51 protein-coding genes and 3 pseudogenes (1 of these 54 running past the window's edge) are annotated in these 57383 nt (G+C 51.6%); 25 read left to right on the forward strand and 29 right to left on the reverse strand.

The genetic code is table 11. The annotated features are described in order from the left end of the window. Window positions 1–9: 9 nt before the first annotated feature. Window positions 10–1170, reverse strand: coding sequence for an IS30 family transposase (locus tag OGX89_RS00075; RefSeq protein ID WP_049015173.1), 1161 nt, complete (start codon window positions 1168–1170; stop codon window positions 10–12). Window positions 1171–1321: 151 nt separating this feature from the next. Continuing rightward, window positions 1322–2019 (reverse strand): IS1 family transposase gene (locus tag OGX89_RS00080; protein WP_094106546.1). Its coding sequence is split into 2 segments (ribosomal slippage): window positions 1322–1770 and window positions 1770–2019, totalling 699 coding nucleotides; the frame shifts between segments, so codons are not numbered across the junction. A 797-nt stretch (window positions 2020–2816) separates the two neighbouring features. On the opposite strand from OGX89_RS00080, the gene OGX89_RS00085 reads away from it, so the two are divergent. Beyond that, window positions 2817–4046 (forward strand): EAL and HDOD domain-containing protein, encoded by a 1230-nt coding sequence (locus OGX89_RS00085; RefSeq protein WP_042201166.1) that lies wholly within the window; start codon window positions 2817–2819, stop codon window positions 4044–4046. 126 nt (window positions 4047–4172) lie between these two features. Here OGX89_RS00085 and OGX89_RS00090 read toward each other — a convergent pair. Both OGX89_RS00090 and OGX89_RS00095 read right to left on the reverse strand, forming a co-directional pair. Beyond that, a pseudogene (locus OGX89_RS00090) lies at window positions 4173–4690 on the reverse strand (IS1-like element IS1B family transposase); the annotation flags it as partial. Window positions 4691–4723: 33 nt separating this feature from the next. Then, window positions 4724–7708 carry a Tn3 family transposase gene (locus tag OGX89_RS00095; protein WP_126957567.1) on the reverse strand — a complete coding sequence of 995 codons (2985 nt, stop codon included), beginning with the start codon at window positions 7706–7708 and terminating at the stop codon, window positions 4724–4726. 159 nt (window positions 7709–7867) lie between these two features. Between OGX89_RS00095 and OGX89_RS00100 the strand changes: the two genes are divergently transcribed. The 4 genes from OGX89_RS00100 to OGX89_RS00115 all read left to right on the forward strand — a co-directional run bounded on the left by OGX89_RS00100 (window position 7868) and on the right by OGX89_RS00115 (window position 10260). Next, window positions 7868–8452 (forward strand): recombinase family protein, encoded by a 585-nt coding sequence (locus OGX89_RS00100; RefSeq protein ID WP_008502231.1) that lies wholly within the window; start codon window positions 7868–7870, stop codon window positions 8450–8452. 184 nt (window positions 8453–8636) lie between these two features. Beyond that, entirely contained in the window at window positions 8637–9194 is a 558-nt protein-coding gene (locus OGX89_RS00105) for an OsmC family protein (protein ID WP_000108589.1), read from the forward strand. Window positions 9195–9335: 141 nt separating this feature from the next. Beyond that, complete coding sequence (locus OGX89_RS00110) at window positions 9336–9917, forward strand: TetR/AcrR family transcriptional regulator (RefSeq protein ID WP_008502230.1); 582 nt, start codon at window positions 9336–9338, stop codon at window positions 9915–9917. Between the two features lie 4 nt (window positions 9918–9921). After that, entirely contained in the window at window positions 9922–10260 is a 339-nt protein-coding gene (locus tag OGX89_RS00115; RefSeq protein ID WP_000888080.1) for a carboxymuconolactone decarboxylase family protein, read from the forward strand. Window positions 10261–10289: 29 nt separating this feature from the next. Here OGX89_RS00115 and OGX89_RS00120 read toward each other — a convergent pair whose 3' ends face one another. Beyond that, window positions 10290–10619, reverse strand: coding sequence for a thioredoxin family protein (locus tag OGX89_RS00120; RefSeq protein WP_008502229.1), 330 nt, complete (start codon window positions 10617–10619; stop codon window positions 10290–10292). A 212-nt stretch (window positions 10620–10831) separates the two neighbouring features. Between OGX89_RS00120 and OGX89_RS00125 the strand changes: the two genes are divergently transcribed. The 3 genes from OGX89_RS00125 to OGX89_RS00135 all read left to right on the forward strand — a co-directional run bounded on the left by OGX89_RS00125 (window position 10832) and on the right by OGX89_RS00135 (window position 13544). After that, a complete protein-coding gene (locus OGX89_RS00125; RefSeq protein WP_006687059.1) occupies window positions 10832–11938 on the forward strand; it encodes an alkene reductase in 1107 nt (368 codons plus the stop codon). A gap of 65 nt (window positions 11939–12003) precedes the next feature. Next, window positions 12004–12705, forward strand: coding sequence for a DsbA family oxidoreductase (locus OGX89_RS00130; RefSeq protein ID WP_008502228.1), 702 nt, complete (start codon window positions 12004–12006; stop codon window positions 12703–12705). A 65-nt stretch (window positions 12706–12770) separates the two neighbouring features. Beyond that, window positions 12771–13544, forward strand: coding sequence for an SDR family NAD(P)-dependent oxidoreductase (locus tag OGX89_RS00135; protein WP_001091224.1), 774 nt, complete (start codon window positions 12771–12773; stop codon window positions 13542–13544). A gap of 185 nt (window positions 13545–13729) precedes the next feature. Here the strand turns inward: OGX89_RS00135 and OGX89_RS00140 are convergent, their stop codons facing one another. Both OGX89_RS00140 and OGX89_RS00145 read right to left on the reverse strand, forming a co-directional pair. After that, complete coding sequence (locus OGX89_RS00140; protein WP_000872613.1) at window positions 13730–14953, reverse strand: MalY/PatB family protein; 1224 nt, start codon at window positions 14951–14953, stop codon at window positions 13730–13732. A gap of 130 nt (window positions 14954–15083) precedes the next feature. Then, window positions 15084–15956, reverse strand: a complete 873-nt coding sequence (locus tag OGX89_RS00145; protein WP_000090196.1) for a DMT family transporter — start codon at window positions 15954–15956, stop codon at window positions 15084–15086. A 241-nt stretch (window positions 15957–16197) separates the two neighbouring features. Here OGX89_RS00145 and OGX89_RS00150 point away from each other — a divergent pair, with 241 nt between their 5' ends. Both OGX89_RS00150 and OGX89_RS00155 read left to right on the forward strand, forming a co-directional pair. Next, window positions 16198–16950, forward strand: coding sequence for an alpha/beta hydrolase family protein (locus OGX89_RS00150; protein WP_000734115.1), 753 nt, complete (start codon window positions 16198–16200; stop codon window positions 16948–16950). Between the two features lie 26 nt (window positions 16951–16976). Continuing rightward, window positions 16977–17290, forward strand: a pseudogene (locus OGX89_RS00155) (Tn3 family transposase); the annotation flags it as partial. A gap of 54 nt (window positions 17291–17344) precedes the next feature. Here the strand turns inward: OGX89_RS00155 and OGX89_RS00160 are convergent. Then, window positions 17345–18289, reverse strand: a pseudogene (locus OGX89_RS00160) (amidohydrolase); the annotation flags it as partial. Beyond that, a complete protein-coding gene (locus OGX89_RS00165) occupies window positions 18289–19287 on the reverse strand; it encodes an MsnO8 family LLM class oxidoreductase (protein WP_003833084.1) in 999 nt (332 codons plus the stop codon). The gene OGX89_RS00165 and the pseudogene OGX89_RS00160, both read right to left, overlap by 1 nt. Window positions 19288–19803: 516 nt before the next feature. Here OGX89_RS00165 and OGX89_RS00170 point away from each other — a divergent pair. Both OGX89_RS00170 and ansP read left to right on the forward strand, forming a co-directional pair. Beyond that, window positions 19804–21345 (forward strand): methyl-accepting chemotaxis protein, encoded by a 1542-nt coding sequence (locus tag OGX89_RS00170; RefSeq protein WP_126957217.1) that lies wholly within the window; start codon window positions 19804–19806, stop codon window positions 21343–21345. A gap of 279 nt (window positions 21346–21624) precedes the next feature. Next, window positions 21625–23067 (forward strand): L-asparagine permease, encoded by a 1443-nt coding sequence (gene ansP, locus OGX89_RS00175; RefSeq protein WP_003833088.1) that lies wholly within the window; start codon window positions 21625–21627, stop codon window positions 23065–23067. 41 nt (window positions 23068–23108) lie between these two features. Here ansP and OGX89_RS00180 read toward each other — a convergent pair whose 3' ends face one another. From OGX89_RS00180 to OGX89_RS00195, 4 genes are all read right to left on the reverse strand, one after another. Continuing rightward, on the reverse strand, window positions 23109–23330 hold the full coding sequence (locus OGX89_RS00180) for a YgdI/YgdR family lipoprotein (protein WP_003020157.1): 222 nt from the start codon (window positions 23328–23330) through the stop codon (window positions 23109–23111). A 137-nt stretch (window positions 23331–23467) separates the two neighbouring features. Continuing rightward, on the reverse strand, window positions 23468–24529 hold the full coding sequence (gene yncE / locus OGX89_RS00185) for a 7-bladed beta-propeller protein YncE (RefSeq protein ID WP_003833093.1): 1062 nt from the start codon (window positions 24527–24529) through the stop codon (window positions 23468–23470). A gap of 252 nt (window positions 24530–24781) precedes the next feature. Further along, on the reverse strand, window positions 24782–25816 hold the full coding sequence (curA, locus tag OGX89_RS00190; protein ID WP_003833095.1) for an NADPH-dependent curcumin/dihydrocurcumin reductase: 1035 nt from the start codon (window positions 25814–25816) through the stop codon (window positions 24782–24784). 58 nt (window positions 25817–25874) lie between these two features. Further along, window positions 25875–26450 carry a helix-turn-helix domain-containing protein gene (locus OGX89_RS00195; protein ID WP_126957571.1) on the reverse strand — a complete coding sequence of 192 codons (576 nt, stop codon included), beginning with the start codon at window positions 26448–26450 and terminating at the stop codon, window positions 25875–25877. A 37-nt stretch (window positions 26451–26487) separates the two neighbouring features. On the opposite strand from OGX89_RS00195, the gene OGX89_RS00200 reads away from it, so the two are divergent. Next, entirely contained in the window at window positions 26488–27006 is a 519-nt protein-coding gene (locus tag OGX89_RS00200) for a GNAT family N-acetyltransferase (protein WP_126957573.1), read from the forward strand. Continuing rightward, complete coding sequence (locus OGX89_RS00205) at window positions 27003–27452, forward strand: DMT family transporter (protein ID WP_126957575.1); 450 nt, start codon at window positions 27003–27005, stop codon at window positions 27450–27452. The genes OGX89_RS00200 and OGX89_RS00205 overlap by 4 nt, the downstream gene beginning before the upstream one ends. A 64-nt stretch (window positions 27453–27516) precedes the next feature. Here the strand turns inward: OGX89_RS00205 and OGX89_RS00210 are convergent, their stop codons facing one another. Further along, the gene (locus OGX89_RS00210; RefSeq protein WP_003020183.1) at window positions 27517–27750 is read right to left on the reverse strand and encodes a YdcY family protein; all 234 of its coding nucleotides are present in this window, start codon (window positions 27748–27750) and stop codon (window positions 27517–27519) included. 17 nt (window positions 27751–27767) lie between these two features. Beyond that, a complete protein-coding gene (locus tag OGX89_RS00215; RefSeq protein WP_126957577.1) occupies window positions 27768–29366 on the reverse strand; it encodes an ABC transporter substrate-binding protein in 1599 nt (532 codons plus the stop codon). 282 nt (window positions 29367–29648) lie between these two features. On the opposite strand from OGX89_RS00215, the gene OGX89_RS00220 reads away from it, so the two are divergent. The 3 genes from OGX89_RS00220 to OGX89_RS00230 are packed head-to-tail and all read left to right on the forward strand — an operon-like array spanning window position 29649 to window position 36101. After that, window positions 29649–30956 (forward strand): SrfA family protein, encoded by a 1308-nt coding sequence (locus OGX89_RS00220; protein WP_279893128.1) that lies wholly within the window; start codon window positions 29649–29651, stop codon window positions 30954–30956. 4 nt (window positions 30957–30960) lie between these two features. Next, entirely contained in the window at window positions 30961–33942 is a 2982-nt protein-coding gene (locus OGX89_RS00225; protein WP_126957581.1) for a virulence factor SrfB, read from the forward strand. Next, the gene (locus OGX89_RS00230; protein WP_279893124.1) at window positions 33939–36101 is read left to right on the forward strand and encodes a virulence factor SrfC family protein; all 2163 of its coding nucleotides are present in this window, start codon (window positions 33939–33941) and stop codon (window positions 36099–36101) included. Before OGX89_RS00225 ends, OGX89_RS00230 begins: the two co-directional genes overlap by 4 nt. A gap of 19 nt (window positions 36102–36120) precedes the next feature. On the opposite strand, the gene OGX89_RS00235 is transcribed toward OGX89_RS00230, so the two are convergent. After that, window positions 36121–36294 carry a GhoT/OrtT family toxin gene (locus tag OGX89_RS00235; protein WP_003020198.1) on the reverse strand — a complete coding sequence of 58 codons (174 nt, stop codon included), beginning with the start codon at window positions 36292–36294 and terminating at the stop codon, window positions 36121–36123. A 192-nt stretch (window positions 36295–36486) separates the two neighbouring features. Here OGX89_RS00235 and yncL point away from each other — a divergent pair, with 192 nt between their 5' ends. Beyond that, window positions 36487–36582, forward strand: coding sequence for a stress response membrane protein YncL (gene yncL / locus OGX89_RS00240; RefSeq protein WP_071524268.1), 96 nt, complete (start codon window positions 36487–36489; stop codon window positions 36580–36582). A 119-nt stretch (window positions 36583–36701) separates the two neighbouring features. Here yncL and OGX89_RS00245 read toward each other — a convergent pair whose 3' ends face one another. Then, window positions 36702–37481: an AraC family transcriptional regulator gene (locus OGX89_RS00245; RefSeq protein WP_003833119.1), complete on the reverse strand. Its 780-nt coding sequence runs from the start codon at window positions 37479–37481 to the stop codon at window positions 36702–36704. Between the two features lie 101 nt (window positions 37482–37582). On the opposite strand from OGX89_RS00245, the gene OGX89_RS00250 reads away from it, so the two are divergent. Continuing rightward, entirely contained in the window at window positions 37583–38710 is a 1128-nt protein-coding gene (locus tag OGX89_RS00250; protein ID WP_126957585.1) for a multidrug effflux MFS transporter, read from the forward strand. Between the two features lie 193 nt (window positions 38711–38903). Here the strand turns inward: OGX89_RS00250 and patD are convergent, their stop codons facing one another. From patD to OGX89_RS00280, 6 genes are all read right to left on the reverse strand, one after another. Further along, on the reverse strand, window positions 38904–40331 hold the full coding sequence (patD, locus tag OGX89_RS00255) for an aminobutyraldehyde dehydrogenase (RefSeq protein WP_126957587.1): 1428 nt from the start codon (window positions 40329–40331) through the stop codon (window positions 38904–38906). A 21-nt stretch (window positions 40332–40352) separates the two neighbouring features. Then, window positions 40353–41159, reverse strand: coding sequence for an ABC transporter permease (locus OGX89_RS00260; RefSeq protein ID WP_003020204.1), 807 nt, complete (start codon window positions 41157–41159; stop codon window positions 40353–40355). Continuing rightward, a complete protein-coding gene (locus tag OGX89_RS00265; RefSeq protein ID WP_126957589.1) occupies window positions 41149–42093 on the reverse strand; it encodes an ABC transporter permease in 945 nt (314 codons plus the stop codon). The genes OGX89_RS00260 and OGX89_RS00265 overlap by 11 nt, the downstream gene beginning before the upstream one ends. After that, window positions 42094–43110 (reverse strand): ABC transporter ATP-binding protein, encoded by a 1017-nt coding sequence (locus OGX89_RS00270; RefSeq protein ID WP_063940776.1) that lies wholly within the window; start codon window positions 43108–43110, stop codon window positions 42094–42096. 16 nt (window positions 43111–43126) lie between these two features. Further along, on the reverse strand, window positions 43127–44272 hold the full coding sequence (ydcS, locus tag OGX89_RS00275; protein ID WP_008784842.1) for a putative ABC transporter substrate-binding protein YdcS: 1146 nt from the start codon (window positions 44270–44272) through the stop codon (window positions 43127–43129). Window positions 44273–44599: 327 nt separating this feature from the next. Next, window positions 44600–46009 (reverse strand): aminotransferase-like domain-containing protein, encoded by a 1410-nt coding sequence (locus OGX89_RS00280; RefSeq protein WP_126957591.1) that lies wholly within the window; start codon window positions 46007–46009, stop codon window positions 44600–44602. 310 nt (window positions 46010–46319) lie between these two features. Here OGX89_RS00280 and OGX89_RS00285 point away from each other — a divergent pair, with 310 nt between their 5' ends. The 4 genes from OGX89_RS00285 (at window position 46320) to OGX89_RS00300 (ending at window position 49278) form a co-directional block, all read left to right on the forward strand. Further along, complete coding sequence (locus OGX89_RS00285; protein ID WP_126957593.1) at window positions 46320–47723, forward strand: cytochrome ubiquinol oxidase subunit I; 1404 nt, start codon at window positions 46320–46322, stop codon at window positions 47721–47723. Next, the gene (gene cydB, locus OGX89_RS00290) at window positions 47723–48733 is read left to right on the forward strand and encodes a cytochrome d ubiquinol oxidase subunit II (protein ID WP_111465540.1); all 1011 of its coding nucleotides are present in this window, start codon (window positions 47723–47725) and stop codon (window positions 48731–48733) included. The genes OGX89_RS00285 and cydB overlap by 1 nt, the downstream gene beginning before the upstream one ends. Then, window positions 48733–48858: a DUF2474 domain-containing protein gene (locus OGX89_RS00295; protein ID WP_003020230.1), complete on the forward strand. Its 126-nt coding sequence runs from the start codon at window positions 48733–48735 to the stop codon at window positions 48856–48858. The genes cydB and OGX89_RS00295 overlap by 1 nt, the downstream gene beginning before the upstream one ends. 189 nt (window positions 48859–49047) lie before the next feature. After that, window positions 49048–49278 (forward strand): DUF2554 family protein, encoded by a 231-nt coding sequence (locus tag OGX89_RS00300; RefSeq protein ID WP_126957647.1) that lies wholly within the window; start codon window positions 49048–49050, stop codon window positions 49276–49278. 3 nt (window positions 49279–49281) lie between these two features. Here OGX89_RS00300 and OGX89_RS00305 read toward each other — a convergent pair whose 3' ends face one another. Together OGX89_RS00305 and OGX89_RS00310 are read right to left on the reverse strand one after the other, a co-directional pair. Next, a complete protein-coding gene (locus tag OGX89_RS00305) occupies window positions 49282–51243 on the reverse strand; it encodes a peptidase U32 family protein (protein WP_126957595.1) in 1962 nt (653 codons plus the stop codon). Window positions 51244–51322: 79 nt separating this feature from the next. Further along, window positions 51323–51859, reverse strand: coding sequence for a helix-turn-helix domain-containing protein (locus OGX89_RS00310; RefSeq protein WP_071446326.1), 537 nt, complete (start codon window positions 51857–51859; stop codon window positions 51323–51325). Window positions 51860–51964: 105 nt separating this feature from the next. On the opposite strand from OGX89_RS00310, the gene OGX89_RS00315 reads away from it, so the two are divergent. Beyond that, window positions 51965–53131 carry a benzoate/H(+) symporter BenE family transporter gene (locus tag OGX89_RS00315; protein ID WP_126957597.1) on the forward strand — a complete coding sequence of 389 codons (1167 nt, stop codon included), beginning with the start codon at window positions 51965–51967 and terminating at the stop codon, window positions 53129–53131. Here OGX89_RS00315 and OGX89_RS00320 read toward each other — a convergent pair. Beyond that, complete coding sequence (locus OGX89_RS00320; protein ID WP_003833154.1) at window positions 53114–53983, reverse strand: AraC family transcriptional regulator; 870 nt, start codon at window positions 53981–53983, stop codon at window positions 53114–53116. The two genes, OGX89_RS00315 and OGX89_RS00320, sit on opposite strands and share 18 nt — an antisense overlap. Before the next feature lie 184 nt (window positions 53984–54167). On the opposite strand from OGX89_RS00320, the gene OGX89_RS00325 reads away from it, so the two are divergent. Then, window positions 54168–55076, forward strand: coding sequence for a DMT family transporter (locus tag OGX89_RS00325; protein ID WP_126957599.1), 909 nt, complete (start codon window positions 54168–54170; stop codon window positions 55074–55076). A gap of 37 nt (window positions 55077–55113) precedes the next feature. Here OGX89_RS00325 and OGX89_RS00330 read toward each other — a convergent pair whose 3' ends face one another. From OGX89_RS00330 to tehA, 3 genes are all read right to left on the reverse strand, one after another. Next, on the reverse strand, window positions 55114–55788 hold the full coding sequence (locus OGX89_RS00330; RefSeq protein ID WP_003833157.1) for a DUF3313 domain-containing protein: 675 nt from the start codon (window positions 55786–55788) through the stop codon (window positions 55114–55116). Between the two features lie 155 nt (window positions 55789–55943). Then, window positions 55944–56540, reverse strand: a complete 597-nt coding sequence (gene tehB / locus OGX89_RS00335; RefSeq protein WP_003833160.1) for a tellurite resistance methyltransferase TehB — start codon at window positions 56538–56540, stop codon at window positions 55944–55946. Continuing rightward, window positions 56540–57383, reverse strand: partial view of a dicarboxylate transporter/tellurite-resistance protein TehA gene (gene tehA, locus OGX89_RS00340; RefSeq protein ID WP_003833162.1) — the 3' portion only. 158 nt of this gene lie beyond the right edge of the window; only the last 844 of its 1002 coding nucleotides appear in the window; the start codon falls outside the window, past its right edge; it ends in the stop codon at window positions 56540–56542. Before tehA ends, tehB begins: the two co-directional genes overlap by 1 nt.

Here is a 57383-nt window from a genome sequence, read left to right on the forward strand (position 1 = left end):
GCTGTGAGTTCAACTGATGGACGCAACACACTTATTGAACCGTTCTGCGGGTGATTCATAGTCTAGCGTTTTTCTCGGTCTTTCGTTGAGCTGTCTCGCAACGCTGTTTAGTCTCTGCTGACTGTGAACCGATAAGTCAGTTCCCTTTGGAAAATATTGTCTGAGCAATCTGTTCGTATTTTCATTTGAGCCACGTTGCCAGGGAGATTGAGGATCACAGAAGTAAATCTGGATGTCTGTTGCTACAGTAAACCGGGTGTGGCTGGTCATTTCAGCGCCCCGATCCCAGGTTAATGTTTTATAAAGCTCAACAGGTAATTCCCGGGCTTGTCTGATGAGTGCAGATATAACCGTTATGGTCTTATTGTCCCTGATTTTGGCCAACATAACAAAGCGGGAATGGCGTTCTACAAGGGTGACGATATAGGAGTTTTTCGAGCCCTGGATCAGATCACCTTCCCAGTGACCAGGTATGGCTCTGTCTGCGGCTTCCGGTGGCCTTTCGCTGATAGATAGCGCATTCGGGATTTTCCCTAATCCTTTCCCTTTAAGTGATGACGTTCGGGATCTACGAACCGCTCTTCCGCTTCTGAGGCATTGTTGCAGCTCTTTTTTTAATGCGCCCCGGGTTTGTATAAAAAGCGTTTTATAAATCGTTTCGTGTGACACATGCATTTCCTGATTATCCGGATAACAGCGTTTCAGCCAACCGGCGATCTGCTCCGGCGACCAGTCCTGATGCATCTTCTCTGCAATGATTTTACACAATGTGGGGCTTTCAATTAGCTTGCAAGGTTTTGGTCTCAGAGCATTTTCCCACGCAGAAGTATCGGCTTTTGCTGCACGGTATTGCCTGGCACCTCCGTGCCTCCTGACCTCGCGGCTAATCGTTGAGGGCGCTCTTGATAATTTGGCAGCGATGTCCCTGATACTGAGTTTTGCTACCAATCCTCTGGATATCTCCTCTCTTTCATCAAGCGTAAGCGCTAATCGGTGCCGCTTTCTCACAGGAGGACGGTATCCACCAGTCTGGTGGATAGTGGGCATAATAGAAGAATGATATCTGTCGAACATTCTGGCGATATCATGCAGGGAATCACCTTGCTTATATCTGTCCCAGATAATCGCCTTCTGCTCTGGCGTGTAGTAAATCCGAGTTCTTCGTTTCATGGCAACGTCCCCCTTGATTAAGGATAGCGTTGCATCGACCCGTTGAACTCACAGCCAGGAACGGACGTTACTACTAGCTCAAGCAAACCGCTCCTTAGCCCTTAATGAAGAATGGAGGTATTGGTATAAATAGGTGGGTAATGACTCTAACTTACTGATAGTGTTTTATGTTCAGATAATGCCCGATGACCTTGTCATGCAGCTCCACCGATTTTGAGAACGACAGTGACTTCCGTCCCAGCCTTGCCAGATGTTGTCTCAGATTCAGGTTATGTCGCTCAATGCGCTGAGTGTAACGCTTGCTGATAACGTGCAGCTTTCCCTTCAGGCGGGATTCATACAGCGGCCAGCCATCCGTCATCCATACCACGACCTCAAAGGCCGACAGCAGGCTCAGAAGACGCTCCAGTGTGGCCAGAGTGCGTTCACCGAAGACGTGCGCCACAACCGTCCTCCGTATCCTGTCATACGCGTAAAACAGCCAGCGCTGACGTGATTTAGCACCGACGTAGCCCCACTGTTCGTCCATTTCAGCGCAGACAATCACATCACTGCCCGGTTGTATGCGCGAGGTTACCGACTGCGGCCTGAGTTTTTTAAGTGACGTAAAACCGTGTTGAGGCCAACGCCCATAATGCGTGCACTGGCGCGACATCCGACGCCATTCATGGCCATATCAATGATTTTCTGGTGCGTACCGGGCTGAGAGGCGGTGTAAGTGAACTGTAGTTGCCATGTTTTACGGCAATGAGAGCAGAGATAGCGCTGATGTCCGGCAGTGCTTTTGCCGTTACGCACCACGCCTTCAGTAGCGGAGCAGGAAGGACATCTGATGGAAATGGAAGCCACGCAAGCACCTTAAAATCACCATCATACACTAAATCAGTAAGTTGGCAGCATTACCCATGATCTCATATCAGGGACTTGTTCGCACCTTCCCTAAAATTATCAGAGCATCGACGTACAGAACGAGAATATCGTATCTCTGTCGTGACGGGAAAGTCTGGGGGATGACTGTACAGATCGTTTTTGCCACATACCTTAACGGGGCAAGTGGTGCAATCCTGGTTGTGTCTGACAGGTTTGTCCTGCTCGATGAGATCCTCTGTGCGCACCAGGCGCTAACCGGCTGCCGTAATGTCAGGCAAAGGAAGGCGAGTGTTTCTTCATGATGGACAGATGAAAACATGGTGGCCATCCGTTTTCTTGTCAGTAATGATTATTATTGCATTGATGGCGATTTATTATTCATCAGGTGATGCGGCAGACGGGAATTAATAATAGCCTGATCATTATCAGACTTGTTATTATCGGATGCCCACTGGTAATAATAATCAGTTACGGTATTAATGGTACCGGTTTAATTCTCTGTGTAACGGTTAAAAAATTATATGACGTCTGTCAAAAACTGTGGATAAAATGATTTTTTCTATGGACATAAATGAAATTTACCCCGAAAATTAAATTGCAGGGAAGGAATAAATCAGTGAACAATTCTGTTGGTCGGGAATGGTGATGTCGCATCATCCCGGTTCTTTTATGATTTGAGTTGTGCTCCGGATCAAATTTATTGCCCGTAGTGCGTGTTATAAGCATGGAAAGGTTACATTTCTAAAAATTATAACGCTGACCTGGGGACCGGGAATATGTATTCATTTATCGCACGCCAGCCTATTTTTGACACAAAAATGCAGACCGTCGCTTATGAGCTGCTTTTCAGGGACGGAATGAACAATGCCTTTCCCGATGTTTCACCAGAATACGCCACGTCCAGAATGATTTCTGACCAGTTTTTATGCATCCCTGTTCCCCGTATAGCCAACAATCACAGTTCTTTTATTAATGTGCCGCACCAGATGATCATTAACGGACTGGGCGATACGCTGCCGAATGAAAAAGTGGTCATCGAAATTCTGGAAAATGCAGTCCCGGATGATGCGCTTTTCTGTGCCGTAAAGGATATGCACGACAGGGGTTACCAGCTTGCGCTCGATGATTTCACGATGGATGATGAATGGGACCGCTTTATGCAGTATATTTCTGTCATCAAATTTGATGTCAGAGACAATGACTATGAAGATATCCGGCAATATATCCACAGAAAAAGTCAGCTTCTGCAGGGCATAAAATTCCTTGCTGAAAAAGTGGAAACAAGGGACGAGTTTGAGCTTTACAGCCGGGCGGGTTTCGCGCTTTTCCAGGGATTTTTCTTCAGTCGCCCGGAAATCCTCAGAAATAAATGCCTTTCCCAGAACCCCCTGCCACTCTCCAGGCTGATGATGGAGGTGAACAGGGAAAACCCGGACTTTGCCGCGGTCGAACGTCTGCTTAAAACCGATCTGACGCTGTCATATAAAATCATGCGCTACGTCAGAAACATGCTGTTTAAATCACATGGCATAATTCAGGCGGACAATCTTACCCTGAAAGAAATGCTGATGTATATGGGGGGCAAAGAACTCCGGCGGTTTGTTGCGGTTGCCGCCCTTTCAAATATGGGGCGTTCCGGCATCAGTGAACTTTATCATCTGAGCATGGTTCGCGGAAAATTCTGCGAATTAATTGCCGGAAAAATAAATAATGTTTCATTATCCTATAACGCATTTATATGCGGTCTGTTTTCATTGCTGGATGTCATTCTTGAACTCCCCATGGACGATTTAATTAAACAGATTTCAATCCCGCAAAACGTAACTGCCGCGCTTTGTGAACATAAAGGTGAACTTTTTGACATACTGACCCTGTCGTTATGTTATGAGAAACTTAACTGGGAGGAAACCGCGAAAATATGTAATACCCTCAATATCAGCGAGTTCACTGTTATAGAAACCATGCAGGCCGCAACAAAATGGGCGGACGAGCTCGCCGTCTGTTAAGGATATTTATCACAAGACAAATCAGTCATACACATCATTTTTTTAATTAAAGAAATACCGGTGAACGCCGTTATATCCGCTTATCCAGACACAACGAGACACTATTATCATGGTAATGACTCCAACTTATTGATAGTGTTTTATGTTCAGATAATGCCCGATGACTTTGTCATGCAGCTCCACCGATTTTGAGAACGACAGCGACTTCCGTCCCAGCCGTGCCAGGTGCTGCCTCAGATTCAGGTTATGCCGCTCAATTCGCTGCGTATATCGCTTGCTGATTACGTGCAGCTTTCCCTTCAGGCGGGATTCATACAGCGGCCAGCCATCCGTCATCCATATCACCACGTCAAAGGGTGACAGCAGGCTCATAAGACGCCCCAGCGTCGCCATAGTGCGTTCACCGAATACGTGCGCAACAACCGTCTTCCGGAGCCTGTCATACGCGTAAAACAGCCAGCGCTGGCGCGATTTAGCCCCGACGTATCCCCACTGTTCGTCCATTTCCGCGCAGACGATGACGTCACTGCCCGGCTGTATGCGCGAGGTTACCGACTGCGGCCTGAGTTTTTTAAATGGCGGAAAATCGTGTTGAGGCCAACGCCCATAATGCGGGCGGTTGCCCGGCATCCAACGCCATTCATGGGGTCCGCTTGGAAAACGGAAATTATCCCACGCTAAGACTGTTTTTTGTACAATGTGGTGTCGACTGTGCGTAATGAGCGGTATTTTCCGGATCCCAGCTTAAGATTATTACGCCAGACGTAATCTCCACTCAGATTGATATGTTCCCAGCCCAGGGGAGAAAGATGAGATACCAGTTGCTCATTTATCGGGATACCTTTTCGTTTTAGTGACTCAATAGCTCTTTCTATATATACCGTGTTCCACAACGTGATCGCCGCTGTCAGTAACGTCAGCCCGCTGGCGCGGTAACTCTGATTCTCCAGCCCACGATCCCTTATTTCACCCAGACGGTGCATAAAGACCGCTCGCGCAAGGGCATTACGGGCCTCACCCTTATTCAGCCCCGCCTGTACGCGTCGGCGCAGACCGGGATCACGGAACCAGTCCAGCATAAATAGTGTCCGCTCAATGCGGCCAATCTCTCTCAGCGCTTTGGCAAGTCCATTCTGTTTTGGGTAACTGGCTAACTTTTTCATCATCAGCGATGCGGTGACTGTCCCCTGCTTAATCGAGGTTGCCAGGCGCAATACCTCATCCCAGTGTGCCTCAATGTCTTTGATATTCAGGCTGGTTGTTGATATGACGGACTGAAGCCCCGGATAGCGTTCGGCCTTTCCATGAATAAACAGCCGCTTGTCATGAAGATCCCGGATCCTCGGCGCAAAAGCGAATCCCAGCAGGTGCATCAGGGCGAAAACATGTTCAGTGAAGCCTGCGGTATCGGTGTAATGCTCGGTAATTTCCAGATCGCTTTCATGGTACAGCAGGCCATCAAGCACGTGGGTTGAGTCGCGCACCCGGCTGATCACTTTGGCATAGAACGGGCTGTATTGGTCTGAGATATGCGTATAAATCTGCACGCCCGGCTCCTGACCATATTTAAGATTGACCTGACCGGCATAACGTCCGTGACTGCCTACCCGAAAGTTCTGCCCGTCTGACGATGATGTTGTCCCGTCGCCCCAGAATGCGGCCAGAGGCCGCGCTTTCTGAGCGTTGACCAGCTCGGCCAGTGCCGCTGAATAAGTTTCATCTCTGATGTACCATGCCTGAATACCTTCGAGTGACGATTTTGTTGCCCCCGAGCAGGACTCCGCCATTTTTGTCAGCCCCAGATTGATGCCGTCGGCCAGAATGGTGGTCAGCAACAGTCTTCCGTCTTTTGGTCTGACGTTATTATTTTTGAGGTGCGCGAAGTGACGCGTAAACCCCGTCCAGCTGTCCACTTCTTCCAGTATCTCTGTAATTTTCGGATGAGGAAGCATGCCATAAACCAAATCGGCAAAGGGCGAAACACCCGAAGGGACGCTGTTCTCCAGCGGAGTGATTTTTACTCCTTTATCTGAAATATCAACATCGGGCAAATCACCGGCAAGCGCCATCGCGTTAACTTCTTCCAGACGCGATGCAAGAAGCGTCATACGGGCCTGAAGATATGCCTGGCAATCGGTCTGAACGGCCAACTGTAACTGGTCATTGTGGCGGGATTTATCAAACTCAGCAGTCGGGATGAGATAATCATCAAAATTTCTGTAGCGGCGCGATCCTTTTACCCAGATATCACCGGAACGTAGCGCCCCCTTGAGTTCATTCATTACGCAAAACTCGTAGTACTTGCGGTCGATTCCTGAAGGCGTGAGTACCAGTTTTCGCCAGCTTTCAGGGATAAATCCTGTTGGCGCCGATAGCGGCACTTTACGAAGTTGTTTACGGTACATTTCCCTGATGGTGTCCAGCGCATCGCTGAGCGTCTGCGCCGCAGGTGTCGCCATGAACTGCAATGCTGACAGCATACGCGGGGCGTATTTACGCAGCGTACTGTATTTTTCGGTGATCAGGTGAAGCGGGTCGAAATTGCCCTTACGGGACAGAAACCGTGTTTCTTCCAGGCTGTTGATGAACTCCTGCCAGGGAAGGACATCTTCTATCGCTGCCCAGGGATCTTCACCGGATTCTCTGGCATGCAGTAGTGCCTGACCGACAGTAAAATATTGCTTCAACTTGCTCTGGATGAGTTTCCCCGTCAGCTGAAGCCTCTCGGCTTGTGTGCGTTTTGCCTGGCTGAACAGAGTGCCCAGAATACGTTCGTGCAGTTCGATAACCTCATCAGTCAGTGTGGCCCGCGCTTCCTGAATGACACAAACCAGCGTAGCGTAACGTCTGACATCGGTGAATTTAGCCAGATCTCTGCTGCTCATTTTCCGGCCCTCACGCGCCAGTTTTAGTAACCTGTTCTGGTGAACGGAAAGCGCAATACCATCAGGCAATTCCAGCGCGGCGATGGAATTAAGCCGGTCGATATGTTGCAGCACGTTTTTACCGTTTATTTTACCCGGAGGCTGAAGTAGCCATGCCAGACGGGAAGGTTGTTCACCCTCTGATATGATCAGGCTGTCGAGTGCTGATTTATGCTGCTTTTCCAGTTGCGCAGTAAGTGCCGAAAATACGGCTCTGTCAGCAAGCGTGACAACTTCGGCAAGCGTCCGTTCGATCACATCAACAGAAGGGAAAATAACATTATTGTTATGTAGCCAACTGAGCATTTCTTCCGCCAGCATAAATCCTTTGTCAGTACGCATGGCATAGGGGTGCAGATGCTGGATACAATCTTTTTGCAGTGACCGGCTGAACGGGGATAATTTCAGGTAGCGATAAAGTTCAGTCAGATGTTCCCAGCGAGTTTGCTCTCTGGATGCATATTCCGGCCATAAATCAGGTTGAAGTTTCAGCCGGGAAGCAATTCTGGATATGACGTCACTGTGAGGGGTATTGCTTTTGTCCGGAATAAATCTAGGTCCACGCAGATAACAGAGTAATACAGCAAAACCCAGGCGATTTGCTGGCCGTCGATGTTTATTAATGAGCGCAATATCCTGTTCATTCAGAAAACACATTCGGGTCAGAATAATTTCATCATCTGGAATAACCAGCAAGCGCTCCTGCTCTTCACTGCTCAGTATCTGTCGCCGTGGCATAAATGCTTCCCTCGCGTATAGTTTCCATATGTTATGGGTTAACAGTGACCGAAACCGGTCGGTTTCGTACACCGCTTACAGCACATGTCCGAAACTTAGTGAAATTAATTTCGGACACACGTTATAATTCGGACACCTATTTCGTACGGAAAGTTTCCCATGTCACGTGTTTTTGCCTACTGCAGGGTCTCAACTCTGGAACAGACCACAGAAAACCAGCGTCGTGAAATTGAAGCGGCGGGTTTTGCCATCAGATCCCAACGACTTATTGAGGAGCATATCAGTGGCTCGGTTGCTGCCAGCGAACGCCCCGGATTTATCCGGTTGCTAGATCGCATGGAAAATGGGGATGTACTGATTGTCACCAAACTTGACCGTCTGGGTCGTAATGCGATGGATATCCGAAAAACAGTAGAGCAACTGGCGGCTTTAGATATTCGCGTTCATTGTCTCGCACTCGGAGGCGTTGACTTGACCAGTCCGGCCGGAAAAATGACTATGCAGGTAATTTCTGCTGTAGCGGAGTTTGAGCGGGATTTGCTGCTTGAGCGAACGCATTCAGGTATTGCGAGGGCAAAAGCGGCTGGAAAACGCTTCGGTCGCCCTCCCATCCTGAGCGAGGAACAAAAGCAAACAGTGACAGAGCGCCTAAATGCTGGCATCAGTATCAGTGCTATTGCCCGGGAATTTAATACCACCCGCCAGACTATCCTTCGGGTAAAGGCTGGATTGCTGCAAGAGTGAGCGGCTGGGAAGATTATAAAAAAATCAAATGGTTATTATGAAATAAAACAGCCTTCTGGGTTCTTTTCCCCCTATTTTTTATAAAAGAGTAGACAAAAGAGGTTCGCGATATTAACCTACCAACTAGATGGTTGACACTGATTACACCAGCTATAACTTTTATCAAGAAATTACAGGAGCCATTATGTCTACTACCGTTAAACCTTCTGCAGACGCAGCTGCGATCCACAATACCCGTGAAGCAGTTCGCAGCCAGCCTGGCCTGGGTAACCTGACTTTCCAGATGAAAGCCCGTTCCAGCGGCGGATTAACCGTTCGCACAGAGACCGGCGCCACAATCCAGAACGGCGTTATCGATACCAGCCGCGTGGGGAAATTTTCTAATATCGGTGATGAACCCGCAGGTTTACTCGGCACCGATACCGGCATGAGCCCGACTGAATACATCATGCAGGCGCTGGCTGGCTGTTATACCGCCACCCTCACCATGATGGCTGCTGAAAAAGGGATCGACCTGGACGGTATCGAGCTGGATCTTAATTTCGATATCAACCTCAACGGCTTCCTTGGGCTGGACAGCAACGTGCGTAAAGGTGCGAAATCTATTCGCGTCGATGTTCACCTTACGAGCAAGACCGCCAGTCGCGAGGAGTTAGAAGCGCTGGTCAGCGAAATGCAAAAGAATTCGCCAATCCACGATACTCTGGCTAATCCGGTTGAAATGATTACACGCCTGGCGTGATGTCAGAGATGTAATGCTGCCATTCAGAATGCAGGATGGCAGTGACGTTCAGCTCTGCACGATACTGAGTCAGTGATACAACTTGCTACGGAAAAATAGCAACAATATAATCTATCAACTAGTAGATTATATGGAGTAATTATGACAACCATGACACGGGAACGGCTGCTCAGCGAAGCAGAACACCTGATGCGCGAAAAAGGGTATTCAGCATTCAGCTATGCTGATTTATCAAAAATAGTGGGTATCACCAAGGCCAGTATTCATCACCATTTCCCGACCAAAGATATTCTGGGTGAGCAGGTGGTAATACAGGCGTTCTCTGATACGCAACGCGTATTTGAGCAGATAGAGGCTACTGAGAAAAGCGCGGAGAAAAGAATTGCGGCCTACATCGATATCTTCGCGCAAAGCCATAAAGCTTCACTACTGCCACTGTGTTGTGCGTTGTCAGCAGAGACCGCCAATCTGCCTCAGGCAATTACTGTACAGACATCACTTTATTTCGATATGCAAATCGAGTGGCTCACAAAAGTCGTCAGGGCGGGCATGGAGTCAGGTGAGTTTTCATCCCATGCCGAACCATCAGATATTGCTTTGATGATCATTAATGTCTGTGAAGGCTCAAGCGTAGTGGCGCATGCAACGGCCAGACCCGAAGTCTTCGCCAACAGCCTTAAGTATATAAAACTGCTTCTTAATACCCCTCATTCAGGAGAATGACACTATGCTGGACTGGAACAACTATCGCTCAGAGTTAATGCAACGTTTAGGCGAGTTAGGCAAACTGACCCCCGAGACCATGAAAGGCGTGGTTGCCCTGGGCAACGCAGGTAACAAAACTGACCTTTTGGGCGCAAAAGTGCGTGAACTCATTGCCCTGGCGTGCGCAGTCACAACCCGCTGCGACGGCTGTATTGCTTTTCACGCCGACGCCGCTGTGAAAGCCGGTGCAACCGACGCTGAAATTGCTGAAGCGCTGGGCGTGGCGATTAACCTCAACGCTGGCGCGGCGGTCATTTATTCAGCCCGCACTCTGGATGCCGTCGGTCAGGCACGCGGTTAAGCATTAATAAATTCCACGTTAAAAGGGCATTACTGCCCTTTTTTTATGTCCGCAATCGCCTGAGCATATACCGATGCAGGTTTCACACCCGGTATGCGTTTAACTAATTGCCCTTCATGAAATATCAGCACAGACGGCAGCCCCCAGATCTCGTATTTGGTTGTCAGCACCGGCGCCTGATCTACATTGACTTTCCCCACCTGAATATCTCCATCGAGCCGGTCTGCAAACTGACTGAACATTTCTTCGCTGGCCTGACAGGGCGGACACCAGGGTGCAGAGAAACGTACCACCGATATTCCTTTGTACTGCTCTATCTGGCGGAAATTATCTTCGTTATAAGCTGTTAATGTACGCATGGTGATGACCTCGCAAAATGAGTGACAATTCAGAAATGGCTGCGTTATGACAAAAAAATACGGCACCCCCGTTGACCTACCTACTAGATGGTTGGTATATTGCCATCCATCAGATGTTTATGCAACTCCAGTGCGCGACGTCCGGTCGATGATACTTCCGGGTTGTGCAAATCCCTGCCGGGATACTCCTTTTTGTTTCTGTGAGGTATACGATGAGTAAGCTTTTCACCCCCTACAATCTGTCTGGCCTGGCGTTAAAAAACCGTGTAGTCATGGCACCGATGACCCGCACCCGCACCATGAATGACGTGCCGGATGAGGTCGTGGCTTTGTACTATGCACAGCGTGCTTCTGCTGGCCTGCTCATCACCGAAGGGATGCCGGTTTCAGAAGAAGGCCGGGGTTACCTCTATACCCCTGGTATCTACAACGACGAACACGTCCAGGGCTGGCGTAAGGTGACACAAGCGGTTCACGCCAAAGGTGGCCGTATTTTCGCGCAGCTCTGGCACGTCGGCCGTATGTCTCACGTCTCTCTTCAGCCAGGCCACATAGCGCCGGTTTCAGCGGGCACCGTTCAGGCGGTCAATACCACCGTTTTTGCGCTGACCGAATCCGGAGAACCGGGCCCGGTTGTACCAAGCCAGCCACGCGCGCTGGAAACGCATGAAGTGAAACGCATCACTGCAGACTTCGTGCACTCCGCACGCCTGGCGATGGAAGCCGGCTTTGACGGTGTGGAAATCATGGCTGCAAACGGATTCATCTTTGACCAGTTCCTCAGTAGCGAACTGAACACCCGCACCGACGAATACGGCGGCTCGGTGGAAAATCGTCAGCGTTTCCTGCTGGAGACCATTGACGCCGTGGCGGAAGCCGTGGGTAACAGCCACGTTGCCGTGCGCCTGTCACCGTTCGGCCGCATTTATGACCTCGCGCCGTATGAAGGTGAAGAGCAAACCTGGTCAGCCATCACCGACGCGCTCGGTCAGCGGGAGCTGGCTTACGTACACCTTTACTATCAGCCGGTGTACACCAAAGCGCCACTTCCGGAAGGATTCCGCCGCCGTTTTCGCAACACGTTTAAAGGCACCATCATCGCTGCCGGCGGTTTCACCCGTGATATCGCAGAGCAGGCTCTGGAAGATGATGAGCTGGATCTGGTGGCATTTGGTGTGCCCTACATCGCTAACCCGGATCTGGTTGAAAGAATGCAAAACGGCTGGCCACTGGCAGAAAGTGACCGCGCCACCTACTACGGCGTCAGTGGTTCCCCGGAAAAAGGCTATACCGATTACCCGGTCTGGCAGGCGCAATAAATCCCATACGGTCGCGGTTCTCTGATAAGTGAGACCCGACCGCCCAAGGTCTTTGAGGAATCATTATGCAAACGCTGAAACCCACCCTCACCATCGATATCTGGTCAGATTTGGTCTGCCCGTGGTGCTGGATTGCTAAGAAAAGATTTGAACAGGGTCTGAATCGCTTTGAATTTCGCGATCAGGTGGTGATCCGTCATCACAGCTACCGTCTGGCCGGTGGTACTCCCGCTATGCCTTTTAAGGATGCCATCGTTAAAAAACTGGGCAGTCAGCATTCAGCGGAGCTGATGATGAATCAGGTGGGCACCGCCGGTAAATCTGAAGGTCTGATCTACAACTTTGACGGCATGATGTTTGGTGATACAGAAGATGCACACACCCTGCTGGTTGCCGCGCGTAAGGCCGGAATTGCGGACGCGGTGGAAGAACGTTTTTATCACGGCAGTATCACCGAAGGTCGCTCTCTCTTTGACCGTCAGCAGCTCGTTGCAATGGCCGTAGAAGCCGGTATGGAGAAAGCTGACGCCGAAGCCGCTCTGGAAAATGACGATTTTCGCGCCACCGTTTCCGACGATGAAGCCCACGCACAGTCTATTGGCCTCAGCGGCGTTCCGGTTTTTGTGATGAACGAGAAATACGCCATCAGCGGGGCTCAGGGGGCAGACAACTTTTTGAATGCCCTGCGTCAGGTCTGGGATGAACAGCAAACCGAATTTTCAGCCACTGCGGGTCAGACCTGCGGAACGGATGGCTGCAGCATTTAATCCGTCAACCGCCGGCAGTTTCACGCTGCCGGCAACGTCTTACCCACCAGTAATGGAGTCTGAAAATGAATACATTTTTCAAAGGTAAAAAACTGCTTGTCGTCGGCGGCACCAGCGGCATGGGTCTCGCCGTGGCACGCATGGTACTGGAAGCGGGCGGCAGTGTGGTGCTGACCGGGAATAAAAAAGACAAAGCCGAAGCGGTACAAAAAGAGCTGAGCCCGCTGGGACCGGTGGCGGTCATCGCGGCCAACCTGATGACTGAAGAAGGTATGGAAACTATCCGTCATGAAATCAATGCCAGCCATCGCGATATCAGCCTGATGGTAAATGCCGCCGGGATCTTTATGCCGAAAGGGTTTACCGAGCACAGCTTTGCCGATTATGACATGTACTTTTCGCTGAACCGCGCCACGTTCTTTATTACGCAGGATGTCGTGAAGAACATGCTCGCCGCGAAGCTCGAAGGGTCTATCGTCAACGTCGGTTCGATTGGTGCCCAGGCAGCACTGGGTGACTCGCCGTCCTCGGCCTATTCAATGGCAAAAGCGGGTCTGCATGCCCTGACGCGTAATCTGGCGATTGAACTGGCCAGCGCGGGTATTCGTGTCAACGCTGTGTCTCCCGGGATTGTTCATACACCAATATACGAAGGCTTCATGGACAAAGCGGATATCGCTGATGCTATGAAGTCGTTGAACGATTTCCACCCGTTAGGCCGCGTCGGAACCGCAGAGGATGTGGCAAACACCATTCTCTTCCTGTTGTCTGACAAAACATCATGGGTGACGGGCGCTATCTGGGATGTCGATGCCGGCATTATGGCGGTCAGACGATAACCCCGGTACGTTGACAAGAGCCGCCCCTTTACGGGCGTCATTTTTTTGTCGCCAGAAATGTCATCAGCAGACTTCACTCAGGATATTCACAACCTGTTCATCCGTGCCTTTTTTGTTCCCGGCACAGGGTGTTATGCCGGGTTCTGACGACATCCTGACAGGACAAACGGCCAGAGAGAAAGGGGTTATACCCTGTTAGGGGCCGGTGTCCGCAGTACCTGTGAAATTCTTTTCATCCCTGCTGTCAGCATAGTCCGTGGGCACGCCAGATTTAACCGGATATGTCCTTCCCCATTGTCGACAAACAGCAAGCCCCCTTCAAGAAGCACCCCTGACTCCCGGGCAAAATACAGCGATAAATCCTCACCCACAGTGTCGGGCAGGTAGTGGCTAATATCTATCCAGGCCAGATATGTCCCTTCGGGGATCGAGAACCTGGTTTCGGGTAAATAGCTTTTGAGGTAGTCGTGCAGGTACTGGAAATTGCCGTCAATATATTCCCTCAGATGGACAAGCCAGTCATCGCATTCACTCCACGCCGCTTTGTTTGCTGCCAGGCTCAGCGGAGAGATGAACTCGTCGTGTCTGAGACGCCACTCGCTTCTGACACCGGGATCCGGAATAATGATATTTGCCAACAAATTCCCGGCCAGATTGAATGTTTTACTCGAGGACATGCAGGTAATAATGCGTGTAGAATCAGGGAAAAGAGAGGCGGCCGGTGTATGACCGATACCACTTCGGGACAGGTCACAGTGAATTTCGTCAGATATCACCCAGATATCATTGGCCAGGCAAATTTCAATAATCCGCTTAAGTTCATCAGGCCGCCAGACTCGTCCGGTCGGGTTATGCGGATTACACAGGAAAAGAATTTTCACACGTAAGTCGGCCTGACTGGCTTTGCGTGTAAAGTCTTCCCAGTCAGGTTCCCAGCCACCTGCTGATTTTTTTAACGCCGAGTACACCACGCGACGCTGACTGTATTCACCCGCCTTTTTAAACGGGCCATATGAAGGCGTCATAATAAGAATACTGTCATCCTTGTCGGTCAGAAGCGGGACGAGACGGTTCAGCGCGGGAATAATGCCCGGAGACAGTACAATGTCTTCCGTTTTGAAACGGTGACCATATTGTCGCTCACACCAGTTGCCAAAGATTTCATAGTATTCTTCGTCGTAGATTTTAGTGTAGCCGAGTATTTTTCTATCCAGACGGTCTCTGATGGCCTGAAGAATCGGCTCTGGTGTGGCAAAAGCCATGTCAGCAACCCAGAGGTTGATTAGCCCTTCTGCCGGATACCGCATTGCAAATTCGGACTGCCCCGCAAACAGGTATTCCCGCCAGCCGTCCACGGTAAGACTGTCTGTTTTCTCTCTGCTTACGTACTCATCAAAATCATATTTCATTTCATGAACCTGCCTTAGGTGTAGTCTGAAACGTCGACCTCAGTATTCCTGTCAGTCTGATGCCGGAGCGGGAAAACTGGCTCGTGTGATTAACATAAGAGAATCATTACAACTGCATGAATTAATTGCGTTATTGAGGTTTTCTCGCCTTTGCCATCGGCTGACGGGGGGATTTCTCGCGTGTCACCATCACAATGCCAGTCAGCACTGCCAGGGCAGAAAATATCGTTCTGACCGTCAGTGATTCACCCAGGAATACCACACCCCCTAGCATTGCCAGGCAGGGAACGCTGAGCTGAAGGATACTGGCGGTAATAGAGCCGAGGGAGGGTAAAAGGGTATACCACAATACATAGGCACCGGCTGAGGCGACGGCACCGGACAGCAATGACAAAGCAATGCCTGCAGCATCAGAGTGACCCTGCTTCATAAACAGCAACGTAAGAGCGAGAGCCATCGGCGCTGCGAGAATAAAATTAGCCGCCGTTGAAGCCCCGGCAGCCTGGCCCGCCCTCCCCCTGACGGAATAGGCGGCCCAGGCTAATCCGGAAACGATCATCATAAGTGCACTGTAAAGCGGCGGTGCCTTCGTCCCGGGTAACAGCAGGGCAGCAATTCCCGTCAGAGCCAGAACTAAACCGCAAGCCCGCATAGCGGAGAGTGATTCTCCTTTAAATAATCCGTGGATCACCATCGCAAACTGTACGGCACCAAAAAGTAACAGCGCACCAGCCCCGGTATCGAGATGGATATAGGCGACAGAAAACAGCACCGCATACGCCATGAGGTAAAACCCGCTCAGCGGACGCCACAGCGATAATGTGGTCCTGGCGTGATAAAAGAGGAAGGGGGACAGGACGAATGCACCACTGGCCAGCCTGAGGCTGCTGAATGAAAGGGGATCAATGTGGCCTCCCTGCAGGGCCAGACGACACAGAATGGAGTTTGCCGCAAATGCCAGCATTGCCAGTGATATTTTAAGAATGAGCGCGCACCTGGCCATTCGAGAAGTCCTCACAAAAGCCTTGTAAACTACCATCTAGTTGGTAGCATAGCGTAAGTGATCGCCGAACAGGAAGCAATAACCAGCTTCCAAACTGGAAGGTGAGGACAGGCATTCGGAATGAATTCTGTTTCACATCCCCAGTGGAGGACGGAAAACGCGTTATGCCAGATGCAGAGCAGAAGATTATTTTTCTCCTGCGATCAAACATATGACATCAGTTTAAGGCCCGGAATATCCTATGAAAAAACTAAAATTTACGTTCAAAAATGCGGCGGGTGAAGAACTGGCCGGATTGCTTGAACTTCCTGAAAATCCTAAAGCGTTTGCGCTGTTAGCTCATTGTTTTACGTGTGGCAAAGACCTCAAAGGCGCGGCGCGTATTGCGCGGAAACTGACAGAGAAAGCTATCGCCGTTCTCCGGTTTGATTTTACTGGTCTGGGAAACAGCGAAGGGGATTTTTCCAACACCAACTTCTCATCCAATATTTCGGACCTGCTTTGCGCGGTAGATTATCTCCGCCGACAGTACGAAGCGCCTTCTTTGCTCATCGGTCATAGCCTGGGGGGATCGGCCATCCTGTCTATCGCCGGCGAAGTTCCTGAGGCAAAGGCCATTGTCACCATAGGATCACCCGGAGAACTGACACACGTAAAACGTCTTTTTAAGGATGATGTTGAAAACATTAACCAGCATGGAGCCTATCCCGTTGAGCTGGCCGGGCGGGTGTTTACGTTAAAGAAACAGATGCTGGACAATATTCAGGAACACAAAATCGCTCATAAGGTGTTCGCCATGAACAAACCTCTGCTGATTTTTCATGCGACTGAAGATGATACCGTGTTAATTGAGCAGGCCGAGAAAATATTCAAAGCAGCTAAGCATCCCAAGAGTTTCATTTCCCTGGGTAAGGCTGATCACCTTCTGACACATGCTCAGGATGCTGAATACGTTGCCGATATCATTATATCGTGGAGCGAATGTTACCTATAAACAGAGTAAATGCGTTCAAACTCGTAGCGCTGAGGGCGATTTTCTGCAGAGATCGGACGCTGTTTATGCTGGACTGATTTTGCGATAAAGGCTTAGGCCGATGCATACAGGCGGGGCTGAATAAGGGTGAGGCCCTTGGGCGAGCATCCTTCATGCACCGGCTGAATGAAATCAGGGATCTGGGGGTGGGAGGATCAGCGTTACCACGCCACCGGCGCTGACACTACATACGGCGGCGATAACACTCTGGAATACGGTTTATATAGAAAGAACCATTGAGCCGCTTAAGCAAAAAGGAGTCCCTGTTAATGAACTGCTGGTCTCTCATCCTTCTCCACTGCTGTACAAAATATAGTCTTAGCGTGGGATAATTTCCGTTTTCCAAGCGGACCCCATGCAGGTCGGCATGGTGGGTGGTATAGCCTGACTGTTTCGCCACCGCGGTGGCAATATCGGCCCAACGATCATCATTTACCAATGCGGTTGGTCCCGCATGCCAGATTACGTCGATTTGTGCGCCAAAGGCGTGGGCAAATCCGGCGGCGATGTCATTAACCCGAGCCTTAACCTGCTGCTGTACCTGGTTTCGGTGCGTTCTGAGTGTCCCTTCCAGCTCAACGGACTCCGGCAGAACGTTCCATGTGTTTCCTCCCTGAATACGGGTCACGCTGAGCACCACCGAATCCAGCGTGTTAACGTCGCGGCTGGCAACGCTTTGCAGCACTGTTACCAGTTGGCTGGCAAGCAGGATGGCATCCTTACCTTCATGAGGACGCGCCGCATGTGCGCCCTTGCCATTTATGCGCAGCACGAAGCGATCAACATTGGCATAAAATGCGCCGCCACGTGTGGCAAATTCACCCACCGGCAAACCGGGCTCATTGTGCATACCGAAAATAGCCGCTACGTTTTGCAGCGCACCGGCGCGGATCAACGTTTTTGCGCCGCCGAAACTCTCTTCAGCTGGCTGAAACAAAATACGTACTCGCCCCGGTAAGGTTGTTTCCTGTTGTTTTAGCAGAAGTGCTGCACCAAGCATAACGCTGGTATGGACGTCATGCCCGCAGGCATGCATCACGCCCGGCGTGAGGGAGCGAAACGGAACGTCGGCGCTTTCTTCTATCGGTAGCGCGTCGATATCCGCCCGCAGCGCGATGACATCTTCTCCCTGACCAATTTCAGCGACCAGACCGGTTTTCAGCTCGAATGGCAGAATGTCGACGTCCGCAGCGTGCAACCAGGCGTGAATGCGCGCCGTGGTTGCTTCCTCCTGTAGAGAAAGCTCCGGATGCTGATGTAATTCACGACGCCAGTCGATAAGCGTTGAGCCGAGAGTCATCAGAGCACCTCCACGGCATTATGGGCTTGCGCCAACAAACGCAGCGATGTCAGACGCGCATGCCCTTGCGCCACTGGCGTGTCGATAATGAACTCGTCAATGCCAAATTGCGTATGCAGAGCATTCAGCTTTGCCATCACCTCCTGAGCGGTGCCGTGTAGCAACGCCTGCTCACGACGCGCGATTTTGCGTGGTGGGCTGCCAGACTGAGCGGCAAACGCCAGCGCCTGTTCTTCGCTGGCTACCGTGACACGTTGACCATCTTCCAGCTCCACGCCCCAGAGTTGTACGTTTTCCGCCAGTTGCGCAGCGGTGTCGTAACTGTCAGCCACAATCACCTGTACGGCGACTATCGTCGGGCGTGCACTGTGGGTCTGCCAGAAGGACAAAACGTCATGCAATAACGCTTTGTCACCATTGAGGTGCGCTGCGAAGATGAAATTCCAGTCGGATTGCGCTGCTAACTGCGCGCTTTGCACACTGGCTCCCAGAACAAACTTTTCCGGTGGTATCGGTGGAATTGGCGTCGGGAATACCGTCTCCCCGCTTTCCGTTCCGCTCAGCGCCAGCCAATCGTTAAGCAAAGAAAGCTGGTCGGCAAAACTGCCTTTTTCTTCCTGATGCAGCCCATGCTGTAACGCCTGGGTCGACAGCGGTAAGCCGCCAGGGGCTTTCCCTACGCCGAGATCGACACGTCCAGGAGCCAGCGATGCCAGAAGATTGAAGTTTTCCGCCACTTTGTACGGGCTGTAATGTTGCAGCATCACGCCGCCGGAACCTACGCGGATATGCTGAGTTTGCCCGAGGACCCAGGCGATCACCAGCTCCGGCGATGGGCTGGCCAGCTGTGGCGTATTATGGTGTTCCGCGATCCAGAAACGATGGTACCCCCACTCTTCTGCCTGTTGCGCCAGGCGCAACGTCCGGGAAAGCGCGGTCGCGGCAGTTTCACCTTCCCCGATGGGGCTTTTATCCAGAATACTCAGGCGATATGACATGTTACGAGCCTATGTTTGTTAACATGTCTTTATTATTAATTTATCAAATAGCCATACTGAAACATTTAATTTACATTTGCTCAGCTAAAAAGTAGATAACAACCCCTGTCGCTGCCAGGGTTAAAATTTGGATCGCCCAGTACAGGTTGTAACGCCAAACTAAAAAAACACCCGCAATTAATAGCCTACAAAATATAATAGGGTCGTTGCCATCACGGTAATAACATTAAAATCATTTCATGCCAGTTTTCTTTTTACGAAAAGGTTTTTTAACGCGATTTACGTTAAGTCAGTTTAAACGACTTGTCACGTTATACGCTTGTATTAATTGTTTCAATTTTATGACGCAGGATGAATGATTTACATAGAAATTTTTATTTTAACTACTTCCACAGAATTGATGATTAGTAGAGAATGCAACGTTTCTTATTAAAACGGTCTAAAACAGATTTTTATATCCCCCGATTTTATTGCGGGGATTTTTGTATGGATTATACATAGCACCATGGGACCTCTATGAAAAGTAACATGCCCGTTACACAAATTGAGCACGCACTTAACGATAAAGCGACGCTGCTTTCTACGACGGATAAAGAAAGTCATATTACCTACGCTAACTCCGCGTTTATTGATGCCAGCGGATTTAACGAACAGCAATTAATGGGCGAACCGCATAATATTATTCGCCATCCCGATATGCCTCCCGCGGCGTTCGCCGATATGTGGTACACGCTACAGCAGGGAGACAGCTGGACGGGGATGGTGAAAAATCGCCGGCAGAATGGCGACCATTACTGGGTTCGCGCCAACGTTACGCCGGTCTGGCACAATGAAAAACTCACCGGCTACATCTCGGTGCGTACCGTTCCTTCGCGCGATGAAATAACTCAAAGCGAAAGCTTATATCATAAAATTAATAATCAGCAGTTTAAAGGATTTCGACTTTTTAAAGGCATTGTCATTCGTCGCGGAATATTGTCATGGGCATCAATGTTTAAATGGCTGAGCATTAGCCAGCGCGTCAATTATTCTTTAGGGGTAATCGCCCTGCTCGCTGTTCTATTTCTCTTCGCTCCTGTTAATCCATTTATTCAGGCGGGAGGGTTGCTGTTCTTATTTCTGATGCTTGCTATTTACCTTAAGTATCAAATTTGTCAGCCAGTTAATACGCTACTGACGCAAATGAAGAAAGTGGTCTCCGGGAGAAAACCTGATAACTGTCATTTAAATCGGGTGGATGAGATCGGAATGCTGATGCGTCTGGTTAATCAGTCCGGGCTTAATCTGAATTCCCTGGTCGATGATGTCAGTACGCAAATATCCGGTATTCGCGCCATCAGTCAGCGGGTATCAAAAGAAGGTACGGCGCTGCACAAGCGTTCAGAAGAAACCTCTGCCGACCTGCAACAAACCGCTGCCGCCATTGAAGAAATTGGTAGCGCCGTACAGCAAACTGCTGAGACTGCGGCTCATACTATGACCATGGCCGATAAAACCAGCGCCAATGCGGCAGAAGGCGGCGATATTATGAAACAAACTATTGCCATGATGCAGGCGATATCGCGTGACAACGGGCAGATAGTCGACATCATCGGCGTTATCGACAGTATTGCTTTCCAGACTAATATTCTGGCGCTCAATGCCGCGGTTGAGGCCGCGCGAGCCGGGGAGTCCGGGCGTGGATTTGCCGTTGTGGCGGCAGAGGTCCGTAATCTGGCGCAACACTCGGCGTCTGCAGCAAAAGAGATCAAACAACTGATTGAGAAGAACGTCGCCAACGTCAATAGCGGCGTCAAAATGGTGGAGCAAACGGAAACGCATCTCACTGGGATGATTGGCGATGTCCTGCAGATGTCGATGATGATCAAAGATATTAGTCTGGCGACGCGTGAGCAAACCCAGGCGCTGGATCTGATTAACGATTCGATTTCACGCGTTGGCACCATGACACACAATAACGCCGAGATGGTGGAGCGTGTCACCGATGCTACCGCCGATCTGACTCAACGTTCATCGCGCTTACAGCAGGCCGTTCAGGTCTTTGGCGTATCAGCATAACCTTACGGCGCTTATCGGTTGAATGTCTCGATAAGCGCACACCTTTCCACGTATTTACACCCTTCTCTTTTATTGGCTGAATCGAGGCCACGCCGCGCCAGTGCTGGCTGTACAAAATGCTGAATTCTTGTTATCGGGGCTTTGCGGAACCGAACAATTGAATGTAGGATGCTCGGCCGGCAGTTTTCCCCCATAACACAATGAAGGGTAAGGCTGTTTTCGCCGCAGCTGGTGCGGCAAAAAGGATTTTGTATTTTTGTCAGGTCAACAGGAAAAGTAATGAACACAAACAACACGCAAGCCGCGGAACAACATGCGGCGAAACGACGCTGGTTGAATGCCCACGAAGAGGGGTATCACAAAGCGATGGGTAATCGACAGGTACAAATGATCGCCATTGGCGGCGCAATTGGTACCGGGTTGTTTTTAGGGGCTGGCGCACGCTTGCAGATGGCGGGTCCCGCTTTAGCGCTGGTTTATCTGGTGTGCGGTATTTTTTCGTTCTTTATACTGCGCGCGCTTGGTGAACTGGTTTTACATCGCCCTTCCAGCGGCAGCTTTGTCTCCTACGCTCGTGAATTTTTAGGTGAGAAAGCCGCCTATGTGGCTGGCTGGATGTACTTCATCAACTGGGCGATGACCGGCATTGTCGATATCACTGCGGTGGCGTTGTATATGCATTACTGGGGCGCATTTGGGGATGTACCGCAGTGGGTGTTCGCCCTCGGCGCGCTGGCTATTGTCGGCACCATGAACATGATCGGCGTGAAGTGGTTCGCGGAGATGGAGTTTTGGTTTGCACTGGTCAAAGTGCTGGCGATTGTGATTTTCCTGGTGGTGGGTACCGTCTTTTTAGGCACTGGAAAGCCGCTGGATGGTAACGCCACCGGTTTTCACCTGATCACCGACAACGGTGGATTCTTCCCACATGGCCTGCTGCCGGCGCTGGTACTGGTTCAGGGGGTGGTTTTCGCATTTGCCTCTATTGAACTGGTGGGCACTGCCGCTGGTGAGTGCAAAGATCCGCAAACCATGGTGCCAAAAGCGATCAATAGCGTTATCTGGCGTATTGGTCTGTTCTATGTCGGTTCTGTGGTGCTGCTGGTTCTGTTACTGCCATGGAATGCCTATCAGGCGGGGCAAAGCCCGTTTGTTACCTTCTTCTCCAAACTGGGCGTGCCGTATATCGGCAGTATCATGAATATTGTGGTGCTCACCGCGGCGCTTTCCAGCCTTAACTCTGGGCTGTACTGCACCGGGCGTATTTTACGTTCCATGTCGATGGGCGGATCGGCGCCTAAATTCATGGCTAAAATGAGCCGTCAACAGGTACCCTGGGCTGGGATCCTCGCCACGTTGGTCGTCTATGTCGTCGGGGTATTCCTGAACTATCTGGTGCCGTCGCAGGTGTTTGAGATCGTGTTGAACTTCGCGTCGTTGGGCATTATTGCGTCGTGGGGCTTTATCATGGTCTGTCAGATGCGTCTGCGCCGGGCCATAAAAGAAGGTAAAACGGCAGACGTCAGCTTTAAACTGCCGGGCGCTCCGTTTACCTCGTGGCTAACCCTACTGTTCCTGCTGAGCGTGCTGGTGCTGATGGCATTTGACTATCCAAACGGCACCTACACCATCGCGTCGTTACCGTTGATTGCCATCCTGCTGGTTGCAGGCTGGTTCGGTGTGCGTAAACGCGTCGCGGAAATCCACCGCACCGCGCCGTAATGGCTGAAGGCCTGACAGGTTAACCCTTCAGGCCTTCTTTTTTAGTTCGCTTCAATCAACTGCGCTACATCATTGCTGTTAATTTCCCGCGCATTTCCATCCTGATCGGTATAGCTGGTCATTCCCGTATCTTTATCCAGTTTTGGCTTACCCTGGGTGGTAATGGTTTGTCCGCTTTTGGTCGTCATGACGTAATCGGTAGTACATCCTGCCAGGGTAAACAGCATTACGCCTGCACAAAGACAGATAAATGGCTTTTTCATGGTATTCCCGTGTTATTCAGTTAGCCGTTGAGGGCGTAGTGTAAGTCCCTGAAGTGGGTCGGGCTACTGGCGGGGTGTAACGAGGCGTATCGTGGGGTTTAGAGAAATGACAGGAGGGGTTTCCCCCTCCGGATTTTTTACAGCGCAATACGAATAACATCGTCCGGCTGGGTAGCTTCCTGCTCGCGGGTAGATTTCTGTTTCACGCTGACGTACAGGGTTTTACCGTCGGCGGAGAGCGCCAGGCTATTCGGGAACGTTGGGGTCTCGAATGTTTTGACGACTTTATAGCTTTTCGCGTCGATCACACTCACTTTACCGGCCTGGCGATGAGTCACGTAGGCTTCATTACGCGTTGGGTTGAACAGCACAGCAAGAGATTCCGGCGCGGCGACTTTTGCCAGTACGTTGCCATTACGGGTGTCGATGACCAGCACTTCCGCCGCTTTAGAGTCGGTGACAAATGCGCGGTTGCCAGCGGTGTCCAGGCTCAGGTTGATAAAGAAATGCTCTTTCCCATCATCCAGCAGTTTTTTGCGGCTAAGAATTTTGTTGGTGGCGGTGTCGATGGTAATGAATTCGCCGTCCGCATTGGCGGTGTACAGGCGTTTAGCCTTGCTGTCGACCGCCAGAGCGGTGCTCATTTTGCCGGTATTTTGGATGGTGTCCTTCAGCTTGATCGTCTCACCGTCCACCACCCAAATCACACTCTCTTTACCAATACCGCTAATGTATACCGTGTTGGTAGCATCATCGGCGACCAGCTCACGCGGCTGCAGCGGGCGAACGTCTTCAGAGCGCTTACGCGCATCCAGCACCAGACGTCCTTTCACCGCACCCGTTTTGGCATCCATCGCCGTAACCGCGCTGTTTACCGTGTTGCCGAACCACAGCGTTTGCGTGGCGTTGTTGATGGTGGCACCAAACGGTTTGAGATCGTTATGAATCACCTGGGTCACTTCGAGGGTGACCGGATCAAGACGATAAACCACCCCGCCGGTATCCAGTTTGCGGCTCTGTGAGGTCGCCAGCCACAGCGCGTTCTCTTGCTGGCTGTACGCCATTTCATAGGCGCCTTTGCCGACGGCTTTGCGCAGCAGTTCTTCTGCGGCCTGCGTAGTAAAAGATGATGCAACGAGCAGTGAACCTAACAGTAAAGAACCACGCAGACGCGGTGAAAACAGATGACGTAAAGACATGACGACTCCCTTTGATAAATTCGTTTGTTACTGCTTCACATAGCTTCAATGAGCAAAATCATGGTTTTGCCTTTTTAAGAATGAGAATAGTAATCATTATTTATCTCAATGTGGAGTGTTTATTCGCTTTCATGTAGTAACCTTCTTATTTCCTCCATGAATACCAGTTAACGACATTGGCATTTTACCAGGCCTACATTTTGTACGAAGCAGGCCTGGTTACAGGCATTCACCGTCTTCCACCTTTACGCATCAATCCTCAGCAAGACGAATAACTACCTTGCCGAAGTTTTTGCCGGTCAGCAGACCGATAAAGGTTTGTGGCGCATTTTCCAGACCTTCGGTCACCTGCTCGCGGTAGTGGATTTTGCCCTCTTTAACCCAGCGCCCCATCTCCCGCTGAAACTCATGAATACGGTGTCCATAATCCTGACCAATGATAAAACCCTGCATGCGGATACGCTTTTTCAGCAGCGTTGCCATTAACAGCGGTAATCTGTCAGGTCCGGCCGGAAGCGACGTGGCGTTATAACCGCTGACCAGGCCACAAAGCGGGATGCGCGCTGAGGTATTGAGCAATGGCAGAACGGCATCAAATACTTTTCCACCGACGTTTTCGTAATAAATATCAATACCCTGCGGGCAGGCTTTTGCCAGTTGTTGTGCAAAATCTTGTGTGTGGTGATCGAGACAGACATCAAAGCCCAATACCTCGGTGGCATGTCGGCATTTCTCTGCTCCACCCGCCACACCGATCACCCGACAACCTTTAAGCTTACCGATCTGCCCGACCGTTGCGCCAACCGGCCCGGTTGCGGCGGCTACCACCAGCGTTTCTCCCGCTTTCGGCTGACCGATATCCAGCAGGCCCATATAAGCGGTAAACCCCGGCATACCCATAACACCCAGCGCCCAGGAGGGATGTTCGGGATGATCGCCAAGCTTCACCAGCCCGTTACCGTCGGAGATGTCATAGTCCTGCCAACCGCTGTAGCTCAATACCCATTCGCCTGGCTGGTAGTCCGGATGGTGGGATGACACCACGCGACTTACGGTCCCCCCCACCATAACACCACCAATCTCTACTGGTGGTGAGTAAGATGGCTCATCGCTCATACGGCCACGCATGTAGGGATCGAGGGAAAGATAAACGGTGCGCAGCAAAATCTGGCCTTCACCTGGCGTTGCCACCTCATCTTCTTCAAGACGGAAGTTCTCCGGGACTGGCGCGCCATGCGGGCGTGAAGCCAGTACCCAGCGACGGTTACGATTAGTCTGTTGACCCATGATGTGCTCCTCTGCTTTTGGCATGAATCCATCAATAGTAGCAGTCTGTGCCTGCTATTTAGCTGACGGCGTGGTTTAACCGCACAACCAGGTAAACGCAGGGTTGCGCGGTTTCATTGATAAACCGACAGTCATTCGGCGGGCCAAGTTCCAGGCAATCACCTGCCTGCATTTCATGGCGTACGTCCCCTTCGACAAAGACTAATTCCCCCTGCTGTAACCAGATAAGTTGTCTGGCCTGCACATAGGAAGAGGCTGGCATCGGGATATCACTTCCGGCGGGTAATTCGATCTGTACCAGATCGATAGGCAGATCGCTGCGCGGTGAAACATGGCGGCGCAGATAGTGACTTTGCGGGTCGTGCCAGACGGGCTGATCGACGAAGCGCAGCAGCTTGCCCTCCTGCATTTCAGCCCGCGCAATCAGGGTAGACATGCTGATGCCAAACGCACCGGAAAGCCTACCCAGCAGCGTAGCCGTTGGACTACTCTCGCCGCGTTCTATTTTATGGATCATCGCCCGCGACACACCCGCGCGCTCGGCAAGTTCCGTGAGTGACCAACCGCGAGATTCCCGCTCGATGCGAATTCTTGCACTGATCCGTTGATTTATGCTGTCTTCAATAGTATTCATATTGTAATACTATAGTGAACAACCCCTGAGGTTCAACATGTCAATTCGATTTGCCAGCAAGGAAGACTGCGCCGCCATTGCAGAAATCTACAACCATGCGGTACTGCATACGGCGGCTATCTGGAACGATCAAACGGTCGATGCCGAAAACCGTATTTCCTGGTATGAAGCCCGCCAATTGATGGGGTATCCGGTGCTGGTGAGTGAAGAGAATGGCGTGGTTACGGGATACGCCTCCTTTGGCGACTGGCGTAACTTTGATGGCTTCCGTCATACCGTTGAACATTCGGTGTATGTTCATCCTGAACATCAGGGAAAAGGGCTAGGACGGGCACTGCTCAGCAGACTGATAGACGAAGCCCGCGCATGCGGCAAGCATGTGATGGTGGCAGGTATTGAATCTCAGAATCAGGCATCACTGCATCTGCACGGCTTGCTGGGTTTTAAAACCACCGCGCAAATGCCGCAGGTTGGCACCAAATTTGGGCGTTGGTTGGATCTGACCTTCATGCAGTTACAGTTAGACGATCGCCGCGAACCGGATGCCCTTAGATGAACCAGACGCTGACCCTCTCCTTTCTGATTGCCGCGGGTATTGGTCTGGTGGTGCAAAATACCTTGATGGTACGCATCACGCAGACGTCTTCGACGATCCTTATCGCCATGTTACTTAACTCGCTGGTCGGGATCGTGCTGTTTGTCAGCATATTGTGGTTTAAGCAAGGTTTAGCAGGGTTTGGTGAATTGGTTTCCAGCGTACGCTGGTGGACGCTCATCCCCGGCTTGTTGGGATCGTTCTTTGTTTTCGCCAGTATTAGTGGATACCAAAATGTAGGCGCCGCCACGACGATTGCGGTACTGGTTGCCAGCCAGCTTATCGGGGGACTGCTACTGGATATTCTACGTAGTCACGGCGTGCCGCTGCGGGCGCTGGTGGGGCCGGTCTGCGGCGCGGTGCTGTTGGTCATCGGGGCGTGGCTGGTGGCGAGACGTTCGTTTTAATTGCCTGATGGAGCTTCGCTTATCCGACCTACAGAACGTGCCTGTAGGTCGGATAAGGGAAATATCAGAGGATTGTGCCACCTTTGGTCAACTGTTCGCGACGGGCTTCCATATCCTCTTTATGTTGACGACCATGATGTGCGATCGCCGTACGCAAACGCTGTTGCTGGGTATAGCGGTCTTCCCGGCTCAACGCGACATCATCGCTGAGCTCAATCAGCAATTCATTCATATGCGTAATGACGCTCTCTTCAATGGCGGCATCAACACGTGCGCTGACCTCATCCAGATGCGACATAACCTCTCCTTAACTCATTAATTTAATTTTGCTTTTGAAAAATCACTGCCCATCAGACTGACGCTGTATCCGCTGACGTTGCTGCGCGTAGCGTAGAACGTTTTACCGTTTGCCAGGGCTATCCACGGAGCCTGCTGGTAGAAAATCTCTTGCGATTGTTGGTAAAGCGCGGCGCGCTCTTCCGGTTTACTCACCAGCTTCGCCTTTTGAACCAGCGAATTATACTCTTTATCGCACCAGCGCGCGGCGTTAGATCCGGTTTTTATGCTGTCGCAGCCCAGCAGCACATCGGCGAAGTTATCCGGATCGCCGTTGTCTGACATCCAGCCAAACAACGCGGTGTCATGCTCACCTTTACGCATTCCGGAGAGATATTCACCCCACTCGTACGACACAATTTTCGCCTTCACGCCCACCTTTACCCAGTCGCTCTGGATCATCTCAGCAATCCGTCGGGAGTTCGGGTTGTAAGGGCGCTGAACCGGCATTGACCACAGCGTCGCTTCAAAGCCGTTTTCCAGCCCCGCCTGCTTCAGCAGATCTTTCGCCTTTTGCGGGTCGTAAGTGTAATCCTGCAGATCTTTATTGAAGCCCATCATATTCGGTGGAATCGGCGATTTTGCCACCGTACCGGAACCTAAGAAGACGGCGTTAATAATGGCCTTTTTATCGGTCGCGTAGTTTAGCGCCTGACGGACCAGTACGTTATCAAACGGTTTTTTCTCGGTGTTAAACGCCAGATACCCGACGTTTAGCGCTTCAACCGAATGCAGCGTCAAATCTTTATTCTTTTTAATCTCGTCAAATTGTACGGGGGCTGGCGCCGGGATTATCTGGCATTCATTGGTTTGCAGTTTTGCCAGGCGCGTCTGGACGTTTGGCGTGATTGAGAAGATCAGGTGCTTTGTTGGAACGGCGCCATCCCAGTAGTTAGGGTTAGCGAGATAGCGGATTTGCGAGTCCTGCTTGTACTGCTGCAACACGTAAGGCCCGGTACCAATCGGCCAGTTATCGACGTTTTCAGGGGTGCCTTTTTTCAGCATCGCGTCGGCATATTCCGCAGAAAGGATGGAGGCAAAATCCATACCCCAGTCGGCAAGAAACGCGGCGTTAGGTTCATTGAGGACAAACTGAACGTGATAATCATCGACCTTCTTCACTTCTTTAATCAGTTTATCCAGACCGACATCGTTAAAGTATTCGTAGCTTCCCTGAGAAATCTTGTGATACGGATGATCGGCATCTTTCTGCCGTAATACCGAGAAAATCACGTCATCAGCGTTGAAGTCGCGGGTCGGTTTAAAGAATTTATTACTGTTGAATTTCACGCCCTGACGCAGGGTAAACGTGTAAGTCTTACCGTCCGGGGAAATCGTCCAGTCCGTTGCCAGAGACGGTATCGGGGTATTCTTTACCGGATCAAAGTTGATGAGTCGGTTGTAGAGCACTTGTGAACTGGCCACAAATGAAGGACCTGAACTGGCGATTTGCGGGTTAAATGACTCCGGAGATGCTTCAGAGCAATAGATGATGGTGTCAGTATTGGCCGCGAACGCAGCGCCTGACGGTAAGACGGCGCTGAGAGCCAGCGCGAGTATCGTTTTCCTTGCAATCATGGTTATAAGCCTTCTTATTTTATTATTAACAGGGATATCAGAGCATAGCTGACAAAAACTGACCAATAACAAATCACTATCAGGTTATTCTAATCCGGTGTATTTCGCTGAATAATTCATCACCCTAAGCGAATTAATTTCCCTTAAGTCTTTTTCAAAACGTCAAGATTTTTCCCGGCACTCTATGCCATGAAAATTAGCCCCTTTTTGCCTCTCTTTCGCCGTTTGCTCGTTTTTATAAAACGTAAAGTAGATACGTGAAGAAGTCTAAGGGGTAACAACGTGGCAAAAACTCTCTTGCGCAGCGGCAATTTGGATGACTATCAGGCCGTGGGCGGCGGTGGTCAGGCCGTGTTTGATTCAGCATTGCAAATTCGTGAAACGCTTCGTCTGCGTAAACAGCAGGCGATGGTGGATTGTCTGGCGATCCCACAAATTAACGACAGCGGCGATCGGGTTGACTGGTATTCCCCGATAGAAGGGAAAGCCGTGGCGTGGAAAGCCGCTGATGAAGAGGCACGTTTTCGTGCGCTGCGCTATCTGGGAAGCACGCTGGAAAATGCGGCGACCCTGAGCCGTAAAAGTCTGCAATCGGGGAAAACCTCGCTACAGCTGTTTGGCTCACTGCTCGAAAAAGCCATCCAGTTTCCCGGTGAAAACCACGTATTTCTGGTTGATGGCAAACCCGTTATTACGTTCTGGGGCTTCGTCAATTTGAATGAAAATCCCCGCGACGATGTCCTCGACTGCCTGCGCATTGCCGATGTTCCTCCTGTGGTTACCGTAGCAGAGCCGGAACAGGAAGCAGAAATCGCACCGGAAATTACCTTTGCCGAGGCCGATGTCCCCTTACTGACGCCGGTCGTTGATCTGCCAAAACCGACTGAACCTGAACCTCAACCCCCGGTCATTGTTAACGAACCTGAAGTTACTGCGCCCCCGGTACAGGAGAAGCCCATACGCCGCCTGCCGCTGTGGAGCCTGCCCGTTGCCGCAGTGATTATTGCAGCCATCGTTGGGCCGCTGCTGTGGAAGCAACAGACCGCCCAGCCCGGACCCGCAGTCGCCGCTGTTGAAGTCGCTAAGGTTGATATGGCACCGCTGCCAGCACTGACATCTGCACTGCCCCTGCATCGTGCTGAAGTGACTCCCGCTGTGAAGAAAGAGAAACCTGCCGAAGGACCGGTGGTGATTGCCGCAATTCCAAAAGATGCACTGGTGATGGATGCCAACCAGATGAAGGCAGGAACGACACGTTTTCTCAACGGTAACTGGCGTGTCATGGTGGATGTTAAAGATCCGGTGAGCGGCAAAGCGCCGTCCCTGCGCTATCAGATCCAGGCCAATAAAGGCACTGCACGCGTGGTTCATGGTGACAATATTGTTTGTCGTGCCGAGATTTTCTCCGGTTTGCACCAGTCGGGTGAATTAATGATTAAGAGTCGCGGCAATGCCCGTTGTACCGACGGGTCACGTTATCCGATGCCTGAAATTACCTGTAAAGCGGGAACCAACGACGTCGCCGCCTGTACCGCGCGTTATGACGATCACGCGGAAATCCCTCTGACGATCAAAAAGATAGGTGCCTGATTTTATGTTGGTGAATCTGTGTGATTACAAACAGAGCGTGACGCTCATCGCCAATAGCGGTGTACAATTTCTGGATTTCGGCCTCACGCCGCAGGAATCTGCGCACCATGGACGCTTTGTGCGCAAAACGGCAAACGGTCCGCTACTGCGACTGGACTTCGATCTGACGTCAGGACGCTATACCCTACCGGGCAGCACCGGCGCACAACCCGAAGTGGTGAAGCCGGAAAGTACCCAGACGTTACATTATTCGCTGGACGTGCTCGACGGCGTCTGGCTGCCGCTACCGTTTCTGCGCTTTAACCCGCCGCGTACGTTTGTTGAAGGCCCGGATAACTGGGCACGCGTGCAGGTGCGAAAGCTGGCGCAGCCGGACAGCGCGGGTAACACCCACCGTGTTACCGTAGCGCTGGACAGCCAGCTTACTGAAAATGCCCCAGCGGCGTTAACCCCCAACGAAAATGATCTGCTTAACGGTACACGGTTTGCGCTGGCCTGGCATGACAACGAAATTGCTGATTTCCTTGACCAGACCTGGATTGACGGCTGGTTGCGCGAATCTTTTATGCACCATGTCACCCAACATGAGAACCGCTCAGAACAAGAGATCCAGCAGGCGCTGCGTAACTTTGAATACCAGGCGCACTGGCTGAATGTGCTGACCCTGTTAGGTGAGCAGCTTTCTGTCCCGGAAGTGAAACTGGTAACGCACACCCTTAGCACACCCGCCATTCCCGTCGATCTTATTTTGGATATCGGTAATACCCATACCTGTGGTGTCCTGATTGAAGATCACGGGGATGCCAATGACGGGCTGCGTCAGACCGCTGAATTGCAGGTCCGTTCGTTAAGCGAGCCGCAGTTCCTCAACGATCCGCTATTCACCAGTCGGCTGGAGTTTTCCGAAGCGCGCTTTGGTAAACAGCACTTTTCCGTTGAGAGCGGACGTGATGACGCCTTTATCTGGCCGTCGATTGTGCGTGTGGGTGATGAAGCCCGTAAGCTGGCGATGCAGCGTATGGGCACCGAGGGCAACAGTGGGATCTCAAGCCCGCGCCGCTATCTGTGGGATGAAACGCCGGTGTTACATGACTGGCGCTTTAGCCAGATGAATGGCAAAACCCAGCGCGAACCGCTGGCTACCGCCTTCCCGCTGATGAACCTGATGAACGATGACGGGCAACCGCTGTTCAGCCTGCCGCAGGACGATCGTCTACCAGTGTTCTCACCACAATACAGCCGCAGCACGCTGATGACGCATATGTTGTGCGAAATACTGGCCCAGGCGCTGGGGCAAATTAACAGCGTAGCGACGCGTTTGCGCCTCGGATTCCCGGCATCTCCGCGTCAGTTACGGACGCTGATCCTGACCCTACCGTCGGCGATGCCCAAACAGGAGCGCGAGATTTTCCGCCTGCGCATGTTTGAAGCTATTGCCCTGGTCTGGAAAGCGATGGGCTGGCACCCACAGGATGAAGACTTCACCACCCGTAAGCAGCAGGAAAAGAGTGTGGTTCCCGTACCTGAAATTCAGATGGAATGGGATGAAGCCAGTTGCGGGCAACTGGTGTGGCTGTATAACGAGGCTATCTCACACTACGATGGCCACACCGAATCGTTCTTTAACGCTCTTGCCCGCCCGGACCGTTTGCCAGAGCCTGGTGAGACTAAAGGCCGTGCACTGCGCGTGGCATCGATCGACATTGGCGGCGGGACAACGGATATGGCCGTCGTTCATTACCAGCTTGATGACGGCGTTGGCGCGAATGTCAAAATTACCCCGCATCTGCTGTTCCGTGAAGGTTTTAAGGTGGCTGGCGATGACATGCTACTGGACGTGATTCAGCGCTGCGTGTTGCCTGCGCTGCAAACCCGCTTACAACAGGCTGGCGTGACCGACGCCGCCGCATTGCTGGCCACGCTGTTTGGCGATTCCGGGCGCATCGATACTCAGGCAATTCTGCGTCAACAAACGGCGTTACAGCTCTTTATGCCGCTCGGTCATGCGGTCCTCTCTGCCTGGGAACAAAGCGATATTAACGACCCGGTCGCCGGGCTACATGCCACCTTTGGGGAACTCCTGAGTCAACAACCCACGCGCAACGTGATGAACTACATCCAACAAGCTATCGACCATGCGTTACCAGCAGGGTCGCCTGCGTTTGATGTTCTGAGCGTGCCGTTACAGGTACAGTTCAGGCAGTTACAAGAAGCACTATTGGCGGGGCAATTTACCCTGACTTCCCCGCTGCACGCGGTTTGTGAGGCCATTTCACATTATCGCTGCGATATCTTATTAGTGACCGGCAGGCCCGCCTGTTTACCGGGTGTACAGGCGTTGATCCGCCATCTGCAACCTGTCCCGGTTAACCGTATGATCTGGATGGATAACTACCGCGTGCATGAGTGGTATCCGTTCAGCCAACAGGGGCGAATTGGTAACCCTAAATCCACCGCTGCTGTAGGCGCTATGCTGTGCAGCCTGGCGCTGGATTTGCGTTTGCCACGCTTTAACTTTAAAGCTGCCGATATCGGCGCTTACTCGACCGTACGCTTTCTCGGTGTGCTGGATAATACGGTCAATACCCTGCGTGATGAGAACATCTGGTATCACGATATTGATCTGGATAAACCTGGGGCGAAGCTGGATGCCCGGTTGCATTTCCCGTTACGTGGCAACGTGACGTTAGGATTCCGGCAACTGGCAAACAGCCGCTGGCCTGCCACGCCGCTGTATACGCTCAGCATAAACTCTGCCGAACTGGCAAAAACTATCGCCGGAGATGGCGTGTTGAATGTTCGGCTGCAGCTACGCGGCGGCAGCAAAGAAAGTGGCCCGGAATTCTTCATCCTGAGTGATGCCTGGTTACAGGATGGCACCCCCGTTGCCGCCAATGCCTTAACGTTAAAACTGAATACGCTGGCAGACCGTCGCCATAGCGGAAGCCATTACTGGATTGATAGCGGGAGCGTGTACCTGAAATGAGTAAGATGTTAAATACCGCGCAGGCCGCCATCGAGTGGGTGGTAGATACCCGTCAACGTGCAGCGCGTCTTGATGATGAAGCGGATGCCCTGCTGGCACAGCTTACGCTAGCCGCAGTGAGTGAATCTGCGCTGAAGACGACCTTTTCATCGCAAGGATGTATAGGGTTATATGGACACTCACAATCGGCAAAAGCACATCTGCTGGCGGCATTGTGCTGCAATGCCACTGGCAAAGTGAATATTGTTACCCCGGATCGCAGCTTTGATTATTTCTCGCATATTAATCCGGGCCATGCACCAACCAATATGGCGATCCGCTTTACGCGCGATGAAAATCCGCATGATAGCGAATGGCCGTTGCGTCTGCGGTTACTCAGTGAAGCCGAACTGGTACAGCTATTTATCGCCCAGTTCAGCGCGCTCCCGGACAACCGACAGGTCGAGAAATCGATTATTGAGGCGCGCCTGGAAAAATGGCAAACGCTGCGTCAGCGTCACCCGGTGCCGGGCATTACCGCACATGATGTTGCTGCAATCGGTCGTTTCTGGCGCTCCTGCGTACCGGCAAACCAGCAGCAAATTGACGATGCACTATGGTATCAGTTTGCCACGTTGCTGCCCGCACTGGACCTGACTACCCGGGCAAACGCCTGGGCGTTACTGTGGGGAGAACAACCAGAGCTGACGCAGCAGTGGTTGGCGCTGGCACACACGTTGCAACAAACCGGACACGCGCAAGAATTAGCGGCCCCGCTGAGCCTGCTGGTTGATCATTTTGGTTTACCTGCCGAAAGTTTCCTGACCCAGGTGGCATTGACCGGCAATAATGAGACGCAAAGCGATGTGGTGGTTCATCCGATTGAAAATCATCAGTTGCTCAATGCGGTCAGTCTTTCTTTGTCGTCACTGGCGCTGCTCACGCGCGAGCTGGTCCTGACGGTTGAAGACTCGGTGCTGGAGAATGTCGATCTGCTCGATATTCCCCTCGCACCGGATGCTCATCCTCATCCACTGTGGCAGGCAAAATTAGGCTGGATGCTGGAACATTATCGCCAGCACCTGCAACCGGATGTGCTCTTAATCTGCAACGCGGTCTCTACACGCGCCCAGACGCCCGCCATCACCCGCAAGCTGTTGGGCTGGGTCAACGATACCCAACCTGTTCATGATGCCGCATTACCGGGCGTGGTTTGGGCCATTACCCCGCAGGATGCGCGTTTTAGTACCCAGCAAAACCTTGATGAATCCGTGCAGCAATTGATGGGCAAGCCCGGGCTGCATTGGGGTACGTTGCAGGCGCTGGATAAACATAGCTTACAACGTCTTGTCGAATGGCTGACTCAGGCAACCTCACCGCAGCAGCGCCAGGCCAGGTTGACTTCTCTATGCGAGCAGCATCAACAGCGCATCCGCGAAACTCTGATAAGCTGGATTAATCCCGCTCAAGCTGAATCGGATAGCCACGAGTCGGTGATCCGCCAGTTACAGGCGCAAGCGGCAAAACATGGCGAACTGCTGGATGGTTTGCTCCCGCCGATGCGCATTTTTGAGTCGCTGCTGCGTATTCAGCAACCGCGCGAGGAGCAGGTAAGCGGTTTATTTAATGAAGAGATTGACCTGTTTGCCGAGGTGCGTGACACACTGCACTCGCCGGAAAGCCAGGATACCGGATATCAGGCACACAAAATGTGGATTAACCACATGCGCCAGTGGTGTCGCGATGAAAATAATGCCCGTCGTTTACGACTCGATCCCCGTACGTTAAGGCAGGTTGCCGACATTCTCGTCACCACCAGCTATCGCCTGGAGATGCCACAACGCTTACAGCGCATTATGCAGCGAGAAAACGTCTGTGCCGCGCAGCTACACGCCGATATTGGTGATTTTATTACCTGGCTTGGATTTGCCGACGTTGCTGAGGAACAGCGCCCTGCCAGCAGGATCCAAAAAGGATCGGCTATTTTTAGCGCGCCGAAGCAATCGCCGATGCTACGCCTGACGAAGCTGGATGAACAACCCTCGCATGGTGCAAGCCGTTACGTTTACGACTGGCTGGTTGCCTTGTACACCCGTGCGAATGAGAATGCGGGATATCAGCACCCACAGGATGTCACTGAAACCGACAAAAAACGATTAGATGCCCTGCTTTTCTCCTGAAACGGCGAATACGCCGTCATCAGAAAAGAGAAAACATCAGCGCAACGGGAAAACTCATCGGCCAGGTCGCCCCGACTAATACCGCGCTAAGAAAGCGAATCCGCTTTTTATCGCGGGAAAGAAACCAGGTGATGATTGCCGTGATGACGGCCATCACCGCATAAAAAACCAACATTTTTTGGTATAGGGACATTTAAGGCATCCTGGCCAGAAGGGAAAATCGCGCGCAATATGCTCTTTTTCATGACTCACATCAAGTTTTATTAATTAATTTAAGAAAAACGGCCGTAAAACAACCCATTTTCATTATGTTCAGAATTCGTACTATTGCGGATAGTTATAAGCCGTACTATACCCATAAGGGTTAAAACGAAAGGTGGCAAAAATGAATGTTTCCAGTAAAACTGTGGTGCTGATAAATATATTTGCTGCTGTAGGACTTTTCAGTCTGATATCCGCAAGGTTCGGCTGGTTTGCTTGATGTAACTCTTCTTGATTAATTGCAGCGTCCGCTGGCAGAGAGGATCTTCTCTCTGCCATCAGTAAACGATCTTCCCACTCTGCTATCACTGGGTAAATTATCCTTAATATGTAATACCCCTAATCCTTCTGCGGCATTATATTGCCCGAATAACGGCCAGGTGTTGTGCCGGTATGTTGATGGAAGAAAGCAATAAAAGCACTGTCGCTGACAAACTCCAGATATTGCGCGACCTGGCTGATATGGCATCCATCAGCCAACATTTCCATGGCTTTTAACAACCTAAATTGCTGCCGCCAGTCCTGATAATTCATCCCGGTATCCCTGATAAATATTCGACTGATCGTCCTCTCGCATGCCCCAACCTGTCGGGACAATTGATTCAGTCGTGGTGGCAATTCACCCATGCGTAATCCCTTGAGCCACACGTTAAGCCGCGGATCTGAGGGATATTGCAATGTCCAGTTTTCACTGCGGGCGGCACGCATTTCCTCACAAAAAACGGTAATAAGGCTGGACTGCTGAGCGGCAGGCATTTCCCATGGCCAGAATGCCATACGTTCTATCACTTCAAAAAAAAGCGGATTAACTTCGACTATCTGCAGCGGTAACTCAGATAACGGCAATGTGGTTGAAAAATACAAAGAGCGATAAGCCATCACACCACGCATTATGGCGCGATGTACCGTGCCTGCCGGGATCCAAACCGCACGACGTGGCGGTAGCAGACACAGGGCCTGCTCCAGTTCAATCGTAATACTTCCCGCAGCCGAAAAAAGTAGCTGATGACGAAGATGACTGTGCCGCCCGGAATCATGTACGCCCATATCGGCAGCAATACCGATTACCGGTTTATCAAAGCTATCCGCATCAAAAGCATCATCGGGGGCAATTTTCATTATCTGTCTGATATTTGATATTTAAAGTCCTGATAATGGTAATACGACATATTCCTTTCAGCAATAATGCCCGCCTGTTTTCTGTCTGTCTGGATATTGCTATGAACACACTTCGTCGCCCACCGCTGTGGCTTCTTACACTACTGATTATGTTTCCACAACTGGTGGAAACCATTTACAGCCCGGCATTGCCGGGTATCGCTATCTCTTTTCACGTAAGCAGTGAGCGCGCGGCTCAAACGCTCTCCGTTTATTTTGTTGCTTTCGCCGTCGGCGTAGCGATGTGGGGGTGGCTAAGCGACTGCATCGGACGACGTTGGGCGATGCTGGCAGGACTTATCTGCTATGGAACAGGTTGCGCAGCAGCTGTTGTTGCCACCGACTTCAGCGTTTTGCTGCTGGCGCGGATGATCTCCGCCATCGGTGCGGCTGCCGGGTCGGTCGTGGTACAGACCATGCTAAGGGACTGTTATGAATCAACTGCGCTATCCCGCATATTTTCTGTAATGGGTGCTGCGCTGGCATTGAGTCCAGTTTTTGGCCTGCTAAGCGGCGGTTGGCTGGTAAGCCTGTATGGCCATACCGGTGTCTTTGTTGCCCTTGTGCTGTTGGCGCTGCTACTGCTAATACTGACAGCGACCATGCTGCCAGAAACCCGGCCCGAACATACGCTCAGCCCGAAGCTTGCCGGATTGTTCTCCCGCATGATGCGGGACAATGAGTTGCGGAAAAACGCCTTGCTGGTTGCCCTACTTAACACCATGCTGTTTAGCTATTACAGCCTGGCGCCGTTTCTTTTCGGGCAATTAGGATGGAGCTCCAGAGCCTTTGGTTGGACGGGGTTACTACTTGCGTTTGCTTCTCTGTCAGGTAGCCTGCTGAACCGAAGACTGTTAACGACTGGTCTGACGCCGGAGCGACTGGTACGTTATGCCTGTGTGCTGGCAGCGTTGTCAGGTCTCGTCGCGTGGTGTTTACAGCACTCCGCGTGGATCCTGATCCCGGTGTTCGGCGTGGTGATTGCCTATGGTATCGCCATTCCCAATGTGCTGAGTCAGGCGCTGCGTCACTACCGTGAACAGGCCGGTGCCGCCGGTGCTTTGTTCGGATTAAGCTATTACCTGTTACTTGGGATGATGCTGGGTTTAGCAGGCGTGGTGCAGCAACTGGGGCTGGTTCTGAGCGTCTGTGCCCTACTCGCCTGGCTTTGCAGTCTGGGCCGTAGATAAACCCGATGGCGATCCTGAAAGCACAAAGCCCCGGCTATATGCTGGGGCTTTGTTGTATCAATTAGCCTGACCTCGCGGATATTTCCAACTTACCGCCGTCCGATGGCGACGAGGCCAGTGGCGCGAATAGTATAGACACACGTATGCCAATATTTAGCTATCCGTGCCCCATTCGCCGATCGCGCTTAAGATATTACTCATGCTTGATCATAACATGGCGAATAACCGTGTAATCCTCCAGCCCGTAAACCGACATATCCTTTCCATAGCCGGACTGTTTTTGCCCACCGTGCGGCATCTCGCTAACCAGCGTGAAATGGGTATTGACCCAAGTGCAACCATATTGCAGGCGAGCGCTAAAGCGATGCGCTCGCCCAACATCCCGGGTCCAGACGGAGGATGCCAGGCCGTATTTCGAATCGTTGGCCCATGCCAGCACCTGATCTTCATCATCAAATACGGTCACGCTGACCACCGGACCGAAAACTTCCCGCTGTACGATGGCATCGTCCTGCTTCGCCCCAGCAAGCAGCGTCGGGGCAAAATAGTAGCCTGAACCATCCACTTTTTTACCGCCGGTGATGACCTTAATATGGCTCAACGCTTTAGCCTCATCGACCGCTTTAGTCACGCGATCGAGATGTGCCTGCGAGCTCACCGGTCCCAGCTCGGTCGATTCATCATTCGGCGGACCGATTTTCAGGCTGGCAACGGCGGCGCCAAGTTTTTCGACCAGTGCATCATAAATGCCTTTCTGGGCATAAATTCGGCAAGCGGCGGTACAGTCTTGCCCGGCGTTGTAATAACCAAAGGTCCGCACGCCGCTCACCACTGCATCCAGATCGGCATCATCAAAAATGATCACCGGAGCTTTTCCGCCCAGTTCCATATGCGTACGCTTAATTGACGGCGCGGTGTGCTGAATAATGTGTTCGCCGGTTGCAATGGAGCCGGTCAGCGAAACCATGCGCACTTTTTCATGGCCGGTCAGCGGATCGCCCACCGTTTTACCGCGACCAAACAGCACGTTAATCACGCCAGCCGGATAAATGTCTTTGGCGAATTCGGCTAATTTAAGCGCCGTCAGCGGGGTAATTTCTGACGGTTTAATCACCACGCAGTTTCCCGCCGCCAACGCTGGAGCCAGCTTCCACGCCGCCATCATCAGCGGATAGTTCCACGGCGCAATAGAGGCCACCACGCCCAGTGGATCACGGCGAATCATCGAGGTATGCCCTTCCAGATATTCACCGGCCGCCTGTCCTTGCAGGGTACGCGCCGCACCGGCGAAGAAGCGGAAAACATCGACAATAGCGGGAATTTCATCGTTGAGAACACAGTGCAGCGGTTTACCGCAGTTAAGTGATTCCAGCTCAGCGAAGGTTTGCGCGTTATCAGCAATAGCATCCGCCAGTTTCAGCAGCAGTTCAGAGCGGACTTTCGGCGTGGTTTGCCCCCAGGTGGCAAACGCGGCGTCTGCTGCACTTACAGCGGCATCAACCTGCATGGCTGACGCCTCAGCAATCTCCAGAATGAGTTCACCAGTGGCAGGGTTATAGACTGGCTGCTTTTCACCTTCACCGTTGACCAGCTCGCCATTAATCAGTAATTGATGTTGCATAGCAATTTCCCATATCGTCGTTTATTTACCGTTTCCGGCGAGAGTGTCGCCTTCACGCGTTAGCCACCAGGCCCCTAAAATTGGCAGTGTTGTCACCAGCATTACCAGCAATGCCACAACGTTGGTGACCGGCACATCCCGTGGACGACCCAATTGATTGAGCAGCCACAGAGGAAGTGTTCTTTCATGTCCGGCGGTGAACGTTGTCACGATGATTTCATCAAACGACAAGGCAAACGCCAGCATCCCCCCCGCCAGAAGTGCCGATGCCAGATTTGGCAGCACGACATAACGAAAGGTTTGCCAGCCATTGGCGCCAAGATCCATAGACGCTTCGACCAGACTCCATGAGGTACGGCGAAAACGCGCCACAACGTTGTTAAACACCACCACCACGCAAAACGTCGCATGGCCCACCACGATCGTGAGAAAACCCGGTTCCAGGTTGATGGTTTTAAACGCCGTCAACAGCGCAAGGCCGGTAATAATGCCCGGCAGCGCGATCGGCAACAGTAGCAACAGCGATATTGCACTTTTGCCAAAAAAGTCCCTACGCCACAGCGCGGCCGCGGCCAGCGTCCCCAGAACAAGGGCAATAGCTGTCGACAACGCAGCGATCTTAAGTGACAACGTCACAGACTCCAGGATATCGCTACGCTGCGCAGCAACGCTAAACCACTTCAGCGTTAATCCCTGGGGTGGAAAACTAAAAGCAGCCTCCTCAGTATTAAAAGCATAGGTGGCGATGATGAGGATGGGAAAGTGCAGGAAAATAACCCCGCCCCATGCCGCCAGTTTGAGTAGCCAGGGTGCGCGTTCAGAGTGCATCGAAAGCTCCCAGACGCTTCACGAACGCCAGATACAGTGCGATTAACACAATCGGCACCAGAGTAAATGCCGCCGCCATCGGCATATTGCCGATCGCCCCTTGTTGTGAATACACCATGTTGCCGATGAAATAGCCCGGCGGTCCCACCAGTTGCGGCACAATAAAGTCGCCCAACGTCAGAGAGAAGGTAAAGATCGAACCCGCTGCAATGCCCGGTATCGCCAATGGAAGCACCACATAGCGGAAGGTTTGACGCGGACGCGCGCCCAAATCAGCAGAAGCCTGTAACAGCGACGGTGGAAGTCTCTCCAGCGCGGCCTGTACCGGCAGGATCATAAACGGCAGCCAGATATAGACGAACACCAGGAAACGCCCTAACCCTGAAGTCGACAGCGTATTGCCGCCTACCGCAGGTAATGTCAGGAACGAAAGCAGCAACGGCTCCAGCCCAAGGTGGGTTAAAAACCACTGCGCCACGCCGTCTTTAGCCAACAGCAGCGTCCACGCATAGGCTTTAACGATGTAGCTGGCCCACATTGGCAACATTACGGCAATGTAAAAAAAAGCCTTCATTTTGCCGCTGGTATAGCGAGCCATATACCACGCCATCGGAAACGCCAGAATCGCGCTGGCGATGGTGACCGCTACCGCCATCGTCAGAGTGCGCAAAATGATGTCGTAGTTAGCGGGATTAAACAGCGCCTGCAAATTCGCCAGCGTCAGGTCTGGAGTGACCGACATGGTGAAATCGTCGAAGGTATAAAAACCTTGCCACAACAGTGTCAGTAATGAGCCGAAGTAGACGATGCCAAACCACATCAGCGGTCCGAGGAGCAGCAAAAACAGCCCCAGCGCCGGATTACGCCAGAAGTAACCTGAGATCCGGTTCAGGTTGGTCGACTGTGGAGGCGAATGTAAGACGTTCATAGCCATTCACCTCTCCTCAACCAGCGGTACCATCACGTCGCGTGACCAGGATGCCATCACCTGCTGACCTGGCGACAACGTTGAGGGCAGCATTTCGCCCGTCAGGTTCGCCTGGCTAACCAGCAACTTTTCACCACCGGCCAGTTTTAGCTCAAACCGCGTCGCCGCCCCCTGATACTGCACCGCCTGGATAACACCCCTGGCCTGAACTTCTCCTCCGGTATCATTCAAGCGAATGTGTTCCGGACGCAGGGAGAACATCCCCTGTAGCCCGCAAACGTTCGCTGACATCGTGGCATCAAAGACATTGGACGTTCCGACGAAACTTGCCACAAACGGTGTCCGCGGACGCATGTACAGTTCGCGCGGAGAATCCACCTGTTCGATGCGACCGTTATTAAACACCGCCACACGATCGGACATCGACAGGGCTTCCCCCTGATCGTGAGTGACGAAAATGAAGGTGATACCAAGGGATTGCTGTAATTTCTTCAGCTCCAGCTGCATCTGCTCACGCAGTTTGAGATCCAATGCCCCGAGCGGTTCATCCAACAGCAGGACGCGCGGCTCATTGACCAGCGCCCGGGCAATCGCCACGCGCTGCCGCTGACCACCGGAAAGTTGCGACGGTTTGCGTTCATAAACAAAACCGAGCGCAACTTTATCCAACGCCTCTCGCGCTTTGGCGTGGCGCTGTTTTTTATCGATGCCTTTGACCATCAGCCCGTAAGCGACGTTGTCGAGAATCGACATGTGCGGGAATAACGCGTAATCCTGAAATACCGTATTTACATCCCGCTCCCAGGGCGGCAATTCGCTGGCCTGTTTACCAAAAATAGTGATTGCGCCGCCTGACAGTTGTTCAAACCCAGCAATCAGGCGCAGACAGGTGGTCTTGCCGGAGCCGGATGGCCCCAGCATAGAGAAAAACTCACCGTCGTTAATCGCAATACTTACCCCATCAACTGCTCGAACATCCCCATACAAACGCGAGACGTTATGAAACTCCACTGCGTACGTCATAAAACCCCCAGCGGAATTAACGACCGCCCATAATGGCGATGTAATCCTGCGTCCAGCGACTGTAAGGAACGAATTTTCCACCTTCGGCAATCGGCGTTTTCCAGAAGGCAATTTTGTCGAAATAACTATAGCCGTTGGTTTCACAGCCTTTTTCACCCAGTAACGGGCTGGCTTTACAACCTTCAGGCACTACTGGCAGAGAACCAAACCAGGCCGCTACGTCGCCCTGTACTTTCGGGGTTAATGACCAGTTCATCCATTTGTAAGCACAAACCGGGTGTTTCGCTTCACTGTGCAGCATGGTGGTATCAGCCCATCCGGTAACCCCTTCTTTTGGGAAGACCGTGGCAATTGGCTGACCTTCGCCTTTCAAGGCGTTAGCCTGATAAGGCCAGGCGCTTGACGCTACCACGCCTTCGTTTTTGAAATCGCTCATTTGCACGGTGGTATCGTGCCAATAGCGATGGATCAGCGCGTGCTGATCGCTCAGGACTTTGATCACCGCCTGATACTGTTTTTCAGTGAGCTGATAGGGATCGGTAATACCCAACTGCGGCTGAGTGGCTTTAACGAATAACGCGGCATCGGCAATATAGATCGGGCCATCGTAGGCCTGAACGCGCCCTTTATTGCTTTTCCCATCCTCAAGTTTTTGCTCAACAAACACCACGCTCCAGCTATCCGGCGGCGTTGGGAAAATTTTGGTGTTATACATCAGCAGGTTTGGTCCCCACTGGTACGGTGTGCCATAAACTTTTCCGCCAACGTTAAACCATTCGCCTTTTACCACGCGTGGATCGATGGTTTTCCAGTTAGGGATCAGCGCGGTATTAATTGGCTGAACGCGTTTTCCCATAATCAGGCGCAGTGAGGCATCACCAGAAGCGGTAACCAGGTCGTAGCCGCCTTTTGCCATCAGGCTGACCATTTCATCAGATGTGGCTGCCGTTTTGACATTAACCGCGCAGCCGGTATCTTTCTCAAACTGTGAGACCCAGTCATATTGTTTATCGGTTTGCCCACGTTCGATATAACCCGGCCAGGCAATAATATCCAGGCGGCCTTCCGGTTTATCTAATGATGTGGGGGGTTCGGCTGCCTGCGCAGTCATCAGCGTCATACTGAGTGCGCACAGGCTACTGAGGGCAAACTGCTTGCTCATAACGTCTTACTCCTGTCTAAAAAATATTGAGCGGCAGCCTTGCCGTAAATATATGTCCTTTTCTAAAAATAGTCGGGGTGTTGTAAGCGTTCCTGCTGGCGCAAGGAAATTTAATCAGGTTGTGAGCTAACGCTCATTACGCTACAGACTTTGACCAGGGGGTAATCTTCTGGAGTATAGACAAGGAGTTAGACGCAGAGGTGGCAATAGCATTAACTATTGATATTTTGTATGGACGCACCCGATATAAATAATACCGTGGTTCGGCATTCACTATTTCGAAAATAAGAACACGCTATTCATTTATATTGAATAGCGCGTTATGGTTTATTTCATCATTTCACGAATTAATTTACCAAGCTGTTTTACGGCCTGCTCTTCGCGATCTCCCCAGTGCCATGCAGTATTAAAACGAAAAAAACATGTCCAGCTTCCCGAGGTCGAGAACATTTTCCCCGGCGCAATACTGATGTGGTGTGCCAGCGCATGGGTACTGAGCACACCGGCATCAAGCGGTTCCGGCAGCTCCAGCCACAGAAAATAACCGCTGTCGTTGTGGTGAATTTTGACTTCCGCCGGAAGATGACGCAGCAGCGTTTGCCAGGCCTGTTGTTTACGTTCCGCCAGTTGCCGACGCAAGCGCCGCAGATGCGCGTCATAGCGCCGGGTTGAAAGATAATCAACAAGGGCAAGCTGCATGGGTGAACTGGTAGATAAGGTGCTCATTAGCTGGAGTCGCTGAATACGCCGGGCATGTTTCCCTGCTGCTACCCAGCCAATACGAAATCCTGGCACCAGGCACTTCGAGAAAGACGAACAATGCAGGACGCTGTCGGCGCGATCCCAGGCTTTGGCAGGCAACGGTTTTTCGCGGCCAAAGTACAACTCGCTGTAAACATCATCTTCAATCAACATTACGTGGTATTTTTCCAGCAAGGCGACCAGACGCGCCTTTTTCTCTGCGCTGAGCGTAAAACCCAGTGGGTTTTGGCTGTTGGTCATTAGCCAGCAGGCTTTTACCGGGTACTCCTGCAACGCCTGCTCCAACGCAGCAAGATCGATCCCCTCTTTAACGTCGGTGGCCACCGACAACGCCTTCAGACGTAATCGTTCCAGGGCCTGCAACGCCCCGTAAAAACAGGGGTTTTCGACAATCACCCAGTCACCCGGTTCAGTGACCGCTTGCAGGCTCAGATTAAGGGCTTCCAGCGCGCCGGTGGTGATGACGATTTCGTCAGGTGAAATGGTCATCCCCTGTTGAGCATAGCGACGGGCAATGGCATGACGCAGCTCAGCATTCCCCGGCGGCAGGTTTTCAATCACGCTCATGGCGGTGGCAGTTTTACTCACCTGCGCCAACGAGCGATTCAACTGCTGAAGTGGAAACAGCCGCGGGTCGGGGAATGCGGAGGCAAAGGGCATCACTGACGCATCCCGGCTGGCCTGCAACATATCAAAAATGTAGGTATTGATATCCACTGCTTCATCGCGCATGACCTGCACCTGCGGCGCAGCAAGTTCACGTTCGGGGCGCGCGGCGACATAATAACCAGACTGCGGTCGGGCAATAATCCGCCCCTGGCTTTCCAGCAACTGGTATGCGTGTCCGACGGTCATAAAACTCATGCCGCTGCTGACCACCTGCTCACGCAAAGATGGCAAGCGATCGCCCGGCTGCCATACGCCAGACGCAATTTGATCGCGAATTTGCTCTGCCAGTCGCTGGTATTTTTTCATTTTTCGTCCTGATTACCGGTGTCGGTGACAACCACTGTGTATATCAGTTTACATAATCAGGGTATTTTATTTAACTGTTATAGTTAACAGTTTTACAACATCGGTAATGACAGTTCTTTGCCTACGGCGCGTATTTCAAGAAGAGAACGCTATTCAATAACAGGAATCAAGCTTCCAGATTTCATATCAGCGAGTGCAACTTATAACAACGCTGCAACTGTTATGGTTAAAAAGAACTGTTCTGTTTCTGCCTTCCATTGCTCCTCAGACTTAGAATTGCGCTAAATCAATTTTGCCTGCGGAGTTAAGCATGTTCGGTCTTGACGCGTTTCACCTGGCAAGGATCCAGTTCGCGTTTACGGTATCCTTTCACATCATCTTTCCGGCTATTACTATCGGACTCGCCAGTTATCTGGCTGTGCTTGAAGGGCTATGGCTAAAAACGAAAAACCCCACCTGGCGATCGCTTTACCATTTTTGGTCGAAAATATTCGCCGTAAATTTTGGTATGGGTGTCGTTTCCGGGCTGGTGATGGCTTATCAGTTCGGCACCAACTGGAGTGGTTTTTCCGAGTTCGCCGGGAGTATCACTGGGCCGTTACTGACCTATGAAGTATTAACCGCCTTCTTCCTCGAAGCTGGTTTCCTTGGGGTGATGTTGTTTGGCTGGAATCGGGTTGGTCCAGGGCTTCATTTCTTTGCCACCTGCATGGTCGCACTGGGTACCATTATTTCAACCTTCTGGATCCTCGCCTCCAACAGCTGGATGCAGACACCGCAAGGCTATGAAATAGTTAACGGCCAGGTCGTTCCCGTCGACTGGTTCGTCGTTATTTTCAATCCTTCATTCCCCTATCGTCTGCTGCATATGTCGGTTGCCGCCTTCCTGAGTAGCGCGTTGTTTGTTGCTGCCTCGGGGGCATGGCATTTGCTGCGCGGGAATAACACACCAGCAATTCGAGCGATGTTTTCGATGGCGCTGTGGATGACATTAATCGTCGCTCCACTGCAGGCCTTGATTGGCGATATGCACGGTTTGAATACGCTGAAGCATCAGCCGGCAAAAATTGCTGCGATTGAAGGACACTGGGAAAATCGCCCCGGTGAACCGACTCCGCTGCTGCTGTTCGGCTGGCCGGATATGGAGCAGGAACGCACCCGCTATGGGCTGGAAATCCCGGCGCTGGGCAGTCTGATCCTGACCCATAGTCTGGACAAACAGGTCCCGGCCCTAAAAGAGTTTCCTAAAGAAGACAGGCCCAACTCCACTATGGTGTTCTGGTCGTTTCGCATAATGGCCGGGCTAGGCATGCTGATGATCCTGCTGGGTACTTTTGCCCTGTGGCTGCGCTATAAGCAGCGTTTATACACCTCACGCCCTTTTCTGCGCTTTGCCTTATGGATGGGCCCCTCCGGTCTGATTGCCATCCTTGCCGGTTGGGTGACCACTGAAGTTGGCCGTCAGCCGTGGGTGGTTTACGGTCTGCAACGTACGGCGGATGCGGTCTCTGCACATGGCGATTTACATATGAGCATCAGCCTGCTGTCCTTCTTTGTGGTGTACAGCTCAGTATTTGGCGTGGGTTACAGCTACATGATCCGCCTGATCCGTAAAGGGCCACAGGAAGATGACCCGACCATTCCGCCGACAGGCACACCTGCACGGCCGCTTTCAGCCGCCGTCCTCGATTCTCAACCGGAGGCACATCGCTAATGGGTATCGATTTATCAGTTATCTGGTTTGTGATTATCGTCTTCGCCACGCTGATGTATATCGTGATGGACGGTTTTGATCTCGGGATTGGCATTTTATTCCCAGCGATTCAGGACGCTGACGATCGCGATGTGATGGTCAACAGCGTCGCCCCGGTATGGGACGGCAATGAAACCTGGCTGGTGTTGGGCGGAGCCGGATTATTCGGCGCTTTCCCCCTGGCCTATGCGGTGATTGTCGATGCGCTGACGATCCCGTTGACCCTGATGCTAATCGGCCTGATTTTTCGCGGCGTCGCGTTCGAGTTTCGCTTCAAAGCCACACCTGCGCACCGACCATTCTGGGATAAAGCCTTTCTCGGCGGTTCAATCCTCGCGACATTCACGCAAGGTGTCGTGGTGGGTGCCGTACTCAACGGATTCTCCGTTACCGGACGCAGCTACAGCGGCGGTCCTTTCGACTGGTTGACCCCGTTCACGTTGTTCTGCGGCGTTGGTCTGGTCGTGGCTTACGCCCTGCTGGGGGCGACATGGCTGGTGATGAAAAGCGAAAATCCGTTGCAGGATAAAATGCGCAGTGTGGCCAAAAAACTGCTGCTGGCAATGTTGGTTGTGATTGCCATTATCAGCCTGTGGACACCACTGGCACATAGCGCGATTGCCGAGCGTTGGTTTAGCCTGCCCAACCTGTGGTTCCTGATGCCGGTTCCGCTGCTGGTTGCGCTTATCAGTCTCTGGCTGTGGCGTTCGCTGGGGCAACATAACTGCCATACGCTGCCTTTTGTATTAACGCTGGGGCTGATTTTTCTCGGGTTTAGCGGGCTGGGGATCAGTATCTGGCCACATATCATTCCACCGTCTATTACGCTCTGGCAGGCGGCGGCTCCGGCACAAAGTCAGGGCTTTATGTTGGTTGGCGCACTGCTGATTATCCCGATAATCCTGGTGTACACCTTCTGGAGCTACTACGTTTTCCGCGGCAAAGTTCAACATGGTGAGGGGTATCATTGATGCAACAAACAATCTGGAAACGCCTGATGTGGCTGGTGATCCTCTGGGGCGGCAGCGTGCTGGCCCTGGCCGCTGTTGGCATGTTCTTTCGTCTCCTGATGACGGCCGCAGGATTTAAGTCCTGATTCCCTGCTTGCTAACAACCGGGCAGCACTGCATTGCTCGGTTGTGACAAACCCTAACGTTAGCTAAACAAAAATGTAAAAAACATCGAAATGACAAAACAGAGATTGTCATTAACCCGATTAAAATATTGAATAGTCACCAGACGAAATTATCGCCAATTCCGCAGCTAACGTACCAGAGGGTGCATGATGTTTAAGAAAGGGTTAACGGTGTTATTGCTGACCAGCGCGCTTTTTTCCGGTCAACTTATCGCTACTAATCAGGGACATGAATATCTTCAGGTACAGGATGCCGATCACTTATTACGACACACGGCCGACAGCGATGAGTTGCGAGTGACGGCGGAAGAATCCGCCGCCGATCTTCGTGAACACCATCACTGGCAAAAATCACGCAAACCCGATACGCATCTGAGCTAACGATTAACCTTTGCGCTTCGGCAGTGTCTTCATCAGTTCTTCTGGACTGACCGAAGCCACGACGCTGCCGGGCAACGGCATCTTCAGAATGTGATGCTTCATCTTGCCGATTACGTGCATTTCGCACGGTCGGCAATCAAATTTCAGTGTCAGGACTTCATCGCCGTTAACCAGTTGCATCGGCGTGGCTTTCCAGCTTTTAATATTCCCTTTCGCCTGTTTCGGACACAGGTTAAACGCGAAACGCAGGCAATGTTTGGTGATCATCACCGGCACATCGCCCTTTTCTTCATGCGCTTCATAAGCGGCATCAATCAACTGAACGCCATAACGGTGATAAAACTCACGCGCTTTTTGGTTGTAGACGTTAGCCAGGAAACTCAAGTGCGTTTGCGGATAAACCGGCGCTGGCTGAGATACCGGTTTGCGGCTACCGCGCTGATAGCTTTGCAGGCGCGCTGCATCCAGCATATCAACGGCTTCACGTCGTAACTGATTTAGTTGACCGTTTGGCACAAACAACGCGCCTGGCAGATTCACCTGAATATTGCGGGCGTAGTACATCGTCTGACCCAGTTTTGCCAGTCCATCCTGTAGGTTACTCAACGCTTTTTCCGCATTGTTCGCTTCCTCAAAATGGCCGTCCAACGTATGGATGATACTCACGCCCTCTTCACTGGTGAGCGTCAGAATCAACTGCTCCTGCCAGCCGCCGAGCTCAATATCGATCGCAACACGGCGTTCGCTGGAGGTTTTGGTTAACGCTTGCTGCCAGTTATGATCGAGGTTGCGATTCAGAGGATGATGCGGACGCACTTTGTGCAGATCGGCAGGCATTTCATTCGGCCATACCCGATAACGATTGTTCCCCGTTTTTTCCACGGTGTTGGCACGGAATCCGACAACCTCACGTTTGATTAACACGTTCAGGCCATCGCCGTTTGCCAGCGGTTCGGTCACCTCAACATCGAGATGATCTTTCGCCACCTTCAGGACTTCGCCGACCGGCAAACCGATAAACTTTGGTGAGTCGAATGCGCCGATATCCCCTTTACGGGCATTAACAAAATAATCGGTGCTGCCGCGATGGAAGGTTTTCTCCGTGGATGGGGTAAAGAAATGTTCGGTACGTCCCGCTGATGAACGGGCCAGATCGCCACGCTCTTCAATGATAGCGTCGAGCATCTGGCGATAATGCGCGGTAATATTCTTCACATAGCTCATGTCCTTATAGCGCCCTTCAATTTTGAAGGAACGCACACCTGCGTCAATCAACGCACCCAGGTTGGCGGTCTGATCGTTATCTTTCATCGACAGCAGATGTTTTTCATAGGACACTACGCGCCCCTGATCGTCTTTCAGGGTATATGGCAGACGGCAAGCCTGGGAACAGTCGCCGCGGTTAGCGCTGCGCCCGGTTTGCGCATGTGAAATATAACACTGTCCTGAATAGGCAACGCACAGCGCCCCGTGAATGAAAAATTCAATGGTCGCATCGGTAGCCTGATGGATAGCGTTAATCTGCTCAAGGCTCAGTTCGCGCGCCAGCACAATCTGGGTGAATCCCACATCAGATAGAAATTTCGCCTTCTCAACGCTGCGAATATCGCACTGGGTGCTGGCGTGCAGTTCAATCGGGGGAATATCCAGTTCAAGAATCCCCATATCCTGCACGATCAGGGCATCAACGCCGGTCTGATACAGATCGGTAATTAACCGTTGTGCGGGCTCCAGCTCATCATCATGCAAGATCGTGTTTAGCGTCACAAAGATTTTTGCCCCGTAACGATGGGCAAAAGGCACTAATTCGGCAATATCTTTCAGGCTATTGCTGGCGTTATGACGCGCGCCAAAACCTGGTCCACCAATGTAAACGGCGTCTGCGCCGTGCAAAATGGCTTCGCGCGCAATGGCGGTATCCCGAGCCGGGCTTAACAATTCAAGGTGATGAGGCTGCTGGCGCATACAGTTGTTACCATCCACAAGCGGTAAAAATGGCGGTTATTGTAGTCACAAGCGCGGCGTTTCGGAATAGTTTTCCCGATTAACCGCGTGGGTAATGGATCAGCGAGTGAAAATGAACCGTTTGCTCGCTACTGTTACGGTAGCTATGTGCCGTATCTCCGGCGAAACGGACACCCTCACCGGATTTAAAGGTGCGCCACTGCCCCTCAATACACATATCCAGCAGACCACTAATCACCACCACGTGCTCAATTACGCCCGTTTCATGCGGAGTAGATTCACTGAGCGCGCCGGGTGCCAGCAGTATCGAAAAATGATCGAAGCACAGTTGCGGATCCCACGGGAACAACGGCGTGACGACCATCGCCTGCTGCTGGGGATCGAATGTTAGCGTGCCGTCTGACTCTGGTGGTGAAATAAACGTTGAAAACGGGACGTTCAGTCCAGTGGCAATTTTCCACAATGTTGCCACCGTTGGACTGGATTCGTTGCGCTCAATCTGCCCCAGCATCGCTTTTGAGACGCCAGTTTCCTCCGCCAGACGCGAAAGGCTCCATTCACGCTGGTGACGTAGCGTCTTGAGCGTTGTGGCCAGATAGTGGGTTAAGTTGTCCATTTTTCTCCTTCGTCGCTCTCCTTTCTCGGGGCTACAGCTTAGCACTTGTACGCTATAACGCACAGTGCTACAGTAACTGACCGTTATAACGCACGCGGAGTTGCTATGCGCACATTTTCCATCCCCCTGCCTACAGTTTTGTCGGGTTTTGTGGCGGTCCTGGTCGGCTACGCCAGTTCAGCGGCCATTATCTGGCAAGCGGCGCTCGCCGCAGGTGCGACGACCGGACAAATCGCAGGCTGGATGACCGCACTTGGGCTAGCAATGGGGGTCAGTACGCTGGCGCTGACATTATGGTATCGCGCCCCTGTACTCACCGCATGGTCAACGCCTGGTGCCGCGCTGCTGGTGACGGGCCTGCAAGGGGTATCGATTCAGGATGCTATCGGTGTTTTTATCGTAGCTAATGCGTTTATTGTGCTGTGCGGTATAACCGGGCTGTTTGCTCGCCTGATGAAAATTATTCCCCACTCGCTGGCATCAGCCATGCTGGCCGGGATCTTGCTGCGTTTTGGTTTGCAGGCGTTCAATAGCCTGAACAGTGAGCTTATCTTGTGCGGCAGCATGCTGCTGGCGTGGTTAGTACTAAAAGTGATTGCCCCACGGTATGCCGTAATCGCCGCAATGTTGGTAGGCATAGCTATCGCCCTGGTTAAAGGTGACATTGTCACCGATGGTGTTAATCTGTCACCGGTGTTGCCAGCGTTTATTGCCCCACACTTTTCATTAGCCCACAGTATCAGTATTGCGCTACCGCTGTTTCTGGTTACTATGGCTTCGCAAAATGCCCCCGGTATTGCGACCATGAAAGCATCTGGATATTCGTTACCCGTTTCACCCCTGATTGTTTTTACGGGTCTGCTGGCACTGCTATTTTCGCCGTTTGGCGTCTATTCCATCTGCATCGCCGCCATAACCGCCGCAATTTGCCAAAGCCCCGAAGCCCATCCAGATGCAAATCGACGCTGGCTTGCCGCAGCGGCAGCGGGTGTCTTTTACATTCTGGCTGGAGTGTTTGGCGGTTCGGTCACAGGACTGATGGCAGCCCTCCCCGTAAGCTGGATCCAGATGCTTGCTGGTCTGGCATTACTCGGCACGATTAGCGGTAGTTTATTTCAAGCCTTACATAATGAAGCAGAACGCGATGCGGCCATCGTGACTTTTCTGGTTACGGCCAGTGGTCTGACGGTATTTGGCGTTGGGTCTGCATTCTGGGGGCTGGTCGTCGGCGGTATTTGCTACTCAGTGTTGACATTATTTCGCCGCGCGTAGCTGCGTTGGCGTTTTACCCGTCACTTGTTTAAACCGGTTACTGAAATGGCTCGCCGAACTGAACCCACAGGCCATTGCAATATCCGACAGGCTGCGTGATGAATAACAGACCAGTTGCTGCGCCAGCGCCATACGGCGTTGCATGACGTACTGATGAGGCGCCATATTCATCGACTGGCGAAACATTCTGGCAAAATGGAATTCACTTAGCGCTGCCTCGCTTGCCAGATCGCTCAACGTTATGGGATACGCCAGATGTGCTTCAATATAGGCCAGCACGTTGCGCAATGTGGCAGGCGCAAGCCCTCCGGTGACAACGGGAAGTCGCCATTGCACATTGCTGTAATGCTGGATCAGATGCGTTAACAGTAGTGAAGATGCCGCGCTAAGCGTGAGGTGATTGGCCGGTTGCTGCCAGTCGTTACCAAGCAAAAACTGACGGTAAACCGCCGTGATCCCCGGGTCACTGCCAAACGTATGCTCGTCCAGCGTGAAACTATAGGGGCTTTTGTCCCAAACTTTTTCACCCACTTCTCGCAAATGCGCGTCCGTACAATAGAGATGAACAAAGGAAAGATCGTCACGAATATCCCAACTGGACTCACTCTCTTTCGGCATCAGGCAAAAACGGTCTGGTCCCCCGCCATTCTTCCATCCTCCCGCCGTCTTGTGGTAACTCTCGTAACCATCTGCGATGTATAAACTGAGCGTATGGTGATCGCAATATTGGGTGATGGTATCGCGCTTGTTCGACCAGGCCGCCAGTTGGATCCCTGAATGTAACGCAACCGATTCATGCAGCACGGCATTATGTTTGCGCAAGTTTTCAAAGGCACCGTAGGGCTGAGACATACCATCACATTCAAAATAAGTTAGCAGGCTTTCAGTCTATATCAGCTACATATCGTTAACAGCTGCCTTTTCACTATTACGCTAAAAAAAGCGCAAGATTTTGCAAGTACACCGCAAGCCGATGAAAGTCTCCTGCATTCCGTCGTGACACAGTGTAAGTCTGACGACAAAAAGAGAGAGTTGTATGAACGCACTGTTGTACTGCCTGGTGGTGGTTATTTGGGGAACGACATGGATTGCGATTTATTTGCAGCAAGGTCCGGTTTCTGCACCGGTTTCTATCTTTTGGCGCTTCGCAGTTGCCAGCTCGGTGATGATAGTGATCCTGTTGCTAAGCGGTAAATTACGCAAACTGTCTGGCCGCGATCATCTGTTTTGTCTGTTACAGGGCGGATGCGTTTTTTGCTTTAACTTCTGGTGTTTTTATACGGCTGCGGCGTGGATTAATACCGGCCTGGAGTCGGTGATTTTCTCGATGTCCGTCCTGTTCAATGCAGTTAATAGCTTCATCTTTTTTGGGCAAAAACCACCGCTGCGCTTCTATATTGCAGCGGGTCTGGGACTGACGGGCATCGTGACTCTGTTTTGGCAGGATTTGCTCAACAGCGGGTTTAATCATTCACTGCTGCTGGGCATCGGTTTGAGCGCTCTGGGAACCTTCGGCTTCTCACTGGGCAATATGATCAGTCTGCGTCACCAGAAAAAAGGGTTAGAAGTGTTAACGACCAACAGCTGGGCCATGCTGTACGGCACATTGCTGATCGCGGCCATTGCGCTGGTGCGCGGCGACAACTTCACGCCACAGTGGACATTCAGCTATCTTAGCGCGCTGTTATATCTGGCTATTTTCGGCTCAGTGATTGCCTTTGGCGCTTATTTCACGCTGGTAGGTCGTATTGGTCCCAGTAAGGCGGCATACAGCACGCTGCTGTTCCCGCTGGTGGCGCTGACGTTGTCAACATTGTATGAAGGATACATCTGGCAAGTTAATGCGATTGCCGGATTGGTGTTGATCTTACTGGGAAATCTGGTGATGTTTGCCCGACCGGAAGCATTGATGGGTAAAATACTCTATCGTCGTCGTGTGGCATAAAAAAACGCACCATCCTGAGATGGTGCGTTCATCATTTTTATTGTGGTTTTTTGTTCACATCAAACATGGAGGCATCGGTCGCCATGTCATCAACAACTTTCTTCAACGTTTCGAACGCCATCGGCGTGCTTTCGTTGTTCAGGTCTTTACCTTCACCCTTACGTACAACTTTAATCACCGGTTTATTGGTCGCTGCATCAATCAACTCACCCTCGAAATAGAGGTTGGTATCCATGGTACGGTGACCCGTCGCCATTTGCGTTCCTGCAACGAGCAGTGCAACCGGGACCACTTCATAGAACTGCAGTCCTTCTTTGCTGGTCGCTACACCGGTAATCGCCCCGCGGAAAATCAGACTACGTGGCCCTGGGGTTGTAACCAGAGGTTTACGCTGACCGATCGCCGTTTTCAACTTCGTATTGGTATAGGTCAGTAATTGATCAAGAACCTGCTGCCCTACCTGCGTAGTAGGTTTAGGAACCGGATAATACGTTACCGGGTTATAAACAATGTTGTCATATTTGGATTCGTTGTAGCTCGGGTCAACCCAACGGAGTACCGTTTGTCCCGATGCTGATTTTGTTTCCTTCAGATCAGAGTAATTTTTTAAAAACCCAGAATATTTATCCGGCTCGGTCACTTTTGACGCACAGCCGGATAATGCCAACAAGCCAGTAAGCACTGCAACTTTAAATAAAGTTTGAGTACGCATGAAACGATCCCTTTAGTTTTCGCAATGATGCCTAAAAAGGATAGCAAAACAGTTTCATTTTGGATGTACTAAAAATGGTAAGCACCGCACAATTTTATCTCTGCGCTCAGCACAAAAAATGCTGAACGCAGAAAGAGTTAACCCAAACGGGAGGTTCAGGAAGTTTTGCGTGCCAGCATGGTGGCAAAGCGCAGTTTAATTCGATTACCGTTTTCATCTGTACGATGAAGTTCACCTACGTCTTCGTTATATTTCAGCAGATCCCACCCACTGTAATAGTTGCGTAATTCTCCGGTTTTAAACGCGAACGGAAAACCTACTGTGCACGGAAAATCATCAGTATCCATCGCTGCGACGATTAAGTTATATCCACCCGGTTTAGTACAACGTTGCATATTCTCAATAAGGCCAGGGATCGTTTTAGCTTCAAGGAACATCAGTACAACGGTAGAAAGAATAAAATCGTATTCACCCTCAAAACGTAACGCATTAAGGTCAGCGACCTTCGCGTTGAGGTTGGTCAGCCCCTCAGCCGCTTTGATGCGCTCAAGGTTAGCGATGCTCATTGGGTTTTTATCCCATGCGGTAACGTCATAGCCGTTTGCCGCCAGGTACAGGCTGTTTCGGCCGTTACCGCAGCCCAGATCTAACGTTTTACCTGGTGCAACCACTTTTGCCGCTTCAACGACATCGGAATGCGTACGGGTTAAATCATATTTTTCAGTAAAGTAGTTTTCGTCGCAAAGGGTCATTATTTATCCTCAGATTTCAGTAATGCAGCACGCTCCGTGCGGATGAGCAGTTTCCCCTGCATCAGCAATGCAAACGTACGTATCAGTAATAATGCAATGATAAAATTGGTAAAAATAAACAGTGGGATAGACAGAGTATGAAAAAATCCTGATTCACTGCCGTGTCCAAGATGCAATCCCGTTGTCGCCAACGCAGACACGCCAAACGAGAAGCTCCAGAAAGACGCATTAAATGGCTGTGACAAATACCACGGCATAAGGCGTAGCATGAACAGAAGTTGCAGCAGACCATAACCAAATAGCATTTTAGCTAACGTATCCCCCTCGCCGCCGTTGACGCTAAGCCAGGCGCTACAGGCGACCAGCGCGGGTGCCAACTGTATACCAAGTGAAGTACGTAAAACCGTCGGTAGTTCACCGCAGCTACGTAAACGCTGCAGAATCACCGGCTCCAGGCTAAGCCAGGAAAATACCCCGGCGCCCAAAAACACCAACCCGGCATCGTTGAACCCAAGTGCACCACAGGCCATGGCGCTGATAAAGTTATTGGCAACGGTCGGCAGATACAGACCCGGCGTGGTGGCCTCTTCCGGATGCTCGCCGCGCCACAGCCCTGCCGTTTGCCAGGCGGCGTACGCCAGCTGTATCACCACGCCAATGCTGAACAATCCTAGCGCCAGCGGTCGATACCAAGGTACAAAACCAATCGCGACCAGCATCGTTGTTGCTGGAAACAGACTGACAAAACTGCTCATCACCGGATGACGAATTTCCGCCAGTACGCTGTGCGGAAAACGTAGTAAGCGATTCACAAATGCCAGCGTCAGCAATCCCCAAATGACC

It is taken from the genome of Citrobacter sp. Cpo103 (assembly GCF_030332605.1).
GTDB classification, from domain to species: Bacteria; Pseudomonadota; Gammaproteobacteria; order Enterobacterales; family Enterobacteriaceae; genus Citrobacter; species Citrobacter portucalensis.

What these genes read in the sequence shown, in the direction of transcription:
- OGX89_RS00125 (WP_006687059.1), top strand. Translation starts at nt 10,832, where the DNA reads ATGAGTAAGCTTTTCACCCCCTACAATCTGTCTGGCCTGGCGTTAAAA.
- OGX89_RS00280 (WP_126957591.1), bottom strand. Translation starts at nt 46,009, where the DNA reads ATGAAAAAATACCAGCGACTGGCAGAGCAAATTCGCGATCAAATTGCG.
- OGX89_RS00205 (WP_126957575.1), top strand. Translation starts at nt 27,003, where the DNA reads ATGAACCAGACGCTGACCCTCTCCTTTCTGATTGCCGCGGGTATTGGT.
- OGX89_RS00150 (WP_000734115.1), top strand. Translation starts at nt 16,198, where the DNA reads ATGAAAAAACTAAAATTTACGTTCAAAAATGCGGCGGGTGAAGAACTG.
- OGX89_RS00265 (WP_126957589.1), bottom strand. Translation starts at nt 42,093, where the DNA reads ATGGCTATGAACGTCTTACATTCGCCTCCACAGTCGACCAACCTGAAC.
- OGX89_RS00115 (WP_000888080.1), top strand. Translation starts at nt 9,922, where the DNA reads ATGCTGGACTGGAACAACTATCGCTCAGAGTTAATGCAACGTTTAGGC.
- OGX89_RS00085 (WP_042201166.1), top strand. Translation starts at nt 2,817, where the DNA reads ATGTATTCATTTATCGCACGCCAGCCTATTTTTGACACAAAAATGCAG.
- OGX89_RS00320 (WP_003833154.1), bottom strand. Translation starts at nt 53,983, where the DNA reads ATGTCTCAGCCCTACGGTGCCTTTGAAAACTTGCGCAAACATAATGCC.
- patD (WP_126957587.1), bottom strand. Translation starts at nt 40,331, where the DNA reads ATGCAACATCAATTACTGATTAATGGCGAGCTGGTCAACGGTGAAGGT.
- OGX89_RS00285 (WP_126957593.1), top strand. Translation starts at nt 46,320, where the DNA reads ATGTTCGGTCTTGACGCGTTTCACCTGGCAAGGATCCAGTTCGCGTTT.
- ydcS (WP_008784842.1), bottom strand. Translation starts at nt 44,272, where the DNA reads ATGAGCAAGCAGTTTGCCCTCAGTAGCCTGTGCGCACTCAGTATGACG.
- OGX89_RS00245 (WP_003833119.1), bottom strand. Translation starts at nt 37,481, where the DNA reads ATGAAAATTGCCCCCGATGATGCTTTTGATGCGGATAGCTTTGATAAA.
- OGX89_RS00105 (WP_000108589.1), top strand. Translation starts at nt 8,637, where the DNA reads ATGTCTACTACCGTTAAACCTTCTGCAGACGCAGCTGCGATCCACAAT.
- yncE (WP_003833093.1), bottom strand. Translation starts at nt 24,529, where the DNA reads ATGTCTTTACGTCATCTGTTTTCACCGCGTCTGCGTGGTTCTTTACTG.
- OGX89_RS00300 (WP_126957647.1), top strand. Translation starts at nt 49,048, where the DNA reads ATGTTTAAGAAAGGGTTAACGGTGTTATTGCTGACCAGCGCGCTTTTT.
- OGX89_RS00210 (WP_003020183.1), bottom strand. Translation starts at nt 27,750, where the DNA reads ATGTCGCATCTGGATGAGGTCAGCGCACGTGTTGATGCCGCCATTGAA.
- OGX89_RS00310 (WP_071446326.1), bottom strand. Translation starts at nt 51,859, where the DNA reads ATGGACAACTTAACCCACTATCTGGCCACAACGCTCAAGACGCTACGT.
- OGX89_RS00130 (WP_008502228.1), top strand. Translation starts at nt 12,004, where the DNA reads ATGCAAACGCTGAAACCCACCCTCACCATCGATATCTGGTCAGATTTG.
- OGX89_RS00230 (WP_279893124.1), top strand. Translation starts at nt 33,939, where the DNA reads ATGAGTAAGATGTTAAATACCGCGCAGGCCGCCATCGAGTGGGTGGTA.
- curA (WP_003833095.1), bottom strand. Translation starts at nt 25,816, where the DNA reads ATGGGTCAACAGACTAATCGTAACCGTCGCTGGGTACTGGCTTCACGC.
- OGX89_RS00215 (WP_126957577.1), bottom strand. Translation starts at nt 29,366, where the DNA reads ATGATTGCAAGGAAAACGATACTCGCGCTGGCTCTCAGCGCCGTCTTA.
- OGX89_RS00100 (WP_008502231.1), top strand. Translation starts at nt 7,868, where the DNA reads ATGTCACGTGTTTTTGCCTACTGCAGGGTCTCAACTCTGGAACAGACC.
- OGX89_RS00120 (WP_008502229.1), bottom strand. Translation starts at nt 10,619, where the DNA reads ATGCGTACATTAACAGCTTATAACGAAGATAATTTCCGCCAGATAGAG.
- OGX89_RS00140 (WP_000872613.1), bottom strand. Translation starts at nt 14,953, where the DNA reads ATGAAATATGATTTTGATGAGTACGTAAGCAGAGAGAAAACAGACAGT.
- OGX89_RS00250 (WP_126957585.1), top strand. Translation starts at nt 37,583, where the DNA reads ATGAACACACTTCGTCGCCCACCGCTGTGGCTTCTTACACTACTGATT.
- OGX89_RS00200 (WP_126957573.1), top strand. Translation starts at nt 26,488, where the DNA reads ATGTCAATTCGATTTGCCAGCAAGGAAGACTGCGCCGCCATTGCAGAA.
- OGX89_RS00260 (WP_003020204.1), bottom strand. Translation starts at nt 41,159, where the DNA reads ATGCACTCTGAACGCGCACCCTGGCTACTCAAACTGGCGGCATGGGGC.
- OGX89_RS00225 (WP_126957581.1), top strand. Translation starts at nt 30,961, where the DNA reads ATGTTGGTGAATCTGTGTGATTACAAACAGAGCGTGACGCTCATCGCC.
- OGX89_RS00195 (WP_126957571.1), bottom strand. Translation starts at nt 26,450, where the DNA reads ATGAATACTATTGAAGACAGCATAAATCAACGGATCAGTGCAAGAATT.
- OGX89_RS00135 (WP_001091224.1), top strand. Translation starts at nt 12,771, where the DNA reads ATGAATACATTTTTCAAAGGTAAAAAACTGCTTGTCGTCGGCGGCACC.
- OGX89_RS00145 (WP_000090196.1), bottom strand. Translation starts at nt 15,956, where the DNA reads ATGGCCAGGTGCGCGCTCATTCTTAAAATATCACTGGCAATGCTGGCA.
- OGX89_RS00180 (WP_003020157.1), bottom strand. Translation starts at nt 23,330, where the DNA reads ATGAAAAAGCCATTTATCTGTCTTTGTGCAGGCGTAATGCTGTTTACC.
- OGX89_RS00165 (WP_003833084.1), bottom strand. Translation starts at nt 19,287, where the DNA reads ATGTCATATCGCCTGAGTATTCTGGATAAAAGCCCCATCGGGGAAGGT.
- OGX89_RS00305 (WP_126957595.1), bottom strand. Translation starts at nt 51,243, where the DNA reads ATGCGCCAGCAGCCTCATCACCTTGAATTGTTAAGCCCGGCTCGGGAT.
- OGX89_RS00315 (WP_126957597.1), top strand. Translation starts at nt 51,965, where the DNA reads ATGCGCACATTTTCCATCCCCCTGCCTACAGTTTTGTCGGGTTTTGTG.
- OGX89_RS00110 (WP_008502230.1), top strand. Translation starts at nt 9,336, where the DNA reads ATGACAACCATGACACGGGAACGGCTGCTCAGCGAAGCAGAACACCTG.
- ansP (WP_003833088.1), top strand. Translation starts at nt 21,625, where the DNA reads ATGAACACAAACAACACGCAAGCCGCGGAACAACATGCGGCGAAACGA.
- OGX89_RS00270 (WP_063940776.1), bottom strand. Translation starts at nt 43,110, where the DNA reads ATGACGTACGCAGTGGAGTTTCATAACGTCTCGCGTTTGTATGGGGAT.
- OGX89_RS00170 (WP_126957217.1), top strand. Translation starts at nt 19,804, where the DNA reads ATGAAAAGTAACATGCCCGTTACACAAATTGAGCACGCACTTAACGAT.
- OGX89_RS00325 (WP_126957599.1), top strand. Translation starts at nt 54,168, where the DNA reads ATGAACGCACTGTTGTACTGCCTGGTGGTGGTTATTTGGGGAACGACA.
- cydB (WP_111465540.1), top strand. Translation starts at nt 47,723, where the DNA reads ATGGGTATCGATTTATCAGTTATCTGGTTTGTGATTATCGTCTTCGCC.
- OGX89_RS00075 (WP_049015173.1), bottom strand. Translation starts at nt 1,170, where the DNA reads ATGAAACGAAGAACTCGGATTTACTACACGCCAGAGCAGAAGGCGATT.
- yncL (WP_071524268.1), top strand. Translation starts at nt 36,487, where the DNA reads ATGAATGTTTCCAGTAAAACTGTGGTGCTGATAAATATATTTGCTGCT.
- OGX89_RS00095 (WP_126957567.1), bottom strand. Translation starts at nt 7,708, where the DNA reads ATGCCACGGCGACAGATACTGAGCAGTGAAGAGCAGGAGCGCTTGCTG.
- tehB (WP_003833160.1), bottom strand. Translation starts at nt 56,540, where the DNA reads ATGACCCTTTGCGACGAAAACTACTTTACTGAAAAATATGATTTAACC.
- OGX89_RS00235 (WP_003020198.1), bottom strand. Translation starts at nt 36,294, where the DNA reads ATGTCCCTATACCAAAAAATGTTGGTTTTTTATGCGGTGATGGCCGTC.
- OGX89_RS00330 (WP_003833157.1), bottom strand. Translation starts at nt 55,788, where the DNA reads ATGCGTACTCAAACTTTATTTAAAGTTGCAGTGCTTACTGGCTTGTTG.
- OGX89_RS00295 (WP_003020230.1), top strand. Translation starts at nt 48,733, where the DNA reads ATGCAACAAACAATCTGGAAACGCCTGATGTGGCTGGTGATCCTCTGG.